The organism is Paenibacillus sp. F4 (genome assembly GCF_002894905.1).
GTDB classification, from domain to species: domain Bacteria; phylum Bacillota; class Bacilli; order Paenibacillales; family Paenibacillaceae; genus Paenibacillus; species Paenibacillus polymyxa_B.
The window spans coordinates 115,344-173,014 of sequence record NZ_POVS01000014.1; the positions used below are offsets into that span (position 1 = coordinate 115,344).

General features: G+C 47.8%; 48 protein-coding genes and 1 riboswitch (2 of these 49 cut by a window edge). Of the genes, 2 read left to right on the forward strand and 46 right to left on the reverse strand.

What is annotated here, in order from left to right:
• The 11 genes from C1T21_RS15770 to C1T21_RS15820 all read right to left on the reverse strand — a co-directional run.
• A protein-coding gene (locus tag C1T21_RS15770) for a UDP-glucose dehydrogenase family protein (protein WP_103048912.1) crosses the window boundary here: on the reverse strand, window positions 1-921 show its 5' portion. Its footprint begins 420 nt before the window's first position; 921 of the gene's 1,341 nt are visible here — the first part of the coding sequence; its start codon is at window positions 919-921; its stop codon lies beyond the left edge, outside the window.
• Between the two features lie 51 nt (window positions 922-972).
• Window positions 973-1,782, reverse strand: a complete 810-nt coding sequence (locus C1T21_RS15775) for a WecB/TagA/CpsF family glycosyltransferase (RefSeq protein ID WP_180984598.1) — start codon at window positions 1,780-1,782, stop codon at window positions 973-975.
• Window positions 1,760-3,001: a glycosyltransferase family 4 protein gene (locus C1T21_RS15780; RefSeq protein WP_103048913.1), complete on the reverse strand. Its 1,242-nt coding sequence runs from the start codon at window positions 2,999-3,001 to the stop codon at window positions 1,760-1,762. Before C1T21_RS15780 ends, C1T21_RS15775 begins: the two co-directional genes overlap by 23 nt.
• Window positions 2,998-4,230 carry a glycosyltransferase family 4 protein gene (locus C1T21_RS15785; RefSeq protein WP_103048914.1) on the reverse strand — a complete coding sequence of 411 codons (1,233 nt, stop codon included), beginning with the start codon at window positions 4,228-4,230 and terminating at the stop codon, window positions 2,998-3,000. Before C1T21_RS15785 ends, C1T21_RS15780 begins: the two co-directional genes overlap by 4 nt.
• Window positions 4,231-4,978: 748 nt before the next feature.
• A complete protein-coding gene (locus C1T21_RS15790; protein WP_103048915.1) occupies window positions 4,979-6,247 on the reverse strand; it encodes a hypothetical protein in 1,269 nt (422 codons plus the stop codon).
• Window positions 6,234-7,577, reverse strand: a complete 1,344-nt coding sequence (locus C1T21_RS15795) for a flippase (protein WP_103049057.1) — start codon at window positions 7,575-7,577, stop codon at window positions 6,234-6,236. Before C1T21_RS15795 ends, C1T21_RS15790 begins: the two co-directional genes overlap by 14 nt.
• Before the next feature lie 123 nt (window positions 7,578-7,700).
• Window positions 7,701-8,690 carry a GDP-mannose 4,6-dehydratase gene (gmd, locus tag C1T21_RS15800; protein WP_103048916.1) on the reverse strand — a complete coding sequence of 330 codons (990 nt, stop codon included), beginning with the start codon at window positions 8,688-8,690 and terminating at the stop codon, window positions 7,701-7,703.
• Window positions 8,691-8,710: 20 nt separating this feature from the next.
• On the reverse strand, window positions 8,711-9,649 hold the full coding sequence (gene fcl / locus C1T21_RS15805; protein ID WP_103048917.1) for a GDP-L-fucose synthase: 939 nt from the start codon (window positions 9,647-9,649) through the stop codon (window positions 8,711-8,713).
• Window positions 9,650-9,681: 32 nt separating this feature from the next.
• A complete protein-coding gene (locus C1T21_RS15810; protein ID WP_103048918.1) occupies window positions 9,682-10,380 on the reverse strand; it encodes a sugar transferase in 699 nt (232 codons plus the stop codon).
• A gap of 85 nt (window positions 10,381-10,465) precedes the next feature.
• Entirely contained in the window at window positions 10,466-11,152 is a 687-nt protein-coding gene (locus C1T21_RS15815; protein ID WP_103048919.1) for a CpsD/CapB family tyrosine-protein kinase, read from the reverse strand.
• The gene (locus C1T21_RS15820; protein WP_103048920.1) at window positions 11,133-11,882 is read right to left on the reverse strand and encodes a YveK family protein; all 750 of its coding nucleotides are present in this window, start codon (window positions 11,880-11,882) and stop codon (window positions 11,133-11,135) included. Before C1T21_RS15820 ends, C1T21_RS15815 begins: the two co-directional genes overlap by 20 nt.
• Before the next feature lie 328 nt (window positions 11,883-12,210).
• Between C1T21_RS15820 and C1T21_RS15825 the strand changes: the two genes are divergently transcribed.
• A complete protein-coding gene (locus C1T21_RS15825; protein ID WP_103048921.1) occupies window positions 12,211-12,579 on the forward strand; it encodes a helix-turn-helix domain-containing protein in 369 nt (122 codons plus the stop codon).
• A gap of 62 nt (window positions 12,580-12,641) precedes the next feature.
• Here C1T21_RS15825 and C1T21_RS27360 read toward each other — a convergent pair whose 3' ends face one another.
• From C1T21_RS27360 to thpR, 24 genes are all read right to left on the reverse strand, one after another.
• Window positions 12,642-12,815 carry a hypothetical protein gene (locus C1T21_RS27360; protein ID WP_167686529.1) on the reverse strand — a complete coding sequence of 58 codons (174 nt, stop codon included), beginning with the start codon at window positions 12,813-12,815 and terminating at the stop codon, window positions 12,642-12,644.
• 309 nt (window positions 12,816-13,124) lie between these two features.
• Window positions 13,125-15,419, reverse strand: a complete 2,295-nt coding sequence (locus C1T21_RS15830) for a PD-(D/E)XK nuclease family protein (protein WP_103048922.1) — start codon at window positions 15,417-15,419, stop codon at window positions 13,125-13,127.
• Between the two features lie 48 nt (window positions 15,420-15,467).
• Window positions 15,468-17,069: a glycosyl hydrolase gene (locus C1T21_RS15835; protein ID WP_103048923.1), complete on the reverse strand. Its 1,602-nt coding sequence runs from the start codon at window positions 17,067-17,069 to the stop codon at window positions 15,468-15,470.
• A 13-nt stretch (window positions 17,070-17,082) separates the two neighbouring features.
• Window positions 17,083-17,163: riboswitch (cyclic di-GMP riboswitch) on the reverse strand.
• 155 nt (window positions 17,164-17,318) lie between these two features.
• Window positions 17,319-18,695, reverse strand: coding sequence for a sugar phosphate nucleotidyltransferase (locus tag C1T21_RS15840; RefSeq protein ID WP_013309163.1), 1,377 nt, complete (start codon window positions 18,693-18,695; stop codon window positions 17,319-17,321).
• A 592-nt stretch (window positions 18,696-19,287) separates the two neighbouring features.
• Entirely contained in the window at window positions 19,288-20,616 is a 1,329-nt protein-coding gene (locus C1T21_RS15845) for a UDP-glucose dehydrogenase family protein (RefSeq protein ID WP_103048924.1), read from the reverse strand.
• Between the two features lie 5 nt (window positions 20,617-20,621).
• Window positions 20,622-21,722 carry a glycosyltransferase gene (locus tag C1T21_RS15850; RefSeq protein WP_103048925.1) on the reverse strand — a complete coding sequence of 367 codons (1,101 nt, stop codon included), beginning with the start codon at window positions 21,720-21,722 and terminating at the stop codon, window positions 20,622-20,624.
• A 28-nt stretch (window positions 21,723-21,750) separates the two neighbouring features.
• A complete protein-coding gene (locus C1T21_RS15855; protein WP_103048926.1) occupies window positions 21,751-22,899 on the reverse strand; it encodes a glycosyltransferase family 4 protein in 1,149 nt (382 codons plus the stop codon).
• Entirely contained in the window at window positions 22,896-24,083 is a 1,188-nt protein-coding gene (locus C1T21_RS15860) for a glycosyltransferase family 4 protein (RefSeq protein ID WP_103048927.1), read from the reverse strand. Before C1T21_RS15860 ends, C1T21_RS15855 begins: the two co-directional genes overlap by 4 nt.
• Window positions 24,070-24,909 carry a glycosyltransferase family 2 protein gene (locus tag C1T21_RS15865; RefSeq protein WP_023987421.1) on the reverse strand — a complete coding sequence of 280 codons (840 nt, stop codon included), beginning with the start codon at window positions 24,907-24,909 and terminating at the stop codon, window positions 24,070-24,072. Before C1T21_RS15865 ends, C1T21_RS15860 begins: the two co-directional genes overlap by 14 nt.
• A gap of 22 nt (window positions 24,910-24,931) precedes the next feature.
• A complete protein-coding gene (locus tag C1T21_RS15870) occupies window positions 24,932-26,311 on the reverse strand; it encodes a lipopolysaccharide biosynthesis protein (RefSeq protein WP_103048928.1) in 1,380 nt (459 codons plus the stop codon).
• A 5-nt stretch (window positions 26,312-26,316) separates the two neighbouring features.
• Window positions 26,317-27,759 carry an O-antigen ligase family protein gene (locus tag C1T21_RS15875; protein ID WP_023987420.1) on the reverse strand — a complete coding sequence of 481 codons (1,443 nt, stop codon included), beginning with the start codon at window positions 27,757-27,759 and terminating at the stop codon, window positions 26,317-26,319.
• A gap of 5 nt (window positions 27,760-27,764) precedes the next feature.
• On the reverse strand, window positions 27,765-28,535 hold the full coding sequence (locus tag C1T21_RS15880; RefSeq protein ID WP_028543109.1) for a WecB/TagA/CpsF family glycosyltransferase: 771 nt from the start codon (window positions 28,533-28,535) through the stop codon (window positions 27,765-27,767).
• Window positions 28,536-28,539: 4 nt separating this feature from the next.
• Window positions 28,540-29,877: an O-antigen ligase family protein gene (locus C1T21_RS15885; protein WP_103048929.1), complete on the reverse strand. Its 1,338-nt coding sequence runs from the start codon at window positions 29,875-29,877 to the stop codon at window positions 28,540-28,542.
• A gap of 10 nt (window positions 29,878-29,887) precedes the next feature.
• A complete protein-coding gene (locus C1T21_RS15890; RefSeq protein ID WP_061830280.1) occupies window positions 29,888-30,823 on the reverse strand; it encodes a glycosyltransferase in 936 nt (311 codons plus the stop codon).
• Entirely contained in the window at window positions 30,823-31,521 is a 699-nt protein-coding gene (locus tag C1T21_RS15895; protein ID WP_013309152.1) for a sugar transferase, read from the reverse strand. Before C1T21_RS15895 ends, C1T21_RS15890 begins: the two co-directional genes overlap by 1 nt.
• A 16-nt stretch (window positions 31,522-31,537) precedes the next feature.
• Window positions 31,538-32,431, reverse strand: coding sequence for a UTP--glucose-1-phosphate uridylyltransferase GalU (galU, locus tag C1T21_RS15900; RefSeq protein WP_013309151.1), 894 nt, complete (start codon window positions 32,429-32,431; stop codon window positions 31,538-31,540).
• A 39-nt stretch (window positions 32,432-32,470) separates the two neighbouring features.
• On the reverse strand, window positions 32,471-33,109 hold the full coding sequence (locus C1T21_RS15905; RefSeq protein WP_103048930.1) for a CpsD/CapB family tyrosine-protein kinase: 639 nt from the start codon (window positions 33,107-33,109) through the stop codon (window positions 32,471-32,473).
• Window positions 33,093-33,836, reverse strand: a complete 744-nt coding sequence (locus tag C1T21_RS15910; RefSeq protein ID WP_025720510.1) for a YveK family protein — start codon at window positions 33,834-33,836, stop codon at window positions 33,093-33,095. Before C1T21_RS15910 ends, C1T21_RS15905 begins: the two co-directional genes overlap by 17 nt.
• A 281-nt stretch (window positions 33,837-34,117) precedes the next feature.
• Entirely contained in the window at window positions 34,118-34,756 is a 639-nt protein-coding gene (locus C1T21_RS15915; RefSeq protein WP_103048931.1) for a response regulator, read from the reverse strand.
• A 116-nt stretch (window positions 34,757-34,872) separates the two neighbouring features.
• The gene (locus C1T21_RS15920) at window positions 34,873-36,510 is read right to left on the reverse strand and encodes a sensor histidine kinase (RefSeq protein WP_028543112.1); all 1,638 of its coding nucleotides are present in this window, start codon (window positions 36,508-36,510) and stop codon (window positions 34,873-34,875) included.
• Window positions 36,511-36,831: 321 nt separating this feature from the next.
• Window positions 36,832-41,430: a glutamate synthase large subunit gene (gene gltB / locus C1T21_RS15925; protein ID WP_103048932.1), complete on the reverse strand. Its 4,599-nt coding sequence runs from the start codon at window positions 41,428-41,430 to the stop codon at window positions 36,832-36,834.
• A 463-nt stretch (window positions 41,431-41,893) separates the two neighbouring features.
• Window positions 41,894-42,577: a metal-dependent hydrolase gene (locus C1T21_RS15930; RefSeq protein ID WP_103048933.1), complete on the reverse strand. Its 684-nt coding sequence runs from the start codon at window positions 42,575-42,577 to the stop codon at window positions 41,894-41,896.
• 135 nt (window positions 42,578-42,712) lie between these two features.
• A complete protein-coding gene (locus C1T21_RS15935) occupies window positions 42,713-43,525 on the reverse strand; it encodes a cell wall hydrolase (protein WP_103048934.1) in 813 nt (270 codons plus the stop codon).
• A gap of 111 nt (window positions 43,526-43,636) precedes the next feature.
• Entirely contained in the window at window positions 43,637-44,203 is a 567-nt protein-coding gene (thpR, locus tag C1T21_RS15940) for an RNA 2',3'-cyclic phosphodiesterase (RefSeq protein ID WP_103048935.1), read from the reverse strand.
• 227 nt (window positions 44,204-44,430) lie between these two features.
• Here thpR and C1T21_RS15945 point away from each other — a divergent pair, with 227 nt between their 5' ends.
• Window positions 44,431-45,387, forward strand: coding sequence for a D-2-hydroxyacid dehydrogenase (locus C1T21_RS15945; protein ID WP_103048936.1), 957 nt, complete (start codon window positions 44,431-44,433; stop codon window positions 45,385-45,387).
• Window positions 45,388-45,391: 4 nt separating this feature from the next.
• Here the strand turns inward: C1T21_RS15945 and C1T21_RS15950 are convergent, their stop codons facing one another.
• The 11 genes from C1T21_RS15950 to C1T21_RS16005 form a co-directional block, all read right to left on the reverse strand.
• Window positions 45,392-46,378, reverse strand: coding sequence for a TRM11 family SAM-dependent methyltransferase (locus C1T21_RS15950; protein ID WP_103048937.1), 987 nt, complete (start codon window positions 46,376-46,378; stop codon window positions 45,392-45,394).
• 13 nt (window positions 46,379-46,391) lie between these two features.
• Complete coding sequence (locus tag C1T21_RS15955; protein ID WP_103048938.1) at window positions 46,392-47,336, reverse strand: MsnO8 family LLM class oxidoreductase; 945 nt, start codon at window positions 47,334-47,336, stop codon at window positions 46,392-46,394.
• Between the two features lie 69 nt (window positions 47,337-47,405).
• Window positions 47,406-48,821 (reverse strand): deoxyguanosinetriphosphate triphosphohydrolase family protein, encoded by a 1,416-nt coding sequence (locus C1T21_RS15960; RefSeq protein WP_103048939.1) that lies wholly within the window; start codon window positions 48,819-48,821, stop codon window positions 47,406-47,408.
• A gap of 229 nt (window positions 48,822-49,050) precedes the next feature.
• The gene (gene nikC, locus C1T21_RS15965) at window positions 49,051-49,962 is read right to left on the reverse strand and encodes a nickel transporter permease (protein WP_103048940.1); all 912 of its coding nucleotides are present in this window, start codon (window positions 49,960-49,962) and stop codon (window positions 49,051-49,053) included.
• Between the two features lie 35 nt (window positions 49,963-49,997).
• Window positions 49,998-51,002: an ABC transporter permease gene (locus C1T21_RS15970; protein ID WP_069291317.1), complete on the reverse strand. Its 1,005-nt coding sequence runs from the start codon at window positions 51,000-51,002 to the stop codon at window positions 49,998-50,000.
• 29 nt (window positions 51,003-51,031) lie between these two features.
• The gene (locus C1T21_RS15975) at window positions 51,032-52,687 is read right to left on the reverse strand and encodes an ABC transporter substrate-binding protein (protein WP_103048941.1); all 1,656 of its coding nucleotides are present in this window, start codon (window positions 52,685-52,687) and stop codon (window positions 51,032-51,034) included.
• Between the two features lie 841 nt (window positions 52,688-53,528).
• The gene (locus C1T21_RS15985) at window positions 53,529-54,494 is read right to left on the reverse strand and encodes a glycoside hydrolase family 25 protein (protein ID WP_103048943.1); all 966 of its coding nucleotides are present in this window, start codon (window positions 54,492-54,494) and stop codon (window positions 53,529-53,531) included.
• 167 nt (window positions 54,495-54,661) lie between these two features.
• Entirely contained in the window at window positions 54,662-55,108 is a 447-nt protein-coding gene (locus tag C1T21_RS15990) for a phage holin family protein (RefSeq protein WP_103048944.1), read from the reverse strand.
• 82 nt (window positions 55,109-55,190) lie between these two features.
• Window positions 55,191-55,457 carry a hypothetical protein gene (locus tag C1T21_RS15995; protein ID WP_103048945.1) on the reverse strand — a complete coding sequence of 89 codons (267 nt, stop codon included), beginning with the start codon at window positions 55,455-55,457 and terminating at the stop codon, window positions 55,191-55,193.
• A 50-nt stretch (window positions 55,458-55,507) separates the two neighbouring features.
• Window positions 55,508-56,119 (reverse strand): hypothetical protein, encoded by a 612-nt coding sequence (locus C1T21_RS16000; RefSeq protein WP_103048946.1) that lies wholly within the window; start codon window positions 56,117-56,119, stop codon window positions 55,508-55,510.
• A gap of 13 nt (window positions 56,120-56,132) precedes the next feature.
• Window positions 56,133-57,671 carry the 3' portion of a hypothetical protein gene (locus C1T21_RS16005; protein WP_103048947.1) on the reverse strand. The gene runs 1,035 nt beyond the window's last position, so only the last 1,539 of its 2,574 coding nucleotides appear in the window; its start codon lies off the right edge, out of view — the gene reads right to left on this strand; the stop codon is at window positions 56,133-56,135.

Consider the following 57,671-nt stretch of genomic DNA (forward strand, 5'->3'; position numbering starts at 1 on the left):
TCCTTCCAGATCACCCAGCGCCTCTTTCAGCTTACGAATCACATTAAAACGTTGCCCCTGATTCACTTCTACCACAGATTTTAGCAGCTTGAATTCATAGTCCACGTTGCCTGCAATTTGGATCAGAGCTTGTGTATCCTTGGGAAAACAGGAACCCCCATAGCCGATACCAGCAGACAAAAAGGAGGAACCGATCCGCTGATCCAGTCCCATACCGTGTGCCACGCGTGTAACGTCTGCGCCCACCTTTTCGCAAATATTTGCAATCTCATTAATAAACGAAATTTTGGTCGCCAAAAAAGCATTCGACGCGTATTTGATCATCTCCGCCGAACGGATATCCGTGGTTACGATATTTGTCGTCAACGGCTCGTGCAGTGTAGTCAGCACAGCGGACACATGCGGATCGGAAGCTCCGATGATGATTCGATCTGGCTGTAGGGTGTCTATGACTGCTGAACCTTCACGTAAAAACTCAGGAACCGAAGCCACACCAAACGGATAGTTTGTGCGGCTCGCAATCCAATTTTGAATACGTTCGTTCGTTCCGACAGGCACCGTGCTTTTGGTGACAATTACTTTGTAGCCATTCATGGCGTCTGCCACCTCGCAGGCGGCTTCTTCAATATAGGACAGGTTCGCTTCTCCGCCTGGCAGCGAAGGCGTGCCGACCGCCAAAATAACAATTTCAGCTGCCTCCACCGAAGCAGCCGTATCTGTTGTAAAGCTTAGTCGGCCTTGTTCTACATTATCTTTAATTAGAGCCTTTAATCCCGGTTCATAAATCGGCACTCCACCTGCACGTAGCTGATGAATTTTATCCTCATTCTGATCTACACAGACGACGGTATTCCCGAGTGCGGCAAAACAGACCCCCGACACCAGCCCGACATACCCTGCACCAATTACACATAGCTTCAAAGCAACTCCCCCTTTTACATGCTGTCTCATTGCATCCTGCCTTTACCGACTTCATTTCTCTATATCTCTTCCTGCAAGCCGATTATGATAAAGCGTAAGCCGTTTGTTTTGCCGATAAGATTTTAGAAAACGGTATACATACATCGGATTGTTATAGGCATACCTCTTCCATAATCGCTTCGGTTCACAGATCAGACGGTACAGCCACTCCAGCCCCAGCTTTTGTATCGCTAGTGGCGGTCTACGAACCTTTCCAGTAATATAGTCAAAGGCCGCCCCTACTCCAATCATCACGCCATGAATGCGGTCTTTGTTTCGATGCATCCATATTTCCTGCTTCGGGCAGCCTAAGCTGACGAATATGATATGCGCGCCGGACGCATTGATTTCATCAATGATCCGCTCCTCCTCATCTGGGTGAAGCTCACGAAATGGCGGCGAAAAGCTGCCCGCGATGCGGATTCCGGGGTAATCCTGTTCTACTCTTTCTTTTAAGCTATCCAGCGTATCCGGCGTACTGCCGTAAAAATATATACTTACCTTCGTCTGTGGCGCACGTTCGCACAACTTGAGCATCAGACTGGGACCATCTACCCGATCCTGACGCTCAAATCCGTACAGCTTGAGCGCCCATACCAACGGCATACCATCGGGAGTACACAAATCGGCTTGAGTGAGCGCTTCGTGGAACTCGGAATGATTCCCGGCTGTGACAATGGAATGCGTGTTGCAAATACAAACATAGCCGTCCTTTCGTTCGACTGCCCATTGTTCCAGCATGTGTACCGTCTCCTGAAACGTAAGTGCTGCAATATCTGCTTCCGCAATCCTTCCGACTCTATATTGGGGCAGCTGTTTCATAATCACGCTCCTCCATCGCCTCGCTATATATCGCCATCAGCTGCTTCACATTCACTTCTTCCGTATAGCGTGCAGCGTAGTTTTCCGACACCTTCTGTCTCATAGCTGCATAGTTTTCATAGGCTACTGCACAGCGAATCACAGTCTTTATATTTTCCAAATCATCATGTTGAAAATGGAAACCCGTCACCCCGTCCTCCACGACTTCCTCCAGTGCACCGAGCCGGCTGCATAATACCGGAGTTCCAACAGAAAAAGACTCTACAATGGTCATGGGAAATCCTTCATACCAAATGGAAGGCACCATGACATACATGGCCCGGCTCATGCAATCCAGTACCGTGTCTCCATCCTGCTTACCGAGAAACCGAACGTCTTCCTGCGGATAAGAAGCGGTCAATTCAGCCTTTTCCGGACCATCCCCAATGATGACCAGTCTCAATCCCCCCCGATCTTCCAACTGTGACCAAGCTTGCAGCAGATTGCGAACCCCTTTTTCAGCTGAAATCCGTCCCACGAACAATAAATAACGATCATTCGGGTCATACTGGGTTTTCACTGTTTTATGATGGACAAAATTCGGCTTTACCGCGATACGATCCAGCGGAATACCGCTTTCGGCAAATTTGTCCCGTGCAAACTCTGTCAGCGCAATATAGCGACTTACCTTATGCTGCCATGTGCCGATCAGATCGTTGAACTTAATCATCGCCGCTACCGGAATCGTCTGAAGCTGTGAACCTCGATAGCATCCATGACGGATGGAATGCAGCAGCGTGCCGTGCAGGCATTTTTCACAAACCTTATTCCCTCGCATAAAGGTTGCCGCCGGACAAATCAGCCTGTAATTATGCAGTGTCTGGACAACCGGAATCCCCAGCCGTTCACAAGCATGATAGACCGAAGGGGATATAACCGGAAAAAAATTATGCACATGTACCACATCTGGCTTCACCTGTAAAAGCAGCTTCTTGATTCTTTTGAATTCCGGCAGGGACCATGCCGCCTCTACCGCCAGCTTTGCCATGTTCGTTAGCCCTCTGCTTTGAATGCTGTCGTTGTGCACATAGTAATGCTCCGTCTCTATTCCTCTGGAACGCAGCATAGCTGATTCTTGCTCGACAACCTTGTCTTCTCCCCCGCTTTGCTGATAAAAGTTATGGATGATCAGCACCTTGCTTACAGGAGGGTTCATCTGTCTGCTGACCTGTTGGCTCACGTGGTTGCCCCTCTTTCCTGCGTTGATTGCATAGCGTGGTTAGAACTTCTGGGCTTGATCCCTTGATGGCTTACTATTTCATCCGCAATGCGATCCCACGACATACGCTCGACCGTAAGGGAGGCCTTCTCCGCCATACTTCGTCTCAGCTCAGCATTATCCAGCAAATCGCCTATTCGACCAGACCATTCCTCTTCTGAAAAGCTTCTCAGCATCACTCCGCTCACTCCGTCCTCAATCAAGGTAACCGAGCCCCCGTTTACCGAAGAGATAATCGGGACGCGAAACAGCATGCTTTCCAGCAGCACCATGCCAAAAATATCGTATTGGGTCGGAAACAGCATCACATCCGCCGCTCCGTAAACCTGCCACAGATGACGTTGCTCCACTCTTGAAAAATGTATAATACTGTCCGTTAGCCCCAGTTCATGAGCATATGTCCAGTAGCGATCTGTGTCTGTCTTCCGTCCATCCCCGACCATTAACAAAAGGCAACTAGGATGCTTTTGGAGTACCCTTTTGAACGTAGTCAGCATAAAACGTATATTTCTCCGTTCCTCCAGTACGCCAACATACAGTAGCACCGGACGATCTCCGATTCGACGCAGCTCATTCGCAACCTCACGGTTTTCCTCACGTTCTCCGCTTATGTCTTCACTGTTGTTACTGGTGTCACTGTCGAATGCTCTCTCTACTTTACTGCGATCCAGTCCGACCCCAATCGTAACCACGTTGTCAAAACCTTTATTCTCCAAATAGCGCTTGGCAAGATCGGATTTGACATAGGTATGGCGTAGAGATTTTGCTACCTTCGGCAGCAGCATAATATCGTATAGTTTGCGGATCAGCGCGTGCGTGTTATCTCGGTATGGGCCGTGATACAACGCCAGCTTATCAGGACATTTGCGGGAAAGCAGATAGGTCATGATCTGGTTGTATTCTGTAGTAATGACCAGACCATAAGCATCCAGAAAAGAATCTTTGAGAACATCTCTGTAGATGCTGTTGCTTAAGAACTTAAACCCGTGGAGCCAGATAATACGCAAGGTGCATCCTTCGTGACGGTAGACCTGTTCCAGATGGGTTTCTTTACGATCGTTGTAGTAAACAATATCGCAATCATAGCCTTTTCGAACGAGTGCTTTGCCCAAACCGACTTCCTGTAAATTGTATGAGTCCCCGTTCACCTTGCTGGCAAAATTGCGGAGATACAATATTTTTTGAATCATCATCAGGGCTCCTGCCATTTCATATTGGATGAGTTATGGCGGCGGGGCTTAAAGACCGCTGCGCGTTCCATTTGATCTTCCGATCGCTGTTGCAGTGGGATTCCTGGATATATAAAACATTCCGCGGTAAGAATCCCACTGCAAAGGCGAACGCTAGCGCTTCTTCAGATTCAAATGGACCGCTCCGCTACTGACCGCCGGGTCCATAAAGTCACCCCATTTAAAAAAGGGAATGCTGGGCATGAAGTGCCCCGCTGCGCGGATACGCGAGCACGGATGCATGCAGAGCGTTGACTTCGTCAAACGCTTGTGAACTTGGCACGGTTATGGCACGCTCACAAGCAAGCATGGCTATACTACCGCTAGGTTGACCATGATACCTTAACGATGGCTATATTGTTGCCTGCCCAGATTGCTATCCACCGAACGCTGCCACCCTGACAGAGAACTGTGCTGAGTGTACCCTACACGGGCATGCATGCCCGGCCATGAAGTTCGCGGCGATAGGGCGAAGCTATCGCCGGACGGCTCTTACCTCCCCCACCTTATAGGCTGGGGGAGATTCTTTTTGGCGGCGGTGGGTAGCGGAGGGTAAGGGTTTGAATCTGGAGAAGCGTAGCGTTCGCCTTTGACGAGGGATTCCGCCCTTTTACAGAGCCTATTCAATCCAAGGAATCCCACGTCAACAGCGATCGGAAGATCAAATCCGTCCCGAAGCGGCCTACCATCCACAATAGTTGCTCCAGGATCAAACCCGCCCCGAAGCGGCCTCTCCCCTCCAAACCGAATGCTCCCCCTGCCGCTGCCTTTCCTCCATCATCTGCATATTAAAATGATCTGCCCCTTTGAGCTGGGCAGCTGCCATATCTGCCACTAGAGTCACACTCGATTCCATCGGCACAAAGCGGTATTTGTAGGCTGTAAGCCGATGATCCGTTTCGTGAAATAAAATATCCTGAGCGTAATTCCCCCAACGGTCCTTGGGCATCAAATCAATGGTCATGCCGGCATGCGCAGAGGGCAGCAGCATATTAGAGCCGTGGATACCGATTACTAATTGGCTGGCTGCGTATACCTCGCAGACCCGCAGCTCACTTTCTCGGTCGAAGCGTGTGACACGCTCATCCGAAATCCATGCCGGGAAGCTCCCGGTACGCCCAAGTCCAGCGACTGTAAAACGATGATCTGGGAAGCTTTCTCTTAGCCTGCGGAACAGCCGTATGATTTTACTGCGCTGATGATAAATTAGCGGTTTTAGCCCACGTTTGAGCTGCGGAAATTTCTGTACCGCTCTTGCGATATGATGGCTGCCGCTCCACAAGCGATCTTCCCTCCATACGAAGGTAATGCGCGGCTCCGACTCACGCCCCTCGTCATAGCGGGAGACACCTGTAAACTGCTCAATATCAAACTGATTGGGATGTGAATATGCCGGGCTGACATACACCTCATCAAAGCGCATCAGTTCCTCAATCATCCGATGATGTAGTACAGGATAAAAGTTTCGTGCCCTGCTGAACGGCACATCAACCGTCCAAATTTCAGACACGTATGCTGGCACCATCCATTCCAGCGACTTTTGCACAATGACGATAATTCCCAGGTCCGGCGATTGCTCGTATTCGCGTTGCACATTGAGCAGCTTGAGCAAGGCATGACCATACAAATAATCCATAGTGTTGACGATGATTACACGTGTAGAAGCTTTCATTTTATGCACGGTCATGCCGACTGCTAAGTCATAGGAAGGATTCATCAACGATTGCCGCAAAGGCTCTCCGAGCCATTTTTTTGACTTCGCATCACCGGTCAGAATATAGTCAGGCATTTCTACACGATAAGGTGAATACGTAGCATGACCGACCCTCATGTCCTCGAGATATTCACGTCCGCACCCCTCACACGCAGTGCTGACACATACATGGATTCCCTGCCACAGCACCTCTCCACCACGTACCTTACCTCCACAATGCGGGCACTGTTCCTCATGCCGAACAAACGGTTTAATGGGTATCATGATTGTTCTCTCCAACTTTCGGTACTGTAATTTGAACACGCCAGAAGGTCAGGATGGACTTTATCATCCAACCCAAATTAGATTTAACTTCCTTAAACAGCAAATCTAATAGAAATACAGATATCGTAAAGGACAAAATCGTCGCCACTAACGACCCTCGGACACCAAGTAACGGGATTAGCGTGTAATTGAAAGCGATATTCGTAACCGCACCCACCACCGAGGTCAGCAGAGTGTATCTGAACAAATTTTCATTGGTAATAAACAAGCTTTTAGCAACACTGAAGTTGGTGAAAAACAGACGAATCGCAAACAGAGACAACAGCGAACCTGCTTCGGTAAATTCTCTCCCATACAGCACAACCACTACCCATTGGGATAGAAAAAATAAAGGTACCGAGGTCACAAGAAAGCATATAAACATCAGCCGATACACCTTGGACAATGTCTGTCTGTATTCGTCGCTTCCTTTCTGCTTGGAACGTGTCACCACCGGAGCATAAGCCGTTGTCAGAACGACCGGAATGAAGCCCAGCACTTCGATGAGTCGGAGTGCAACGGAGTATTGCCCGACCGCAGCGTTCCCCAGCAGTTCACCGATAATGACTTGATCGATCCGTGCCTGTACATATACAGCGGAGGATGACAGTATAAGCGGCCAGCTGTGATTCATGATTCGCCGAGCTGTGGTTAAGCGGAACGTCCATCGGTTCACACGTCGTCCTTCCTTATGGAAGAAATACAGCAGCAGCAGGCTTCCCAACAGAAACTCTCCATGAGCACACAACGCCACCATCCATATCGGAACACCGGACAACAACAGAATGATTTTGATGGTGGAGCCGAGAACAAAGGCGGTATTCTTGGCAACGACCGTGTATTTGGACAGCATCTGTGCACGAAACCAGTAGTCGATGATATCAAACAACTGAAATACCGAGGCCGTGGCCAGGATCAGATTGATCAACCGCACCGAACTGTCTTCCGGTCTGAGCAGTGAAATGAAGGAATAGGACAGTACAATGGCTACCAAAGTACCTAACAACTTCAGCAGAACCGCCGTACCCAATAGCTCGTGCTCATCCTTGGGGTCTTTGACAAGATCGCGTACTAATATAGAATCAAAGCCAAGGGTCGTGAAAATCAGAAACATCCCGAAAAAGGATTCCGCATAATTCCACTTTCCCAGTTCCTCTGGTCCCAACACTCTCGCCATGATGATGCTAACTGCCAGCCCGAACACCATGCGGATCATTTTGTCACCAAACAGCCAGGATGTATTCACCAGCAAACTTCTGCGCGGTTTGGCGCGTTTTTTGACTAATGTCATAGGTTCTACTCCATCTTGAAAAATGACCTTGCGCACAGCTTTAAAACCTGCTGATCTGTCGATGCAGCTACAATCATGTACAACGAAGAGACCCCCCGGCCAGGCGGGTGGCCTCTCCATCTTTTATACGACGACAGAAGCTTCGACCGCAGCCTGCCTTTTTACCCGCTCCAAGTCTGAATCCACCATCATATGAACAAGCTGCTCGAAGCCTACTTCCAATCCCCAGCCCAGCTTTTCTTTCGCCTTGGCACAATCGCCGAGCAATAGATCTACCTCTGCCGGACGGACAAATTCAGGATCAATCACGACGTAATCCTCATAATTTAAACCTACATGGGAAAAGGCAATTTGCAGCAGTTCGCGTACAGAATGCATTTCTCCCGTGGAAATGACGTAATCATCCGGTTGATCCTGCTGAAGCATCAGCCACATAGCCTTTACATAATCCCCTGCAAAACCCCAGTCCCGCAGCGAATCCAAATTTCCCATGCGCAGCTCCTGCTGCAACCCCAGCTTGATACGAGCTACAGCATCCGACACCTTGCGCGTTACAAATTCCAGCCCTCGGCGGGGCGATTCATGATTGAACAAAATGCCGGAGCAAGCAAACATATCAAAGCTTTCGCGGTAGTTCACTGTAATCCAATGGCCGTACACTTTGGCGACTCCGTAAGGACTACGTGGGTAAAACGGGGTCGTTTCCGTCTGCGGTGTCTCCAGCACCTTACCGAACATCTCGCTGCTTGACGCCTGATAAAAGCGCGCTTCCGGTTTGGCAATCCGAACCGCTTCCAGCATATTGGTGACGGATAGCGCTGTAATCTGCCCTGTAGCCAAGGGCTGCGGCCATGAGGCTGCTACGAAGGATTGAGCAGCCAAGTTGTAGACCTCGTCCGGGTCGGACTGACGGACGGCTTCGATCAGTGAAGCCAGATCGGTCATATCACCGGAAAGCCAGTGGATGTCATTCTGGATATGCGCTACATTTTCAAAGTTCGGTGTGCTTGTTCGTCTACGCACCCCGTACACCTCATAATCCTTGGACAGCAGCAACTCAGCCAGATAAGACCCGTCTTGTCCGGTAATCCCTGTGATCAGCGCTTTTTTCATTCCAATTCCCCCACCGTTTTTTATTGTTCAACCAGATCCAGACCTTGAAATGCCTGATACACAGACCTTAATCCCTCTTCTAGTGAAATACGCGCCGACCAGCCCAGCTCGGAAATTCGGGATACATCTACCAACTTACGCGGCGTTCCGTCAGGAGCGGATGTATTAAAGGTAATTTCGCCCTCATAACCGACTACATTCTTCACTCGTTCAGCCAGCTCACGGATGGAAATATCCTCACCCACGCCGATATTTACAATCTCATTTCCCTCATAGTTGTTCATCAGGAACAGACAGGCTTCAGCCAAATCATCAGAATGAAGAAATTCTCGGCGCGGCGTACCAGAGCCCCATACTTCTACAGTCGGAGATTGATTCAGCTTGGCTTCATGAAACTTGCGGATGAGCGCAGGCAGCACATGTGAGGTCTGGAGATCGAAATTGTCGCCCGGACCGTATAAATTCGTCGGCATCACAGAAATAAAACGAGTTCCATACTGACGGTTGTAAGACTGACACATTTTAATCCCGGCAATTTTAGCAATCGCATAGGCCTCATTAGTAGGCTCCAGTTCACCCGTAAGCAGATATTCTTCCCGCAACGGCTGCGGAGCAAATTTGGGATAGATACAGGTGGAGCCGAGGAATAACAGCTTGCTTACATTCGCCCGATATGCCGCATCAATCACATTCGTTTGTATAAGCAGATTATCACGGATAAAATCAGCAGGATATTCGTTGTTCGCCAAAATCCCACCAACCTTGGCCGCTGCCAGAAATACATAATCCACAGTTTCTGTTTCAAAAAAATGGTCTACTGCCTCTTTATTGCGTAGATCCAGCTCACGGCTTGTGCGAGTAATAATATGACGGTAACCCGCTTCCTGAAGCGCTCGGACAATAGCGGAACCCACCAGTCCGTTGTGCCCTGCTACATATATGTTGGAATGAAGATCCATACTTATCCCCTACCTTCTTCTCTGAATTGACTTTAATACGCATCCTTGGAGCCTAGCAGTACACGAAATGTTTTCAGCATAATGATCACATCCGTGCGGAAACTGCGTCTGGATATGTACTCCAAATCCAGTTCTACCATCTGGTTAAAGCTCAGATGATTACGACCGCTGATCTGCCATAGACCGGTGCAGCCCGGCGTAACCGTCAGACGCAGCTTATCCCTCACCGTGTAATCATGGACTTCTCTTGGCAATGGAGGTCTGGGTCCTACCAGACTCATCTGCCCACGCAGGACATTGAACAGTTGTGGCAGCTCGTCGATGCTCGTTCTGCGAAGAAAGCGACCCACACGGGTAATTCGGGGATCGTCCCGCATTTTGAACATCGCACCCTCAATTTCATTTTCCACCAGCAGTGCAGACAATCTGGCCTCGGCATCAGACACCATGGAACGAAATTTGATCATACGAAACGGCCGCTCATTTTTACCAATACGTACTTGATAAAATAACGCACTTCCTTTTGGGTCCTCCAGCTTAATCAGCAGAATGACAAGTAGAAATACCGGGCATAGCACGATGATTCCAATGAAAGACAGTATAATGTCCATGCTTCGCTTCACGAACGGATATACGCTCCATCCTTGCCGCCGTTCAAGCCCATGAGCGACCGAATATACATCCACTGACGCGCCCAACGCTTCGGCCTCGTTCGAGCGGGAAGAAGACACGTCTCATCACCTCGCTCCTTATTTATTAATATTATTTATTCATTGTTAAAAGAATTTTATATTCCTTTATTTTCCTCCTATTTATTCATGTCAGATTGCGTTCCTCCATACCCCGCTCGGCGCGGGTATTCGATCGCTTCACATTATTGAGCACTACACCCAGAATGCGCGCCTTTACTCTTTCCAAATTCGCTTTCGCTTTCTTAACGACATCCTTTTTGACTTTTCCTGCCTGTACCACCAGAATGACACCATCACACATGGAACTTATAATGAGGCCATCCGGAAAGGACAGCAATGGCGGCGTATCCATCAAGATCACGTCATAATGTTCTTTTAGCTCAACCAGCAGAGCCTTCATTCTGCGGGAACTGAGCATCTCAGACGGATTGGGTGGGTTCGGTCCGGCTGTAATCGCATGCAGATGGTCAATCCCGGTTTCCTGAACTACCTCCTGCCATGCCTGTTGATTGGCAAGTACCCGTGTCAGCCCCGTATGATTACGCAAACCAAACATATGGTGCAAAGAGGAGCGGCGCAAATCCATATCCATAACCAGCACCTTTTTCCCCTCTTGCGCATAGGTTACAGCCAAATTGCTAATCGTGACCGTTCTGCCTTCACCCGCCTGAGCTGACGCCACCATCATAACCTCAATCGGCTCGTCTATAGAAGAAAACTGGATGTTTGTGCGAAGCATACGGTACTCCTCCGAAACGGAAGACTGAGCATGCAGGGATGTGACGAGCTGGTTATTGATTAATCGCGGCATATTGTCCTTCACCTACCTGTTTAGGAGTTGTAGTAGAGCTGTCGGAGCGTCTATCTTCTTTTTTCATTTTCGTAATCAGGGATAGGGTAGGCAGGCCGAGTTCTTTTTCAATATCCTCTTCATTCTTAAATGTATCATCCAGTACCTCCAACAAAAACGCCAAGCCTATTCCCAACAATAAAGAGGTGGCAAAAGCAATAAATATCTGTATAGCGGGATTACTGTTCACGGGAACTGCTGGATCATTCAGACTGGCTTCGCTTAGAATGGTGACATTGTCCATTTTCATGATAGAGGGGATTTGTCGTTTGAATACTTTGGCTACCGCATTGACGGTTTTCACAGCCTTCGTATACGATAAGTCGCGGATCGTTACATCCATGACCTGTGAATCACCTGCGGTGTTCACTCTTAATTTTTGCGCCAAAGCTGTCGGAGTGACCTTGAGATCGGGGAAGCTGGCGACGACCTGATCCATAATTGCCGAGGAAATCATAATTTGCTTATAGGAGTTCGTTAAGGCTATATTCGTTTGAACCACACTGTAATCGACGACACCTGCACGATCCGGTCGCGGCGTCTGGTTGATAATGAGCTTTGCGGTCGCTTCATAAACCTGCGGGGTAAAATATACATTTTTTATGCCCACTACAGTACACACCAGCAGTACGATGCTGCCAATCAACCACATTCTTTTTCGGATCAAACGGATGTACTCTTTCAACTGCACAAGACCAGTCCTCCCTGAATGACTTGTTTTCGATGCAATAACGCTTGTACTGATCCTCTGCATACCGGGGAAAAGAACGATGCATGACCCTCTAATCTATAGTAAAATGTTGTATAATAGCGCATAGAAGGTCTAGCCAGCGAATAAGCACAAAATGCTCAATCATCGGTGGCCTCTTAGGGTATATAAACAAAGACATAAGTGAAAACTACGAAATACAGATACGTTATGTAACTTACATAACTAATTTATGATACAATTCGTATCTTGTCAAGCGTAAAATTGCTTTTTTTACCTTTCTTAACCTTGCATTCAGGAGGAAAAACAGATGAATTATGGGACCCGCATCGCTGAATTACGAGAACATAAGGGATTAAAACAAGAGGAACTAGCGCAATCCCTCGGAATTACGCGGGCGGCTCTATCTCACTATGAAAAAAATAGGCGCAAGCCAGACTTTGAGACCCTGACCAAGCTCGCCGATATTTTCGGGGTAACCATTGATTACTTAGTGGGACGTACGAGCCACCCGGCTGCAATATTAGATTCAGATGTGAGGGAATTTGTGGACCAGCTTGAACTGTCCGACGAAGATATTCTGCAACGTTTCAACCTGACCATTGACGGACGCACCTTATCTGAGGAAGAAGCCAAACGTTTTATCGCGTTTGTCCGAATGGAACGAATGATGGAATAAAGAAAGCGATCGGCTGCTTTACGTCTCTCTCAAGTAGGACCGGCAACTGGAATTTGCACGCATTATCCTTCCCGGCACTTGGTTTCGTCAGCGTCGCTCTCTAGCCATTCTGGCGTCGTGATACCACATTGGAGCAAAATGTCCCGGATGTCCAGGTGGATGGCAGCTTTGTCTGCTTTCCGTGCGTTGTTTCGAAGAAGAGGGCTGTTCACCCCTAATTCTGTCTCCTTGTTCATTCAGCACTAACCTCACTTTATTATTCTTGGTCACCGGAAAGAGATTTCCCACAAACCATGTATGTATAGTCATGAACAAAACTATTATATATGAATACATACCTGCAATGTTGTCGTCTTATGACGAGAATAAAAAAGGATTTTCTTATTTTTTTCTCCATTATACGTAAAGAATTGGCAAATCAGAACGATTTACAAATAAAAAAGAACCTCTCAGGTCCTATTTTCTCCTGATAGGTTCTTTTTTGTTTTATTCCGAAATGATGTTAGATATTCGTTTGCTAGGGTCCTATATGCATTCCGGTGTGATTAAGCGACCTCGGCTGCCTGGGAAACCTGAGTGCCTCCGGTCGCCCGGACTTTGTAGACGTAGTGACCTCCAGCTTTTACTGTGCGGTCTGTATACGTGCTTCCCGCTACTTGCGAGGCAATCACCTGATAGGCCCCGTCGGTCCCGTCAGCACGCAGCACATCATAGGAAGATACGCCTTCTGCCTGAAGCCAATTAATCTTTACTGCCCCATCCTGAACAGAGGCAGCCTTCACCCCTGTTGGGGCTGAAGCTGCGGTCTGATCTGTACTTTTTAATTCCAAAATATATTGTACCGCTTCGCCAGGACCTAGCTTTTCTTCAAAATCAAGGGCAGGAGAAGCCTTGAGCCCTGATATGGAACGCTGTGCCTGACTGTAAGTAGAACCCGTTCCAAAACGTTCACCCGTGTACAAACCAGCTTTCGGCATCGTTACCCGTACACGAACTGTCTGCGGGGTAGCTTCGAAATTCACTAGATTCACCAGCAATTTGTCTGAAGTAGCGCCGCTACCTGCCAGCGGTTTAAGCTTGGACGTATCCACCGCACGAACATACACCATCTTATCCTTGGTATCCTCTGGATTCAGCACTGTATAAGTCAGAGGTTGTCCATGGGTGGCATAGGCTAAGCTCAAGCGTCTCATGATCTTAACGCGGGTGTCCTGTCCTTGCCCGAACGGATAAATTTCTGTGTTGGCCGGGTTATGACTTTGCAGATCGAAGCCTGTTTTAAACAGCGTATAATCCTTATAAAAAGCAGCGTGCTGGATAAACATATCGGCAAACCCGATTTGCGAACGCATAATCCGGTCGAATGCGGCCGCTTGTGGCTGACTAGCCCCGTAATCAGGATTGTCCCGATGTGTATCGTTGGTACCGAACTCCGTGTTCAGCATCTTCTTCGCCAGTCCGTTGCTCGAACCGCCGAAGGTTTTCAAATTTTGGACGAAGCTGCCGCCGCCCTCTTCATTATACGATTCACCATAGGCGTGTCCATTGGTCAGGTCGGTAACTTCCTCCAGCTGTTTACGCTGCTCTGGGTCCCGTTCCCATCCATCTGGGTCACCGCATTTTTGCGTACCACTGGTTTGATTTTTGCACGCCTTGGTAGAGTACGTTGGCCAGTAGGCCCAGCCGGGTGCTACGGTTTTGAGATGCGGTGCCAATTGCTTGCCTTCCGTATTCAACCACTTGGCCACAGCCAGATTTACCGCCTTGGAGCGATTAAATAATCCAGGTTCGTTATCTACTTCATAATATTGAAGATAAGAACCGTATTTTTTTACATAATCGCGCAACTTTTGCTTGGCCGTCTCTGGCAGAGAACCATCTTTTTGCAGCTTAATATCACCTGTATATAAATACAAAGCAGACGATTGCATATTATACTGCTTTAACGTTTGATAGTAATCATCCACGTCTGTACATGCCTTGCCCACATTACTGGCACAGGTGACCCTCATGACGTTGCCACTATAAGCAATTCCCAGCCATTTGAGAACGTATGGTAAATGCTTAACTGCACCCTGATCATAATAAAATTCTTTATTGTTCACATTTGTTCCGGTCAGTATATATTTACCGTGTACCGGTTCGGTCGCAGGTGAAGCTAACGTCTCCAAGCTCAAGTCATCCCAAGTCCACCACACATTTTTATCTTCTGCAGAGGAGCAGTATAGGCAGCGCGCTGTCTTTAGCTTGAGTACGTTAACACCGCTTTGCAATTGCTCTTTGGGTATATACAACTCGTAGTTGTTTTTGAAATTATAAGCACTCCCAGTACCGGATACCCCGGCAATCTGAATAATACCGGACAGCTGATGATTTGAAAATACAGCCATTTGCGGGACTGCTTTGCCCGCATCCAAAATCCGAACACGGAATATCATACCATTGGGAGGAATCTGATTCAGCTTATACTGGAGTGTCAATTCAGGGTTCGTGGACGCATTCAAACCGGGAGGAATATCTCCACTGCTGAGCAATACCGGAACTGTTGTACTCTCTGCTACCGACAACGCTGACATTGCTCCTTTAGCAGATGATTCGGTAGAGGCAGCTGCTGTAGAAATGTCGATATTATCCCTACCGACCACACCTTTGAATTCCGCTGAAGAGTCATCCCTCTGACCCAGCTTCCATACTGGACTGGCAGCTGCTACTTTATCCGTCTGCAATTCTGCGCTTCTTGAAGGCGTGTATATAAACCAAGCGATCATCGCTATAGCTACGATCGCTAGTAGTCCAGATAAAACTACTGTATACCTATGGGATAACCATTTTTTTATCATATGATCGACCCTCTCTCCTCAAATTTTTGGACCGGGAAAGAGTATTAATCAAGGAAGAAACAAAGCGTTTCCGGGAATCACCGCTTTCGCTTCATGCTGACTTTCCCACATTAGACGTGCCATCGCGTCGCCTTTTTCATCATAGTATTCTACTTTTAAATCTACCATTTTGCCTGCTTCCAAAGTCATACTGCCTTTACGCTCTGTCCAGCTTTGTTTGAACCAGCTGTCAATCACCAATTTGCCGTCTACCCATACACGGATACCATCATCGGATATCGTGGTGAACGTATAGGTCTCGCTATATTGCGGTTTGATTTTACCCGTCCAGCGAACCGAGAACTGATCGGCATTCACCTTAGGGTCAGCTGCATTGGCACGCCAGTTGTAGTCCAGCTTGCTATCTGTACGGATCAAAACAGGACTTCCATTCAAATTCATATTGTTAAAATATTCGCCACGCAACCCGTTCACATATACCACATCAGGAACAGAAGGAGGAGTCGGAGCTGGGGGAACGATCACTACTGGCGGAGCCGGGATAGGCTCACTTTGTCCCTCGTCCGGTAAGGTCGGTATATCTGTCCCAGGTGGTTGAATCGTTTCCAATCCATTCTTCACATCATCCCGCGTCAAACTCCTCGAATCATTCATATAATCCTGAATTTGATTTGTTGTGTTATTCTCAGTCAGCATTTTGCCCCAAGTCATGGAATATACCCATTTAGGTTGAGCCTGCAACACCTCAGAACTCGGCATCTCACCGTGCTCCCCAATGGCAATCGGCTTATTCCGTGCCAGCCCAAGCAGACCTTCGTAATGACTTTGCTTAAAATCATTGTTGTAAATGTCTACTGCCAAGATGTCCACTTTGTCATCCCCGGGGTATTTCGGGGTATACGGGACAGTATACGAATTGGGCGCATTCGGACTCCATACCCATAGCAGATTGTTCAATTGATGTGTGTTTGTAAAACGGTCGTACATGATATTCCATAGCTGATTGAAATTAGTTTTGTTTCCCCACCAGAACCAGTCACCATTCATTTCGTGGTAAGGTCTCCACAAAACCGGAACCCCTGCATCACGAAGCTGCTTTAACGAAGCAGCGACCTTATCCAGATCGGCAATGAGGAGGTTATACTGCGTAGTACCTGGGGTCACGTATTTGTTGAACTCTGCCTGACTTACTTTCGCCTGTACATTGGCCCAAGTCAGTGGCCTACCCGGTAGCGCTTCATGAAAAGTCATCGTCACAATACCACCGGATCTGCTCCAACGGATAGCACTATCGACGACATTTTTACGTTGTGCTGCTTCCGTAGCGTCAGATTGACCAGAGATAGCTCCCATCTCATAGCCGTGTACACCCACATATGCCTGACTGATTTTTTGGACCTTGTTACTTAATTCATCCGGACTTTCCAAATAATCATGCTGACCGGTGACTATTTTTTTCCCTGAGATGTTGAGTAAATAGCTGTATAGTTCACGGGCCTGAGTAGAAGCGTCCGAATTAACAGGTTGTAATGAAGCGGCATTCGCCACAGACAGAGAATCACCAAAACCGACGGGCAACAATGAAAAAAGCATAATAACGGGGAGTACATGACGTATCAGTCGATACAGAGGAATAAAATTGAATCTCACTTTCGCTCTTCCTTTCGGTAGCCAGGCTGCCATCCTTGTGGAAGGCCCTTTAGCTTTGCGTACCTGCCTTTCGACAGGGCTGCGTTTATCGTTGGAAGGAGTTTGGATTCCTTCTTACCCTAAGTATCGACTTTTTTTTACCAAAATTTAATAGGTCATGTTCATGAATTTACAGGTTTTCGTCCAATTTCGACAGTTTAGGCTATGAATTTTCATGAATTCGTCTTTTTTTCGTTTTTACGAAAATAATTATGAGATAAATTGGTGACGGGAAATTTCATTCCAATCCATACAAAAGCGGACAATATCCTCTTCAACCAATTCAGAGCCAGTCTGCACCTCAATAAAGTCCACATCGGTCACAGCCAAAATGCTATGCTTCGTTCCTTCAGGAATGCGAACTACATCACCAGCTTTTACTTTGTGCAGCTTCTCATTCAAAATAATTTCCGCCTCACCACTAATAATGGTCCAAATTTCACTCCGTTTGAAATGAAGCTGATAGCTGATATTTTTGCCTTTCCGTACGCGGATTCGTTTGGTCAATACCTCGTTACCCTCGTCATACTTGACATAATCCACAACCCGATACTGCCCCCAACGACGTTCTTCATACATTGGACGCTGATCATGAGCCTTAAGCACTTCCTTAATGCGAGGACTTTCAGCCTTATTGGTCACAAGAATACCATCCGGGCTAGCGGCTACAATCAGATCATTCGTTCCAATGATCGCCACAGGAATGTCTAACTCGTTAATAAGACTCGTATTGACGCAATCCTCCGTTACTACACCTCTGCCCACTTGTTGATTAGACATTTCTTCTGTGAGCGTATTCCAGGTGCCCAAATCCTTCCAAAAACCATCGTACGGAAGAACGACAATGTCCTTCTCCTTCTCGACTACTTCATAGTCAAAGCTAATTTTTTCCAGAGATGCGTATTGCTTTTGCATTTCTTCATAATTCAGCGGCAAACCCTTGGATGCCAAGATATCCAGCAAATAACTTAATTTGAATGCAAAAACCCCGCAGTTCCATAGAGCATTGCGTTCAATCAGACGCTCCGCCTGCTCCCGGTCGGGTTTCTCTTGAAAATGGCTCACTTCGCGGTAGCCTGTGCTACCTTGGGTGGCATCGTTTTTCGGAATAATGTAACCATATTTCTCTGAAGGATAGGAAGGGACAACCCCGATTAAAGCAAGCTTACCTTCACTCTCCTGAAGCGTATGTTCCAGCTGGGCTACAGAAGCGAAGAAAGCATCCTCAACATAAGGATCTACAGGCAATATAGCTATAATTTCATCAGGGGAAACACCAGCAATGGAATATAGATAAGTCGCTGTCAGCGCAATCGCAGGAAAGGTGTCTCTGCGTTCCGGCTCAACAATGATGCGCGTATTCGGCCCGACCTGACTCTGGATCATTTCGACCTGTGCTCTCCCTGTCGCAATAAACGAGGATTCTGATAATCCGTTGTCTCCCAATTGTCTCCATACCCGCTGTACCATGGATTCCGAAATCCCCTCCGGGCTCTCCAGTACCTTCAAAAATTGTTTGGAACGGGAATCGTTGGACAAAGGCCATAATCTTTTACCGGAACCACCAGACAAAAGTACGAGCTTCATAACTCTCCACTTCCTCTCTATATTGGTTGGATGATCGGATGGGGCAAAGTTGAGTAGCCCGCTACGGGCTGGATTTGATCTTACGATCGCTGTTGGACCGGGATTCACTTGATTATATAAAATCGTATATAGGTTTGAATCCCGATCCAAAGACGAACGCTCCGCTTCTCCAGATTCAAATCCATCCCTGCGCTACTCAAAAATGCATCATGCCGATCATACCGTTTATTGCAAAAGGCGCGACCGGACATTATTAAGTCCGGTCAGCCTGTAAAGACGCGTGCGCGGCGTATCCGCCTGACGCTTTGATCGGAAGGAGCGGCTTCAACCGTGCCGCTCCTTCCGATCTGCCCTTCTACTCCCCCCCATAAGGTGGGAGTTTAAAAACTGTGACTCCACGGCGAAAACCAGCGGAGCGGGCAGAATTGTTCTGAAGAAGCGTCAGCGTTTGCCTTTATCCCCGGATTTTAACCTTTGAATGTTTTATATAATCCAGAAAATCCGGGGGTAACAGCAATCGGAAGAACAATCTGCACGCGCAGCGCCTTCAGCGCCTCCAACACCGCCACAGTCACTTTTTAATCTGTCACTTTTAAACTTCCACCTTATCCCGATTCCACCCACTCATCCGCGGACGACCCACGGAGTAGTATTCCAGCCCGGAGCCTTGGATCTGTTCCTCAGCGAATACGTTACGACCGTCAATGAGAACCGGCTTGCGCAAAATGGAGGCCAATTGTACGAGATCGACTTTTTTGAACTCTTCCCAATCGGTCAACAGGCACACAGCGTCGCTACCTTCGGCAGCTTGCTGTGGAGATGAGCACCACACAATATTCGGGTGATCCACGCGCTCCTTGAATTTATCCATCGCAATGGGATCATACAGTTTGACAATAGCGCCTGCCTGAATGAGCGTTTCTACGATTTCCAGTGCTGGAGCTTCGCGGATGTCATCTGTATTTGGCTTGAAGGCGAGGCCCCAAATGCCAATGGACACACCGTTCAGTTGACCCAGCGATTCGCGCAGCTTGGATACAATCATAAAACGCTGGTCGGTATTCACCTCGACCACCGATTTCAACAACTTAAATTCATAGTCTACATTACCTGCAATTTGGATAAGCGCATTTGTGTCTTTTGGAAAGCAAGAGCCACCATACCCGATCCCTGCTTGTAGGAAAGAGGAGCCAATCCGTTTGTCCATACCCATACCGTCAGCCACACAGGTTACATCGGCGCCAACCTTTTCGCAAATATTAGCGATTTCGTTAATGAACGAAATTTTAGTTGCCAGAAACGCATTGGACGCGTATTTGATCATTTCAGCACTACGGATATCCGTCACATAGATTTTATCCGTGAAGACCTGATGCAGAGTGACCATGGTTTCACGCAATCCTGTATTGTCCAAACCAATAATGATGCGATCCGGATGAAGCGTATCATTGATGGCTGAGCCTTCTCTCAGGAACTCCGGCGCGGAGACGATATCGAAAGACAAACTCGTGTGACGAGCCAACACGTCCTTAATCTTTTCGTTCGTTCCGACAGGTACAGTACTCTTGGTCATAATAATCTTATACCCGTTCATGGCTTTCCCAACATCAGCGGCCGCCTGTTCAATGTACGACAAATTCGCCTCGCCGTTAGCCAGAGAAGGCGTACCTACCGCCAAAATTACGATATCCGAGCGGCGTACAGCATCGGCCAAATCCGAGGTGAACTCCAACCGGCCCGCTTCCAGATTCAACGCGATCAATTCCTCAATACCCGGTTCATAAATCGGAGATTCTGCCCGGTTCAACATGTCGATTTTGTACTGCTCCAGATCGACACAAATCACCTCATTACCTTTTTGCGCAAAACATACACCCGAGACGAGCCCAACGTATCCAGTACCGATTACAGCCAGCTTCATTCCGTTCATCCTCCTTTTAGAAAGTTCACATAGGCTTGTTCTACATACTTTTTTAATTGATCCTTGAAGTTTTCTTCATCAAATTTGCGCGCATGGGTAATGATATCGTCCACATTCCATGCATGTTGCTCAACCTTTTCGACGGCCTCCAGCACATCCTCTACTTGATGCTTGCGGAAAAATACGCCGTTCACATGAGGAACAATCGTATCCAGCGCTCCCCCGCCCTGAAAAGCGATGACAGGCCGTCCGGCCGCATTCGCCTCCAAAGGCGTAATACCGAAGTCCTCTTCACCCGGAAAAACGAGCGCTCGGCATTCTGCCATCAGCTTGTTAACCTCTTCGTCCTCAAGCCTGCCGAGGAACTCAATGTTCGGGGCAGCCATACCTTCGAGTCGTTTACGATCCGGTCCTTCACCCACAATGCGCAGCTTGAGACCGTTACGTTTGAATGCTTCGATCGCAAGATCGATGCGCTTGTAGGACACCAATCGGGATACGATCAGGTAATAGTCACCGATGTTTGTAGCGCGTTTAAAACGGGATGTATTAATAGGTGGGAAAATCACATCCGAATCCCTTTGGTAATAGTGCAAAATTCTTCGTTTAACAACCGAAGAGTTGGCGACAAACTGGTCTACGTTGCGAGAAGTTTTGGCATCCCATGTTTTCAACCGGTTCATGTACAGCTTGAGCATGTTTTTGAGCAGGTTGGATTTGGACTGCCGGGCCATATATGTATCGTAATCCCAGGCAAACCGCATCGGTGTGTGACAATAACAAATGTGAAACGTATGTTTGGGTACCTGGATGCTTTTCATAAATGCACTGCTGGAGCTTAAAACAATGTCGAAATCCCTAAAATCAAAATCACGGATAGCAATGGGATACAGCGGCAGCACTCCTTTGAAGTTGTCCTTCACTCCTGGGACTTTTTGTAGCCAAGTGGCTCTAATATCCGCATCCTTCAAGTTACGCGACAGGCGGTCGTCGCTGAACACCGTTGTGAAGATAGGAGCATCCGGATACATATCGTGGAATACCTCTACTACCCTTTCCGCTCCGCCCATTTGGATTAAGTAATCGTGTGCTATCGCTATTTTCATCTGAATCATCCTTTAACGCGAATGTCGGTCAGACTCCTGCCAACAAACCCTTATAGTAATGAACTATATCCTTAACTGTGTTCTCGATGACAAAATGCTTCTTGACCCGTTCCATCCCTCTCTCACCCATCTGCTGACGTTCTTGTGGATGCTCCAACATCCAGCGGATGGCTTCTTCCAGCTTAGCCGGATCACCCGGTTCAATAAGCAGCCCGGTTTCATGGGGTACCACCGTTTCCTTGGGTCCACCCTCATTGGAAGCAATCACGGGGAGACCCGCAGCCATGCCTTCAATAATGACCTGACCGAATGGTTCTGGTGTAATAGAGGTATGAATCAGCAAATCACAACGCTGCATCAGGCCTTGAATGTCATCGACGTGTCCCAGCAGATTGACGTTAGCCAACCCGTATTCGCGCATCGTGGACTCTAATCGTTGCTTGTATTCCTCTTCTCCGAACAACGCATCTCCAGCCAGCCAGAATTTCACGCGCTGATCCGGTAAAAAGGAGCGTGCTGCTTCCAGTAAAATATGCTGTCCCTTCCATTCCGCCAATCTGCCGACCAATACGACGTTAAACGAGTCATCACCACGTACATGGGCAGCCTTGTCACGTGCTGTAATTGCTTTGGCAAAAGCGGAATAAACGACAAGCGTCTTTTTGTCCGGGGGTAACTCCAACGCACTCAGCGTGGACTTGGAATTAGCAATCACTCCATTGGGCAAAAAGCGGGACATCAGCCGAATCCCTTTGGCCACAATCGGCTTCAGATACGGCGGACCGATGTGGTCACGGATATGCCAGATCAAGGGCAACTTCGCCGATTTGGCGGCTACTGTACCATACAGTGCAGACTTGAGCGAGTTCGTGTGAACGCACACGACCTTTTCCTCACGCAGCAAGGGCGCAAGTTTTCTACCGTAAGCCAGCAAACGAAAAGCTGCTGCAGGCGCACCTAGATTCACGGCATTCCGTCCCCGATTGCGAATCGAATCGTCCAATGGAACGATGCGCACATCAATATCACGCTGCCGAAGCCGATCTGCCAGATCGCCCTCCTCTGCCAAAATAACGAGTGGGTCGATATGTTCCCCGATATTCGTCAGTATGTTATACAAAGCGACTTCGCCGCCGCTCCATCTTGCCGTATGGTCAATATAAGCTACTCTCATCATTTCGCCGCCGCCTTTCTATCAAGGACCTGTCGGAACACCTCTTCCACCTGCTCCGCTACATGTCCCCATGTATATCTGCTCAGGACATGGTCCCGGCATTCCCTTGCATTCGGTAGAAGTTCACGATGATCCAGCACACGCAGCAACCCTTCAGCAATGGCTTCACTATCCGTTCCCTTGAACAAAAGCTCGGGACGGAATCCTCTTAAAATCTCCTTGTTGCCACCCACAGGAGTCGCCAGCACCGGCAGTCCCGAGGCCATCGCCTCCACTGTGATCAGACCGAAACCTTCCAGTGCCTGTGTGGGTACAACGAACAAATTCGATGCTTGGTGGTACAGTGGAAGCTCCTCATCCGACACATAACCGAGCAGCCTTACATGGTTATGAAGATTGTATTCCGCCACCTTGGAAGCCAATTCTTCCATCAAGGGGCCCTTCCCTCCAATCAGCAACACATGATCAGGATGACGCTCGGTTACTCTTCGCCATGCTTCCAGTAGCTGTAGTAGTCCCATTCGATTAACAAGACGACGAACGGTTAGCACAATCGTCGCATTTTGCGGCAAATTCAGGCGCTTCCGCACCGCTTCTTGATCCTCTGCCGGGTGGAACCTTTCTACATTCGCAGCACCTGGAATAATATGAATTTTGCTGAGTGGAACCTTATAGTGCTCATGCAAAATATCCCGAAAAGTTTCGCTTAGCACTATAAATTTATCCGCCAGTCCGTATGCCTTCATCTCAATGGATTTGGCCAACGTCGTTTTTAGCAAATGCTTGATGCCCTGTCCTTCAATCTTCATTTCCTCCGTCCACGGTCCGTGAAAGGTGGTAACTACCGGGATTCCTCTTTTTTTCGCCTCCAGCGCCGGTCCGACACCATAGGGGGCAAAATGTGAATACAGTACATCCACCGGTTGCTTGTCGAACAGCTCTGCTGCATATTTTTGCATTAGCTCTCGACGCTTCCACATGGATTGCTGCTTGCTGCCTATCGAATGAATCCGAATACGGTCGGGCGCCTGCGGCTGCTCGTCACTACAGATTAGAGCATCCAGCGTATTGCGCTCTAACGTAAGCTGCTCACAGATGGATTTGAAATATGTGTTGAGGCCTCCTGGCTGCAAGGACGGCCAGCTAAGCCCCGTTGCCGCAATACGAAATCCGTTATTGTACGACATAGCTGGTTTCTCCTTTCTGCTCGGTATGTCCGTCATCCACGATTTCTATCTTTTTTCGCCGCTTGGTTAGCTCATAATGCTTGAAGCAGACGAGAAACTCATACATCACCCAGAATACTGCTACGGCAAAACCCGCCAATCCCTTGCGGTATAAGCCTTGGACAAAATACTTCTGTACAAAGCGGGCAGGAGGCCGCCACAACAGTCTGGTAATCCGAAAGGATCTTCCTTTGTTAAATGCCGTCTCTGCTTCCAGATCTGTATATTTGTTAAAACGGGTCATATGATCACTGATGCTGCGGAAGCCGTAGTGCCATAACACGCCCTCCAGATTGACAATCTGGGAAGAGGCTACATCCGGCATTTCATGAACAAGACTATTCGTAATGCCATAAATACGCCGATTGTACAAACGAACCAGGTACTCGCCTTTGTTCATCCATTTACCGAGAAAATCTCCAATCCGAAATACGGAATATGCTTTGGCCGGATCGTGGAGTGTTTCCTTAACTTTCAACAAGTCTCCAAGCAACTCTGCATCCACTACTTCGTCCGTATCAATCAGGAATATCCAATCAAATTCCGCTTTTTCAACACCAAACATGCGCTGCTTGGCATAACCGGGCCACGGGTTAGAAAACACCCGACAGCCCAAGGATTCAGCTACCTGAATCGTATTGTCCTTGCTCCCTCCGTCAATGACGACGATATCGTCCGCAAAGGGCTTGCAGGATTTAATGGCGGCTGTGATTCGAGTGCCATCATCCTGAGCGATAATAACTACGGATATCCGGTTGTCCGCGGGAACGCTAGACATGTGGTTCATTAGCGGGTGCCTCCTTCTTTATCTAACCGTTAACTGGCTTTTTCCGGATGTAGTGTGACATCGTTGATCGGAGCCATTGAAAATCTTGTTTGGAAATAATCAGTCTTGGAATCTTCATTTTCAGAACGAATTTAACATTACATAAAATGAAAATGAACCGTAGAATCCCCGAAGACAGCATTGCTATCCCTGCACCCGTCAATCCATATCTCGGCACGAGTATGGACAGCAATGGAATGACGAGCGCCAATCCGACACCCTGTAGAATGGTAACCAGCTTGGGCTTACCCAACGCCATAAATTGTTGTGCCAGCACCATGGTCCCTCCACTGATAGCAACCTCAAGCACCAAGAACCGGAATACCGTGAGTGCTTGTTTAAACTCTTGACCATATAACAATGTAAATACGAACGGAGCAATCAGCATCAGCATCACCGCAGCCAAAAAGGTTGCCGTTGATGTCACTCGAAATGCCCGAAATGTTATGGCCACCGCCTCTTCCTTATTCAGACCAGAGGCTTTGGGAAACAGCACGACAATGATCGAGGTAGAAAATACATTCACCATCCTGGCCAAGCTGACCGCTACTGCATATAAACCGAGATCAGCGGGTCTGAGCAGACCCGCAATCAAAATCTGATCAATATAAGTGGAAACCTGCCCCATGAGATCATTTCCGTATGAACCCATACCGTAGGTAAAGAGATTTTTAAATTGCGTCCAGCTGTTCTTTACCTTTGGTTTGTACAGCCGAATCATTCGTATCGTGACACCGATATAAATCGGCAAGCCTGGCAGTAAATAGGCCAATGCCGAGGTGTACGGATTCATATTTCCGGTTAGGATCAGAATCGCTAGACCCAGCAGTGTACTTAGCGGTACCAGATACCGGAATAAATTGTACTGCTTATATTCCGAGCGAACTTGAAGCAATGCATTATTGATCTGTGAAATCGCTATGAGCGGACACATCATCATGGAGCACTGCGCGAAAAGTATGACCGATGAAGAAAAAGAGCGCAGCCAATAAGGAATTAGAAATACTCCGACGAGTGTCGCCAAGCCCCCGAACATGGTAGCCAGCAGCAAGGCCAGACCATACAGCTTGCCCGTTTCCTCCGGTTTCCTTTTCGCATTGTAAATCAATGCAGACGGGACACCGAAGCTCATGCAGAAGGCGAGAAATTGAGACCAGTTCACCATCGCTGTCTGTTCCCCGCGTCCAGTAGGACCCAGGAATCGTGCCGTTAGCACACCAGTCAGCATATTCACGACGAGAATCAGCATACTGAATATCATCGTTTTTACTGCTGCGGAGCTGTTATCCTTGCTTTTGGCAAACCGAATCACTGTGGACCATAGTGTCCGGACAGGTGCGGATAATGCTTGTAAGTTTTGCACAGCCTTTACCTTCTTTCCGCGATGACATCTTTTGCCCATAGTCCTATTCCGATCATCATCCAGATCAGATAGCCGCGCATACCGGGGAAACCATTATCTGATATGAGACTGGCTACAGCTCCGGCCCACGTAGCCAACGCCAGTCTGATATAAGGCTGACTGGCATCTCGTGCGGCAATACGGGCGAGAAGGCGCTTGATGATAACGAACAGACCACCGAAGAAAAAGAATGCCCCGAAAATACCGAAGGTGAGGAAAATGGCGATATATCCATTATCCATAATCCCAAGTTCGCCGAGATCGCCGCCGTTATCAAGCTTGGTTCCGATTCCTACACTCCCGATCCCCTGCCCGACCGGATTGCCAGCAATCGCCGGAAGCATCGTATGCAGTAAATCCAAACGTTCATTGTACGAATGATCCTGCTGAATATCCGTCAGCGTCTGCATGCGAGCCACCAAACCTTCTGCCCCTGGAAGTTTTGGAACAATGATGTAGAGAAGAAGGCCAACTATAGCTAGTTGAAACAAGGTTTTCCACTTTCCCTTGGAAGATGAACTGAGAATGTAAGCCAGCAACATGACGAATGCAATTAGCCAGGCTGAACGTACCAGCGTGATTAAGAGACAAACGACCGTCAGCAGGATTCCGATCCATCCCAAAGTGCCACGCCAACGTTTTTCCATTAGCATGGGTACCAGTGCCATCGCCAAGAAAATAGCGCAGGGACCGGGCGAGTTCATGGAAGAAAATACTCTGATTTGAAGTGGTTCTGGAACACCAATGGAATTCATTTCTACATGATTCATCCAAAATGCATCCCACGGAGGCACCGTCAAGTACTGGATAATGCCGTAAATTGCCACAAGAACAGCAATGTTGGCATATGAATACAACAGTCGGTCCAGCTCCTTCGCCTTCATGGGCTTAATCGCAAGATAAGGCAACAGGATCAAAGGAACCACATAATTGGCTAAATCATAAGCAAAAACAATACCATTTTTGAATAACCCGACCACACTTCCGTAGGCCAATTCTATGCCGAAAAATACAGCAATTCGGGTCAAGGGTTTTTCCGCCTGATGAATGCCTCGCAACACAGGAATAATCAACATACTGCTTACCAGCAGCGGTGCCACGCTCAACAAGGAAACCGAGTGATATGTTCCCTCCATCCAATCCGCAATGCGGCGGATTTCCGGGCCTACTGCCCACACTGCCAGTGTGTAAGGAATCAGTAGCCGCGATTGCAGGATCGCCAGCAGGAAGGCCGGAAAAACGAGCGCCAGCAATATGGCTCCCTGCTGGCTCATGGTGGGATTCATCTTGGCGCTGACAAATCCGATGGCGAGTGGCAGCATACAAGCCAGCAATCCCATGCCGATCATGCTGATTCCACGCCGATTTCCTAGCCAAACGGAAATCTGCTGATCTGCCAACCGACTCATGTTTCTCACCCCTGACCTCCCTTCATCCGCTTCCGCTTGAACATCTCCTTAAACAGCAGAACGAGAAATTGGGAATCCTCAATCAAATATCTTTTCCACAATCGTTTAGGCTCCTGAGACAACCTCCAGAACCATTCAAATCCCGTCTTCTGCATCAGCTCCGGTGCTCTTTTCACATTTCCCGACAGGAAATCAAAGGTCGCTCCCACCCCAATCGAAATCGGAGCGCGGTAAGTCTCATAATATCTGTAGATCCATTTTTCCTGTTTAGGTGCGCCTACACCTACAAAAACGATGTCCGGGCGAGCCTCTTGAAGCAGTTGGATAATGTGCCTATTCTCCTCCTCGTTTTTCTCAAAGCCATAAGAAGGAGAGTAACAGCCCACCACATTCATGTTCGGATAAGATTCCTGGAGATTGAGCATAGCCTTCTCAGGAATACCGTCAGCTGCACCCAGAAAAAATAAACGATAGCCTCGATCTTCAAAAGCCTCTCCCAGCCGAGTGAACAAATCTGACCCGGACACCTTTTGTTTGAGGGGTTTTTTCAGTAACTTAGACGCCCATATGATAGGCATCCCATCGGCCACTACAGCTCCGGCATCCGAATACACCTTGCGGAATTCATCATCCTTGCGAAGCTTGATCACATGATCGACATTACAGGTCAAAATGTAGGAATGACGCTGATGTTCAATAGAAGTATCTATAAATTCGAGTAGATCATTAAAATCGTAATTATCAAAGTTGACATCGAACATGTTCACTCTGCTCATCGTATCACTTCTCTTTGCGAAAATCGGTTTGAGTAGATGTCTGGTATAACGCGTTCAAATACCAGCAAAATGGAATAATCATCTGAACCGTCGACAACGTATTATCTGAAAACGAGTAGATCAGAAAGCCTGCAATTAAGCTTGCAAAATAAGGTTTGATAGACTTGGCAAGCGACCGGTAAATGAGAGCGAACACGATCAGCAATGAAAGCATTAATAGCCCGCAACCGATATATCCCGTGTCAAAATAAAAGCGTATATACTCGTTATGCGGTACAACAAAGCCATTGAATAATGTCCCGTCGTTCGCGACCGTTACCGCGCCAAGACCTCTCCCTGACCAAGGGTAATCATGTACTCTGTTCAAAAAATATTCCCATGCCTCCGAGCGTCCCGACAGGTCAATGCCTGTATCGGTCTCCCGTTCGAAGGAGCGTTTTTTTAAATTGTTCCATTGCAGGGCCACCGCCCCCAGAGCAACCAAAAACGATCCGGCCAGCGGTAGCAAATAATTGACTTTCCCCTTGAGGTACTGACGGGCAATATCAAACAGATACACAGCAAACATTAATAACAATGCCAGAATCGGTCCACGTGTACCGGTGGCGATCAGAATCAGAAAGTTCAGTGCCAACACAGTGTAATAAAAAGCGGCTTGCTTGGGTTTACGCTTGACCTCAATTAGAGAGACGGCAATTCCGAGAAAGGAGAGCATTGCCAGATGCGGCGGTATATTCGCTCCTTGTACTCTGACTGCGCCCGTAAATTCTACATCCGTAAACGAATGCAGCCCTAGAACCTGCAAACCCAGTCCAATGACCACACTAATAATGGGCAACAGACTGATCAGTCGGATATGCTTTTCTGCTACATCCTTTTTCCACTGGATCAGTAAAAAAAAGAAAGGGAGTGATAAACCGACGAACGCCTTGACGGCAATCGAGGTCGTTAACAAAGGCAGCCATGCTGAAAATCCAAATGTGATCCCCAGCATGATCACCAATGCCCAGACCGGATAGCTGAACTTGAGACGTATGCCATACACGAGCATGCACGGCACCAGCAGAGCCAAAATGCCCAATTTGTACAATGACAAAATCTCAATACCGAACACGCCACCCTGATACAGAGAATCGACTGAGACTGCTATACTTAGCAAAACAGCGTAGCTGATGCGCTCTGGATGATGGATAGAAACAGCCAGCAAGAGCAGTAAACATACCGCCGCAATACTGACCACCGGCTGATAGGTAGCCGCAATTCCTACAGCAAGAGCGCCCAGTAGAAAAATAAAAACATGCTGTATGGTGTTTATTCTAGTAGTCCAAGGATAGTTACTCATGTTCCATCTTTCACCCCGCAGCTGACTCGCTTTTCCGGTTGCGCAGTGTATCCAGCGTCCCACGGATACTTTCAAGCCTGCACCGGTTCAACAGCTTCCTGCCCTCACTACGCGCCAGCAGGGAATCCACAGTGATGTATAACACTTTGGCTGCCGTCTTCGCCATCAGCATCGCGTTGCCGCGCAGACCTACGGCCTGAGCAGCGTTAGACATGCCCTGACAATAGTAGCGGTTCATGATCCATTCTTTCGTTAACCGTGAAGCCGGCACAAAATGTTCCACAGACATGTGTGGATGATACATAATCGTTCCACCATTTTTACGGATTTGCTCGAATACCCACGATTCTTCACCAGATAGAAGGATATCTCCCTTTCTGCCTAGATGAAGCGGGAACATAACGGCGGCAAAAGCCGTTTTGCGCATCGCCATATTCGCTCCAAATGGATTCAGTCCCGACGGATATTCACGAACGGCTTTGCCCAGATCAATAATCGTGTAAGGCAGTTCAAGCGGGCCTGTCAGCCAACCCGGTCGTTCCGTCTCAAACATAGGGTCGATTTTCCCACCCATAGCCGTCAGCTCAGGATTGTTCCCGAATGCTGACATAATCGTTTGCAACCATGTAACACACGGAATTGCATCATCATCGAGAAAAGCAATGACTTCCGCTCTTGATAACGTAATGCCTGCATTACGAGCAGCAGACAGTCCTTGTTCGCGCTCATAATGATATCGGAGATGGATATTCTGACCATGGGCGACGGTGAACCTTTTGATCGTCGCTGCTGTATGATCGGTGGATCGGTTATCGACCACAATGATCTCAGCCAGTGCAAGGTCTTCCAGCTCCAGCAGGGACATTAACGTTTTCTCCAGCAGGTCCGCCCGGTTATAGGTGCAAATAACGACGGACACTGCGGGACATCGCTTGAATGCATCCATCAGTAAGCATCCTTGGAGAACAGCATTTTAACGCCTGTTTTCATGATGATTTTCAAATCGAGCCACGTATTGCGAACATGAATATACTTCAAATCCATTTGCACCATTTCTTCGAAGCCTACACTGTTACGTGCGCTCACCTGCCAGTAACCCGTACATCCCGGTGTTACAATCAGGCGTTGCTTATCATAATCGGAATATTGCTCGACCTCGCTGGGCAACGGCGGACGCGGACCGACTAAGGTCATGTCGCCGACCAACACGTTCCACAGCTGCGGAATCTCATCAATACTCGTCTTGCGCAGAAAACTGCCAATTTTCGTGATCCGAGGATCGTTTTTAATTTTGAACATGGCGCCGCTCACTTCATTCAGCTCCATCAAGTCCTTTTTCAGTTCCTCAGCATTGGACACCATTGAACGGAATTTATACATATCGAATAACTTCTCATTCTTGCCCACCCGAGTTTGCTTGAAAAACACGCTTCCCTTTGGGTCTTCGAGCTTAATCAAAACGCCTACCACTACAAACAGCGGAAGCAAGACGATCAAGCCCACGAACGACAGCAGCATATCAAGGAGGCGTTTTGTGACCAGGTAGGACGTTTTATCCTGAATTTGTGTATTTCCGTATGGCATGTAAAACGCTTTACCTGACATGACAGCCTCGCCGTCCTCCGGTAAATTTTCCATGCTCATGCTGACGTACCCCCTCTCAACCTGCCGTGGTTGCTTTCTCGGTCTTTTTCAACCATTCATTCATGGCCTCCATAACCGGATACTTCAAATCATCGCTGGCAAGCGCAAATTCAAGTGTGGTTAAAATATATCCAAGACGTTCACCTACGTCATAACGTGTGCCTTCAAAATCATAGGCGTACACACGCTCACTCTGATTCAGCTTTTGGATCGCATCCGTCAACTGAATTTCGCCGCCAGCTCCTTTTTCCTGAAGATCAAGATATTTGAAAATTTTCGGCGAGAACACGTAGCGACCCATAATAGCCAAATCGGATGGTGCTGTGCCTGGAGCCGGTTTTTCTATAAAATTATTCACTCGGTACAAGCGTCCGTCCTGCTGATCCGGTTCAATGATGCCGTACCGGTTCGTAAACTCCTGCGGTACCCGCTGCACACCGATAACCGAATTTTGAGTTTCCTCATACTGATCCATCAGCTGGCGCAGGCAAGGCTTTTGACCTGTTACGATATCATCGCCCAGCAGCACACCAAACGGCTCGTCCCCGATAAAGCGTCTTGCGCACCATACCGCATGTCCAAGACCTTTGGGTTCTTTTTGGCGAATGTAGTGAATTTCCACTCCCGAAGAACGCTGTACTTCCTCCAGAAGCTTCAGCTTACCGTCCTCGAGCAGTTTGGATTCCAGCTCAAATGCGTTGTCAAAGTGGTCCTCAATGGCACGTTTGCCTTTACCCGTAACGATAATAATGTCCTCAATACCAGAAGCAATCGCTTCTTCCACGATATATTGAATCGTAGGCTTATTGATAATCGGAAGCATTTCCTTAGGCATCGCTTTTGTGGCAGGGAGGAAGCGCGTACCTAACCCTGCTGCTGGAATAATGGCCTTTTTCACTCTTTTCGTCATCGCACTCATTCTCCTTGCTTCATCGAATTTTGGTGTTGCTTACTTCACCTGATTCATCACAATTCCAACCAGCGTCGCACTGGCCTGCTCCATGAGTTGCTTTGTTTTGCGTAGATCTTCCCGTTTTGTACGACCATGTCTAGCAACGAGAATCACACCATCCGTTAAGCCTGCAATCAGGCGAGCATCCGTATAATTCAGCGCCGGAGCCGAATCGAGTAAAATGATGTCATATTCACGTTTGAGTTCTTCCAGCAGCTCAGCCATACGTTCGCTACCGAGCAGATCTGCTGCGTTGTACAGGGTGTCTCCACCGGGAACAATCGATAGCTCCAGGCCACCATGTCTAACGATAGACTTGGAAGAAGCCCCACCGCGCAAATAAGCCGATAGACCTCCGGTATTCTCCATTCCGAATATCTCGTGCAGCGCTGGTTTATGCAGATTGCAATCCACCAGAGCCACCTTCTTGCCTTCTTGTGCAAAGGAAACTCCGATGTTGGCGAGCAGTGTTGTTTTACCCGCTCCGCTTTCCGGCGAGGTCAACAATAGAACCGTGCCACGGTCCTTTTGCCCAATCACCTGCTGCCGGATGTATGTACGGAGGGATCGAAATGATTCCGAGATATACGATGATGGATTACTTTCTGTAATCAACATGTCATTCAATCGCAGCATATTTACGCTCCCCTACCCGTTCTTTGGAATTTCCGGCTGCTCCATCGACATCCTTCTTGCGAATGACTGGAATCGATGCAATTACCGGAATACCGATGTCCGCGTCCGCTTCTTTCTCCGAGCGCAGCGTACCGTTAATGCTTTCCAGGAACACAATCGTACCCAGCGCAATCATCAGCGATACGAGAAAACTAATCGCAATATTCATGAGCGGGTTCCCATTAATCGGGTCAGGATTGGCCTGCGGGTCCGCTTCATTTAAAATTTTCACATTATTCAATTCCATCAATCCCGGAACTGTTTGTACGAATTTCTGGGTTACCGCGTTAACAACCGCTGCGGCCTGTGGATAGCTCCCTGCCTCAAACGTCAAGCCGATAACCTGACTTTTATCCGAGGATTTAATCTGCAGCTTCTCTGCCAACTTCTGCTGCGTCAAACCGAACTCGGGATGAGTCGCTACAACAGCGTCCATAATTTTAGGCGAAGTGAGAATTTGCTTGTAGCTTTCCACCAAATTAAGACTTGTGTTGACGTCGTTCAGATTGTTGCTCCCCTGCTTGGCGGAAATATGATTAACCAGCAGTTGGCTTGAAGCGGAATAGACTGGCTTCACGACATTGTCGCTCACAATGTATGTTGTTACACATGAGAGAATGACAAAAATCGCAATCAGCCACAATCTTCTTTTAATCAGGACTAGATAATCCAAAATGGTTTTCTCCACAAAAATCCTCCCTCCTATACAATTTCTCTTCATATTTAAGTATGACTTTATTGTAACAATTGGCTCTGTGAACGACATGGAACCGAATGGCACTTTCTCCCTCACTACAGGGGGAGGGGAATGTATACTTTCGGATACGGCATGGTATACTTTTGTACCATACATTGTCGATTATGGAAAAAGAAATCGAAAAAAGCCTCAAAACCACCAAGGTTGGTGATTTTGAGGCTTTTCCTACCACTCGCACATGAAAGTGCAGCGTAGCTTATAGAGTCAGCGCATCATACCATGTTTGTTGGCTGGTACTTCGCCAGACCAATGGCATTGGCATACAATGCTGCCTGCGTACGATCCGCCAGCCGCAGCTTGGCCAAGATCTGACTGACATGCTTTTTGACTGTGAACTCACTGATAAATAACCGGGATGCAATTTCACGATTGCAAGCTCCTTGTCCCAGCTCGACCAGCACTTCCTTTTCCTTTGGCGTCAGGTCGTCGGTCAGATTGCCCGCATCTTCACGCAGCTTGTTTTCGAGAATAGCCGGATCATAATATTTGCGTCCTTTGTTGACAAGATGAATCGCGTAAATTAGTTCCTCAGGCAATGCTTCCTTAAGCACATAACCGTCCACGGAAGCTTCCTCTGCTTTCAGAAAATCTTCACGTGTTGCGGAAGAGGTCAGCAAAATAAATTTACTTCTGAAACCACGTCCGCGTGCTATCTTGATAATATCCAGCCCCGATTCATCAGCTAGTTTCAAATCCAGCAGCACCAGATCCGGATTCGTTTCCTCAATCACCACAAGTGCTTCCTGTTGATTCTGGGCCTCTCCCGCAAACTGAACATTGGGCTGCATGGATATAACCGCAGCGAGTCCTTTCCGTACTAAAGGATGATCATCGACAATGACAATTTTCATGATTCGGCCTCCTGTCTACAGTTCAGGATTTGCATAATCCCTATGTATCCGATTGTTACCGCAGATTTTGTATTGCAGAATGTTCACACATTTTATTCGAGGATTTTGCAAAATCCTCATTCATAAGCATTTACCGGAATGGACAATCGGATCTGTGTTCCCTCTCCGATTCGACTTGAAATATCAAATTCGCCTCCCATCGATTGAGCTAAATATTCCATATTCATCATGCCCAGGCCCCCGCCTGCACTGACCGCCTCACCTCCTGCTACCATTCTCGCCGTCTCAAACCCTACTCCGTCGTCATGAATAGACAGTCTAATCACTTGGGGCGTCAATTTTAACTTCACATCAATTCGCTTGGCCAATCCATGACGGATTGCGTTCCCCGCCGCTTCGGAAATGATGCGGAACAAAGCCTTTTGGTACAAATACGGAAGTGAATAATGATCACCATGAATGTCAAAATCAATTTGTACATGGTTCAGCTTGGAGAGTGTATGCAGATGACTTTTTACCGTCCCTAACCAAGTTGAGCCTCCGCTTTTTTTCGAACTTAAACTATGAATCGCCCCTTTCAGCTCTCTAACCGCTTGGTTGGCAGATTGCTGAATTAGATCAATTTGCTCCTCCACCTGCTCCTTTGGCTGATGACACCAGGTTTGCCGGAGAGAATGCGTTGCGTACACAATACCAAAAAGACTTTGAGAAACATTGTCATGCATTTCATTTGCAATCCGGTTCTGCTCATTCGTCACAATCAGCTGATTCTCAATACGCTCCAGCTCATAGCGCTCCAAGAACACAGCGCTCAGCTCAGCCAAGAATATCAGTTGTTGCACGAGCCAGCGTCTTCCTGTCAGACTTTGATCCGGGCCCAGCTTGAGGCCAATCGTCGCTACAAAACGGGTCGTCATCGGTACGGTGATCATGAGGAAATCGCCCCATTCTGGCAGATGTCTGAAAAATGGTTCACGCTCTTCCCTGAATTCCTCCCGATAATTCCCCAGCTCCTCGAATAGCTGTTCCTCCTCCTCTACCGTCCAGCCTGTCTGGCTGCTTTCCGGTGCATCCTCCTCCTGACTATCCAGCCAGAAAAATGCACGGCTCTGCTTTGTTAGCTTGACAGTATAGTCTGAGATGACCTGACCGAGATTTAAAGCCTCATTGTGGCTGGTCGTCTCCATGATGTGGTAAATCGACTTGATATGATCCATCGTCTCATTGGCTTGTTCTTTAGCCACCTTCAGTTCGTCCTTCATGACGCCGATAACCTGCATTGCCATCGTAGTTACGATCAGTACCAGAAACAAATTGATGTTCTGCAATATAAGATCCCACAAAAAATATTGACCTGGTGTAAAAAAGATATAACAAAATGTAAGCACCAAGCCGATATAAGAAAGGAGGAGTGTCCAACTGTATCTCATAGACAGATGAGCACAAGCCACCAGCATGGGGGTAATCACATACCATTTGAACGGGCTATCCATCCCTCCGGTTGGGAATAACAACAAAATGATCCCTGCTGTTTCAAGCGCAATGCTGCATTTCAATACCATATCATGAAGTCTGTACTTGCGGTAAATCCAAGTAAATGCTGTAACGGATAAAAATAGAAAACCAATCAGTAATAGCTTCTGCCACACGATTAATCTCGATGATTCGAACAGAAAAACAAGTGACGTTAAAGATAGTGATACATAACGGTATAAAAAAATCATTTTGTCTTCTGCTGACTTCCTCAACTTCATCCTGTCACCCTATTCTGTGTTTTGAAGGGACGATGGGCATATTAGGTTTGTTTGTGTACTCTAAAAAAATCATAACCAATCCAAAAATAAATAACAAGACATAAACTCTTACGTAAACGGTTACATTCCAAAAAATTTGGTACTTTTTATAACATATTTACCGTTTCAGGAAAACATTTTGGGGGTAATGTCAGAATTTATGACGTTTGTCAAGGAAATAAAGCACACTTTTAGCAACCTAAAAAAGACTTGCTGGTACCACCGTGATTATAACAGCGGTATTCAGCGAGTCTTTTTTTAGTAAATTTGGTAGTCTACATTTTATCCCCCGGCACGCGCCAATTCACGCATATTGGCTTCAAATGCTGCCAACAGAGCTTCATCTCCGCTCAAACCAGTTGCCTCTTCTTTTTGGATCTGTTCAACCATACGCTTGTAATCCTTTGGAATCACTCGTACAAACTGCTGAATCGCAGTCTGCCAATCATCCAAAATACGTTGTCCCGCTTCACTGCCCGTGTAAGTGACATGGCGTTGAATCAAGCCGCGCAAATCCGCTGCTTCTGCAGGTTCTTCCACACCTTCCAGCAACACCATTTCCAGATTACAACGGCTCAGGAACGTCCCCTCAGGGTCATAGACATATGCAATACCTCCGGACATTCCGGCTCCAAAATTCCGTCCGGTTCCACCCAATACAGCTACACGTCCGCCCGTCATATATTCGCAACCATGATCCCCAACGCCCTCAACTACAATACGTGCGCCGGAGTTCCGAACGGCAAAGCGCTCGCCTGCGATTCCGCTAATGTAAGCTTCACCGCTGGTGGCTCCATACAAGGCTGTATTTCCGATAATAATGTTCTCTTCTGCCTTAAAGGTCGCTTTGTGAGACTTTTTCACAATAACCTTACCGCCAGATAGCCCTTTACCGACATAGTCATTGCTATCGCCTTCCACGCTCAGCGTAATGCCTTTCGGAATAAATGCCCCGAAGCTCTGACCTGCCGATCCAATAAAGTTAAAGCGAATCGTATCCTCAGGCAGACCCGCCGCTCCATACTTACGGGTGACCTCGCTGCCCAGAATCGTTCCTACCGCCCGATTCACGTTTGTAATAGGTAAGGTACCCTCAACAGGCGTTCCGTTCTCCAGCGCTTCCGCAGCCATCGGTACGAGCTGCTGCATGTCGAGTGTTTCTTCCAGACCGTGATTTTGGCGTTGGACGCGGTAACGTACACTACCTTCTTCCAACTCAGGAACATGCAACAGCAAGCTCAGGTCTACGCCCTTCTTCTTCCAGTGCGAATCGGCGTTCACGGTATCCAGACAATCCGTACGTCCAATCATTTCCTGAATCGTACGGAAGCCCAATTCCGCCATAATTTCACGGACATCTTCTGCGATGAAACGCATAAAATTCACCACATGGGCAGGATCGCCCATATAATTTTTACGCAGCTCCGGATTCTGCGTAGCCACACCAACCGGACATGTATCCATTTGGCATACCCGCATCATAATACAGCCCAACGCTACGAGCGGCGCTGTAGAGAAGCCGTATTCTTCCGCGCCCAACAGGGCAGCTACTACCAAATCGCGGCCAGACAGCATCTTGCCGTCTGTCTCCAATACCACGCGGTCGCGCAGGTTGTTTAGCATCAGCGTCTGATGCGTCTCCGCCAGACCCAGCTCCCAAGGCATACCCGCATGGCGGATGGAGCCTTGCGGGGAAGCGCCTGTACCACCGTCGTAACCGCTGACCAGAATAATGTCAGCACGGCCTTTTGCGACCCCTGTAGCAATCGTGCCTACGCCTACTTCTGACACCAGTTTCACGTTAATATCAGCACGCGGATTGGCGTTTTTGAGATCATAGATGAGCTCTGCCAAATCCTCGATAGAATAAATATCGTGATGCGGCGGTGGTGAAATCAAACCTACTCCTGGCGTAGAACCACGTACCTCAGCGACCCAAGGGTATACCTTACGTCCTGGCAGTTGTCCACCTTCGCCCGGCTTCGCGCCTTGCGCCATTTTGATCTGAATTTCGTCGGCATTCACCAAGTAATTCGATGTTACACCGAATCGGCCCGACGCTACCTGCTTAATCGAACTGCGACGAGAATCGCCATTGGCATCCGGTATGAAACGTGCAGGATTCTCCCCACCTTCACCCGTATTGCTCTTGCCACCGATCCGATTCATCGCAATCGCCATATCTTCATGCGCTTCCTGACTGATCGAGCCAAAGGACATGGCTCCTGTCTTGAAGCGACGCATAATGGATGCAGCGGATTCCACTTCTTCCAGCGGCACAGGCTCACCCGTAGGCTTCAACTGAAGCATGGAGCGGATCGTTAAATGCTGTTCCGTTTCACCCTGCACCAGCTTGGCGTATTTCTTGTATAACTTGTAGTCACCCGAGCGAACCGACTGCTGGAGTAAATGCACCGTTTGCGGATTAAACAAATGCTCCTCCCCATCGTTGCGCCATTGATAGTCGCCACCCGAATCCAGCACCTTGTCGTTGCCGTCCTTGTCAGTGAAAGCACGGTTATGATGAACCAGCGCTTCCGTAGTCACTTCCTCCAGACCAATACCGCCAATGCGGGAAGGTGTCCAGGTGAAATAACGGTCAACAAAATCCTGCTTCAGACCTACAGCCTCAAAAATTTGTGCTCCACGGTACGACTGAATCGTGGAAATACCCATTTTGGACAATATTTTAACGACACCCTTTGTTGCCGCTTTAATATAATTTTTAACTGCCTTTTCGTGCGAGATGCCGCGCAGCAAGCCCTGCTGAATCATGACATCCAGCGTTTCAAAAGCCAGATACGGATTAATCGCGCTCACGCCGTAACCAAGCAGCACCGCGTAATGGTGAATATCCCTTGGCTCCCCAGACTCCAGCAAAATGCTCACACGTGTGCGTGTACCCTGCTTAATCAGATGGTGATGCAGGCTGGAAACAGCTAGCAACGCCGGAATGGCCGCATTTTCAGCATCCACTCCACGGTCAGACAAAATCAGGATGTTATGACCTTTGTCAATGACACGGTCAGCCGCCTCAAACAATCCTTCCAGCGCCTTGCGTAAGCCCTCAGCACCTTCCTTCGCTTCAAAGAAGATCGGGATCGTCATCGATTTGAAGCCAGGACGGTGTACGTGGCGAATTTTGGCAAACTCCTCATTCGATAGCACCGGCGAATCCAAACGAATCTGGCGACAGCTTTCCGGTTCTGGATGCAGCAAATTGCGCTCTGGTCCAATCGTAGTTGCGGTTGACGTTACAATCTCTTCACGAATGGCGTCAATCGGCGGGTTCGTGACTTGGGCGAACATTTGTTTAAAGTAATTGTACAAACGTTGCGGACGGTCAGACAGCACCGCCAATGGTGCATCGTACCCCATTGAACCAATCGGTTCTGCACCTGTAAGTGCCATCGGCTCCAGAATTTTGCGCAGTTCTTCAAACGTATATCCAAAAGCGAGCTGAAGCTGATTTACATTTTCATGTTTAGGCTCCGGCTGTTCTAGTGCTTCCGGCAGCTCATCCAGATCAACCAAGTGCTCATCCAGCCATTGCTGATAAGGTTCCTCGGAAGCGATACGTTCCTTTAACTCTTCGTCAGAAACGATACGGCCTTCTTGGGTATCAACCAACAACATACGACCCGGACGGAGACGATCCTTATAGAGCACATTTTCAGGAGCAATATCCAATACACCCGCCTCTGAAGACAGTGCGATCAGATCATCCTTGGTCACATAGTAACGTGCAGGACGCAGACCGTTGCGGTCGAGAATGGCTCCGATTTGGATACCGTCTGTAAACGCCATCGCAGCCGGTCCGTCCCACGGTTCCATCATGGTGCTGTGATATTCATAAAATGCTCGTTTCTTCGGGTCCATGGTTTCATGCTTGTTCCAAGGTTCCGGCACCATCATCATGGCTACATGAGGAAGGGAACGTCCGCTCAGATACAGAAACTCCAGCGTATTATCAAACATGGCTGTATCGGAGCCATCTGGGTTAATAACTGGTTTTACCTTCTTGATATCTCCGCCAAACGCTTCGCTTTCAAACTGTGCCTGGCGAGCATGCATCCAGTTCACGTTGCCGCGCATAGTATTAATTTCACCGTTGTGAATCATAAAACGATAAGGATGCGCACGGTCCCAGCTCGGGAACGTATTCGTGCTAAAACGGGAATGGACCAGCGCGATCGCCGATGTCACCCGCTCATCCTGCAAATCCAGATAAAATTTGCCTACCTGCTCGGTTGTCAGCATTCCTTTGTATACAACCTTGCGACATGACAAACTTGGAATATAGAACGACTCACCGTTCTCATCCTCTTGGTTATAGCGAATAGCAAGCTCTGCACGTTTGCGAATGACATACAGTTTCCGTTCGAAGTCCAGCTCTTCCTTCAAATCGCTACTGCGACCGATGAATACCTGACGCACGCCCGGTTTAGCTGCTTTTGCCGATTTCCCCAGCATTTCGTCATAAGTTGGAACATCGCGAAACCCCAAACAATTTTGACCTTCGTCCACGATGATATCTCTTAGCTTCTGCTCATGTACCTCACGAACTTTGGGATCATTGGATACAAAAAGCATACCCACGCCATAATGTCCGGCCTTTGGCAATTTGAAACCCAATCGCTCCGCTTCCTCTTGAAAAAACAGATGAGGGACCTGAATCATAATCCCTGCTCCGTCACCGGAGTTTGGTTCACTTCCCTGACCGCCCCGATGCTCCATATTCACGAGCATGGTCAAAGCCTGACTTACAATATCGTGCGATGGTTTTCCCTTGATGTGGGCAACAAAGCCCATGCCGCAGGCGTCTTTTTCGAATTGGGGATCATATAGACCCTGTTTGGGTGGTAAACCTGTCTGTCTCATGGAACGCAACCTTTCTGTTATAAAGTCATGCTGGCCTGAAATACAGGCGGCCGAATAGAAGACAGTGGCAACAAGAGGTAACTCAAAGAACAACTACGAGGAATGGGGGACAAAACATGTGACGTATTCAAGGCGGTACGGTCCGCTGAATGCGTATGTTTTTCAATAATTATGCAATGGCTTGACTTGAAAAATACGTCGATTCCACTGATGAATCTAATTAGTTCTATCATTTTATCATTGACCTATCATGTTAGCAATTCAAAGTTTTTATGATTGTGATAATAAATCTTTTACATTACAGCTTCAACGTATCAATGCAAAAATATCTCATTTTTATGTATAAATATTCACTTTTAAAAAACAGCCTTCCCTATTCCTCTAAGGAACAGAAAAGGCTGACAAAGGAGATTTGATGAGTTTATAGACCATCAAGTGTATTCCCGCAAATCAGATATCCGTATTAAAATTCGAGACTTTCGCCGGGCTTCAATGCTTTCCCTTCAATGCCTTCTTTGTGCAGACGATCACAGAAGCCGTCTCCGTCCTGCTCAATACCCGGGAACGTATTGTAATGCACCGGTATTACGCGGCTTGCACGCAGCCATTTTGCTGCCAGCAGTGCATCCTCCGGTCCCATCGTATACCCATCTCCGATCGGCAATACCGCAGCATCAATGGAGCTAGTTTCCCCAATGAGACGCATGTCGCCAAACAGGCCAGTATCCCCTGCATGAAAAAAGGTTTGGCCTCCCATGGTCAATAAAATCCCCGCAGGCTCTCCCATGTAAATGGGTTTTCCGTCCACCGTCAAAGATGAGCTGTGGAACGCAAGTGTGAATTTCACATGGAAACCGTCAAAGTGGTGACCTCCACCCAGATTCATACCGTGAGCTTTGGCCCCCAAGGATGAACAATATTCGGCCAGTTCCGCGACCGCGATTACTGGACAATCATTGCGCTTGGCAATTTCAACAGCATCTCCAAAATGATCGGCATGACCGTGTGTCAACAACACGGCATCCACCTGAATATCCTCGGCCTGTACGGTTGCTTTAGGATTTCCCGTCAAAAAAGGATCAATAATAATCCGTTTCCCCTCTGCCTCTACCAGTACAACTGAATGTCCATAATATGTGATTTTCATATCATCTACGCCTCCTTTGTCACTTTCATTATTTTGGTTACTTTCCTTTACCTATTATACCTCTTTTGCATACTGGCTTCACCTGTACCCTAAAATTCGTTCTCAAAGCTGAACCCTATTGTTTAGAAAGGGCTGTTATTTGTAGAAGGTATGATGACCGATAGTTTTCACCTTCGTACGCGAATGATGAACCGTAAGGTCCTGGGCCAACGTAAGCGACAGGAAAAAACAGGTGTTATCAGGCACGGCTTTATGGCCGTTCAAAGCAGCAGTAACCGCACGGATGCTGTCCTGGTTGGGCTGAACACGACGAAGACGCCCGTTCGCGACCGGACTAAATTGCGCTTTTTGATAAATCACTGCCTGAATCGTATCGGGAAATGGGGCTGACCGCAGCCGGTTTAAGACAACGTTGGCAACTGCCACTTTGCCTTCGTACGGTTCGCCTTCTGCTTCTGCCATCACTATTTTTTGCAGCAGGAGCAGTTCTTTAGCGGAGACAGGATAGCTCCAGGTAGACAACGCCTTGTCATCCTGCGTGAGCATTTTTGTCTTCGTAAAGTAGATGGTTGTAGGAGGGGTTAGGATTGCGGACTTGCTATGCTGGACCTCAGGCTTTTTCTTGCCTGTAGCAACGTTATTCCGAGCTTGTTCCGCCTGCTTCATCTGGGAAGCGGGTAACGGAGTCGGCATGAATTCTTTCCAGCTTGACTGCCCATGAGCAGCGACAAAGATGGGGCTTGTCCTGTTTGACCCGTTATGGGTCCCCATCCTGTCGCCATATGTAGGAGACGAAGAGTTCCCTGACCAGCTCAGAGATTGCATAGGTGTATTTTTATGATTTTTCTGTGTTTGCTGAACCTCAGCGTAGAGGCCTATCCCCAATATACAAACAAGCAGCACACTCAATAGAGGTGCAAACCAACGATGTTCTTTAACGATTTCCATAATGTTCCTCCCGTTAACTATAAGCACATTCCTCAGATATGTAACCTAAAATGCGCTTTTTGAATAACGCTGAAACACTATATCACTAAATTCGCTGATAGATCAAGGCTTTCACCTCATTAATGGGAATGTTTGAATTATTTGGTACATTGGTTTTTGACCCATTCGGGTTGCATATAGAACAAATTCTCCCACTTCCCATGGCTCGCTGCATCGGTCATTTGGCTGCCAAATAGACGGTGGAATAGGCTGTTCTCCTGTGTACGAACGTGCTAGGGTGATATGAGGTCGATAAGGTCGCTCCTCGGGTTTAAAACCCAGCGGTTCGGTAGCCTGGAGTATGGACTGGTACAGTTGATCCAGTGAATCACGCTGCCCGGTCACTCCCCTCCACAATACACGTGGAAATTCTTCACGCCCAAAAAAACCTGCTTCTCCAATGCCGAGTGCGAACGGGTCATGCTCAGCTGCAGCTTGAACTAAAACCTGCTCAAGTTTCGGTATAACCGAGGTCTCCACATCACCCAAAAACTGAAGTGTCACGTGGTAATCTCTGAAATCACTCCATTTGCGAAAAGTCAGGTCTTTTAAATCCTGCTCCACCCAATAATGTAGCTTCTTCTTATGCTCATTCGGGAGAGCAATAGCTGTAAAAAGTCTTTGCGATTCATTTTTCATCAGCCTATATCTCCTTTCCTAATAGATATTTGCGGATATCTCAAAAAGTAGCTGTTTGGATTGTCCCTGATCAGGGTAAAGCCATTTGTTGTTATATATAGTGACACTGCGAGCTCGTTTTTACCCTTCTTATGCAATTTTTTCGGCAATCTGTTATTCTTGAAAGGATGGTTCGCCAGAATATATTGGAAACTCCAAGGAATCAAAAATCGAGGAGGCTATGAACTATGGGAAACATTTTAAGCTTACATCAACTTACGGAAGAGCAAAAAAAACAAGTTCGTGCAACGGCTCCGGACTACGAGTTGATTATTGGCAAAGCTCAGGAATTGGAGTCTAAACAAATCCGGGAGGCCGAGGTTATTCTAGGCTGGTCCAAGCATATTGCCGAAGAGGCATTACATCCAGACAGCAAGCTGAAGTGGATACAAACCTGGTCGGCCGGGATTGATAAGCTACCGCTTACCGAATTGGAGAAGCGTAACATTTTACTAACGAATACAAGTGGTGTCCATGCCATTCCAATTACAGAGCAGATCTTTGGCATGCTGCTATCGCATACACGTTATTTACAGCAAGCAGCTCTCTTGCAACGTCAGAAAACATGGCAGCCACCGAAAGGCCAACTGACGGAATTACGTGGTAAAACGCTATTGATTACAGGCGTTGGCGAAATTGGCCGCGAAACAGCGCGGATTGCAGAAGCCTTTGGCATGCGGGTGATCGGAGTCCGCCGTTCTGGCAAGGAAGCCCCCCATGTAGAGCACATGTATACTAACGAACAACTACACGAAGCATTGGGAACAGCGGATATCGTGGTAAATATATTGCCATTCACCGAGGAAACCCATCACTTCTTTGACGAAAAAGCATTTGCAGCTATGCGTAAGGGAGCCTTCTTCATTAATGTAGGTCGCGGTGGCACCGTTCATACGGATGCGCTTGTACGCTCTTTGGAACAAAAGCATATTGCCTTTGCCGGACTGGATGTATTCGAGGAAGAACCGCTACCTGCTTCACATCCGCTATGGAGTCTGGACCATGTCTTGATCACACCGCATATTGCAGGCGATACGGACAAATATGCCGAACGGGCGGTGGATATTTTTCTTACTAATTTGAATGCCTATGCCGCTGATCAGGAGTTACCGCTGAATTTGGTTAACTACAAAACTCAGTATTAATACACTACTTACAGATCCAGATTTCCCGACTCATACCTGTCTTATGTATGCGGCATTGCTCCGTAAGGGTCCAGCCTGACTCGGATAACAATGTTTCCATCGGCTCCGTGCTCACGACCACTGCCCGCGCGGCCAAGCGTCTCAGACTGCGCAGCATCTTCTTTTGTTCATCAGCCGGGAGCACGGAGCACAGGTTATAGGGCATATCCAATATGGCCGCATCGTATGTGCCTTCTAGCATATTCATATCCCCGAGCTTCACTAGATCTTCTTCATATCCAAAATGACGCAAATTCACTCGTGCCCCACACACCGCCAACGGGTTGATGTCACAACCCCGAATATCCTTTCCCATACTCAATGCCTCAATCATTACATTGCCCATACCACAACACGGGTCTAGCAGTTTCAATGATCCTGACTCTCCCTTTGCTACTGTTAGATCAGTTGCTGCCAAATTCACAAGTGCTCTGGCTACCAGAACGGGTAGTCCAGTAGAATAATTTTGCGGCTTCTGACGACGCTCCTGCCACGATCTGTCGCTATACTGACACATGCCCAGTAGCCACCGTTCTCCTATCCGAATAACACCAAGGGTCACATCCGGTGTCTTCATTTGCGCCTGCCCATGAATGCGTGCACCCATTCGGCGTTCGATCCCGCGCCGCTCGTCGTAGTCGGCCTCATGGTCACCTTCTTTAAGGCACAACACCTTGAAAGTCTTTCCTTCCTCAAGTTGTAACATAGAAGCTGCTTCGCATAGCTCTTCAAGCGTTCCCGCATCTGTCATTACATCCAGCCGAAGATGAATAAACGGGCTCGTCCCCGGCTCCAGCCGCCGATGGGACAATAGGATGGAATCCTGCACGGGCGGCTGACCGAACAAGCATTTCAATTCCAAAAGACACAACTCACGCTCTGTTTCATGACACGCATAGGTATAGACGTAGCTTGGTTTCATTTCATCGATATTCGTTTTCTGTTTATTCATGTCATATCTCTTTTCATTTGGAATCAAGGCTAGAATTTACGGCCTCCGCTATTAGACGGTAGGAGTGAAGCCGCTGCTCATAATCGGGAATCGGTGTGACCAACAGAAACTCATCATTATCATATTTAATCTGCAAGCCGCGTAACCGTTCGGCAATATCCGACGGCGTTCCCACTAGCCAGCTGGCTCGCATTGCCGGGTCGCCCAATGAAATCTGAGCAGCCCATTGCTGCGCCAGTTCATTCGTCAAGGCACATACTGCTCCTACAGCCACCATGGTACGGGGCTTGTCCATCCGGTTGGATGGCTGAAAGCTGGAGCGGTAAATGCTTAGCATTTCTTCCGTTTGCTGTTCACTCATAAACTGACCGAATACATAGCCTGTTGAATACTGGGCGGCATATTCGGCACTTTTTCGGTTTGTACCCAGCATCCACACTGCTGGCGGCTGTTCAGGCATCGGCCGGGCAAACACAGGCACCTGTTCATATTCGTATGTGCCTTCCAGCAAAGCCAATAGAGCTTCCATCGTCTGCGGCAGCTCCGTCACATGTTGAAGAAAATTACCGCTCAGTGCCATCGAAGCATGAGGTCCCCCACCAGGTGCTCTCCCCAGGCCCAATTCGACTCTGCCGGGATATAGAGCGGCCAGCAGATGAAACCATTCCGCGACCTTGACTGGACTATAATGCGGGAGCAAAATAGCACCCGCACCCAGTTTGATTGTCTTCGTCACCGCCCCGATATGCGACAGCAGCACTTCCGGGCTGGAGGAAGCCAGCCCCTCCATATCATGGTGCTCCGAGGTCCAGTAGCGTGTATATCCCCATGCTTCTGCCTGTCTCGCTAGTTCACCAGCTCGTTGAACCGCCTGCTCCGGACGGTTACCGGGCAGCAACGGCACCATATCGAGCACACCGAGATTCAACCTTTTTATAGATAAAGACTGAGATTGCATAGACACATTCCTCCCTCCTGCTATCCATTACAAACCAGTTCCTTCTACTATATAGGGGTAATTTAAAGGTCAATCCAGATCATAAATGGAACCCACCTTCAAGCCGTATAACTCATTATAAATTTTTTCAGCAAAAGCATCGGTCATGCCTGCAATATAGTCTATGACCATATGCTCCCATGTCCAGATCGGTTTCGCCTTGGCTTGGTCGCGCTCATAGCGCTGGAGCCAGTCGCTTGGAATAATAGATTTGGACGTTTCCGGGTCTAGAAAAGCTAACCACAGCCGTCTGAGCATCCACTCACTCCGTTTTTGCAGTCGCTGTACGCGCAGATCGCGGATCATCGTAACCCAAGCAAAGCTTTTCAACACACTCACAGTGCGCAGCATATCCAAATCTTCGTTTCCTTCCCGTACGAAGGTCACCTTTTTCCAATTTCCATCATCAATTACACCCAAGCTGCTGACAAACAGGCTGACCCAGTATGCCTTCACTTCACGGCGGGTACGGGAATAATCGTGTTCACACATCGGCATCTTGCCGTTCCACACCTTCAAAAATTCGCTCAGCACAGCCGCTACCTTCTGCTCAATCTGAGCCAGTTGCCAGCCTTGCCAGAAGCTATCCTCCAACGTGGTGATTTTCTCCGTAATCAGACGAATTAAATAAGGATCATATAAGAAATGCTCGTGCACCTCGATTTTCCCAGCCTTAATCCCATCCTCCAGATCATGCGCAGAATAAGCGATATCGTCGCACAGGTCCATTAGCTGGGCTTCCAGCGTCTTTTTACCATCAGGGATACCCCAATCCTCGCGGATGGAACGTATGTATTCCCACTCATGCAGGTACAACCCTTTTTTGTTCAGAATCCCCGGGTACGGGTATTTGTTGATCCCCAATAACACAGCGTCCGACAAATTCAAACCATCCACGTTCTCACGCTTTTCCAAAAACATAATCAGCCGGAAATTGTGCGCGTTCCCTTCAAAATGCTCATAAATTCGTCGCTCACGCGCATAGGCCTCCTGTCCACGCTTAGACTCCGGTGTGAAGCCTCCGGCAGAGGATATCTTTTCTACCTTTGTTTCAATCAGTTGATCCAAAATCCCGTCGAGCACCTCTTCTCCCTTGTGTCCGAACGGTGGATGCCCAAAGTCATGTGCAATGGAAGCACATTCTACCACCTCAGGGTCAATGATCAGTCCTGCGTTATCTGCCTGTTCCAGCTCTACTTCGGGATGGCGGCGCAGTAAGCTTCGTGATGCTTCACGCGCAATTTGCGCTACCTCCAAAGAATGCGTCAGTCGTGTGCGGTAATAATCGCCCGTGCCTGCGCCAAACACCTGTGATTTACCCTGCAACCGACGGAAAGTCGGTGAATGGATCAAACGGGAGTAGTCCCGTTCATATGCGGCCCGTGAAGCGTCGCTTCGTGTCTGTTCCGCAAATTGCCGATGCTCTCTCTTGTCCTGCCATGTCATAAAGCCCACTCCCTACGTACTCAATTGGAGTGATTATACATTTTTTTCGCGCCTCAGGAAAGTTCACATGACTTTCAGCTGTAAAAGTTACTTTTAGCGCCACTGCGCAGTCGGATGGTGCTTTCTACTCCAATACGAAAAATGTCACATAAAAAAGTGTTCCCCAGCCATTTGCTTCAGGCCAGAGAACACCTCTTTACTCAACTTTATATACCTCACCACTTTTGCTCTAACGCTTCGCCCTCGGGTCCAATACATCCCTCAGGCCGTCCCCCATCAGGTTAAAGCCCAATACGGTCAGCATGATAGATATCCCCGGAAAGATAACTGTCCACGGCGCGTTCTGGATATATTGCCGCGAATCGGACAACATTTTACCCCACTCTGGCTCAGGAGGTTGTGCACCCAAGCCCAGAAATCCAAGCGCTGCCGCTTCAATGATGGCCGTTCCGATCCCCAACGTTCCCTGTACGATGATTGGTGTCAGGCTGTTAGGCAAAATATAGCGGAGTATGATTCGTGTATTATTGGCTCCAAGCGCTCTAGCAGAAGTGATATACTCCTCCGTTTTGACACTCAGCACCTTAGAGCGAACTAACCGTCCATACGTTGGTACATTGACAATGGCAATGGCGTACAACGCATTTTCCAATGAAGGCCCTAGAATGGCCACAATAGCAATGGCCAGCAAAATCCCCGGAAATGCCAGTAAAATGTCGAATAGCCGCGAGATGGCCATATCTGCCCATTTTCCGTAAAATCCTGCGATTAAACCTAAGGCTGTTCCTACAATCATTGAACCAATAACAGACAAGAAACCGACCCACAACGAGATTCTAGCTCCATACAGCGTGCGAGTCAGTAAATCTCGACCGAGATCATCTGTACCGAACCAATGCTCCGCAGAAGGAGGCTGCAAACGGCTCACCAAATTTTGCTCTTTATAGTCAAAAGGTGCAATCCACGGCGCGATCAAAGCAATGATGACAAAGAAGATAATAATGCTCAGGCCGACGAACGCCATTTTATTGTGACGAAAAGCCCTCCATGCGTCTCTCCAAGGGCCAGTCACGACAGGCAAATGCGCCAATGTGCTGCGTGTCGTCGGTATGTTGTTGGGTTCCATTGAAAATTGTGACATCGGACAAGCTCCCCCTTGAACAATTGACGACTTGATTACTGATAACGGATACGCCGGTCGAGCACCGCGTACAGCAAATCGACAATCAGATTAATGATGACGAACAGGAACGCAATGATCAGAATTCCGCTTTGAATAACCGGATAGTCACGCGAGCTGATCGCTTCAAAAATGTACCGTCCGATGCCGGGCCAGGCAAAAATGGTTTCTGTCAGTACCGCGCCTCCCAGTAGTGATCCAGTCTGAAGACCGATGACAGTAAGTACGGGGATCGCAGCATTTTTAAGCGCATGTTTGTACACAACTTGAAAAGATGCCAGCCCCTTCGCCCGAGCCGTACGGATATAGTCCGCATCCATAACCTCCAGCATGCTGGAACGAGTAATGCGCGCAATGACCGCCATTGGAATCGTTCCAAGTGCGATACTGGGCAGGATCAAATGCTTGATGACGGTCCATACCTGATCCATACGCCCACCTATGAACGCATCAATCACGGCTAAATGTGTCACAGCTTCCACCGGATCACGGGAATTCATGCGTCCGATGGAAGGAAGCCAATGCAGTTTATTTGCAAAGATCCACTGCTCCATCAAGCCCAGCCAAAAAATCGGCATCGATACTCCGACCAGTGCAATGACCATGCTGACATAGTCAAACCAGGAATTTCGCTTCCAGGCACTCACGATGCCGGCATTCATTCCGACTACAACGGCAAAAAACATGCTTGCTACTGTCAACTCCAGTGTAGCCGCCAGATAAGGGACCATTTCCCGGGCAATCGGCTGCTTGGTGCGAATGGAATCGCCCAAGTCCCCTTGTGCCAGCTCACCTAAATAAGTCCCATATTGCTGTAACCACGGCTTATTCAGCCCCAATTGCTCGCGTAGCGCCTGCTTGGACTGTTCCGTAGCCTTGTCTCCTAGTATGGTTTCCGCCGGATCTCCCGGAATGGCATGAATAATCGAAAATACGATGAGCGTCATGCCCAGTAATACAGGAATCAATATAGCCAGTCTTTTCACAATATATGAGTTCATATCAGATTCACCGCCTACTTGCGTTTGGGCTATTCAAAATAAATATTTCCGTACGCTTCCATACCTGCCGGAGAAGGTACAAAACCCTTGAGGTTCGCTTTACCTGCCATCAGCGGTGTGCTGTGAACCAATGGAATCCACGGCGCATCCTGTTTAATAATCACTTGTGCTTGTTTATACAGTTCCGCACGCTTGTCCTGATCGACCTCAACCTGCGCCTTCACCAATATTTTGTGGAGTTCCTCATTCACATAAAAACTACGGTTATTGCCTGGAATCGTATCCTTGTCCAGCAATGTATAAAGGAAATTATCCGGGTCACCATTATCCCCGTTCCATCCCAGCATATACAGATCATCCTTTTTCCCCGCCTTAACATCATCCAGATACGTAGCCCATTCCGGGGATTGAATGTTTACTTTGACGCCTATTTTTTCAAAGTCAGCTTGAATAGCCTCTGCCACCTTTTTGCCATCAGGCATATAAGGACGAGATACCGGCATTGCATAGAAGGTTAAAGGCTCGGGAAGCCCGTTAGGAAAGCCCGCTTCCGCCAGCAAAGATTTAGCCTTATCCAGATCATAGGCGTAGTCCTGAATACTATCGTTGTACCCCCATAACGTAGGTGGCATCGGATTGACCGCAGGCTTAGCCTGCCCTGCAAACAATGCATCAATAATGGCCTGCTTGTTCACTGCGTGATTCAGTGCCTGCCGCACCTTGGGATTATTGAAGGTTTTTTTCTTTAAATTAAAGCCAATGTACGCCACATTAAAGGAGGGACGTTCAATTTTCACCAATTCGCTATTACCGTCTAACTGCTTTGCATCATCCGGGTTCAAATCCTCCATCAGGTCAATTTCCCCGTTTTGCAGAGCATTAAATCTCGCGGTATTGTCGGGTATGGAACGAACAATGATCTTTGCCAGCTTCGGCTGCCCCTCTTTCCAATAGTTTGGATTCTTCTCCAGCGTGATGGTATCGTTGCGTTTCCATTCCTTAAATACAAAAGGACCCGTGCCGACCGGATTACTCTTGAAATCAGCCTTTTTCTCCTGAATAGCCTTGGGACTTGAAATACTAAAGGATGGCATAGCGATATTTTGTAAAAACGGCGCCTGCGGCTTGTTTAGTGTAAACTGGACGCTGTTCGCATCTACCACTTTAACCTCCTTAATCACCCTACTTCCTTCAGGACCGAACATAGAATCATAATAGTCAAACGAGTCACCTTCAAATTTGTATGGACTTTTCGGATCAGCCCAGCGGTCAAAGTTAAACACAACCGCTTCTGCGTTAAAGTCACTTCCGTCATGGAATTTCACACCCTGACGCAGCTTGAACGTATAGACCAGTCCATCCGGTGATACTTCCCAGCTCTCTGCAAGCCTCGGTTGGATCTCCGTTGTATTTTCCTTATATTCCAGCAGTGTGTCGAACACTTGCATTCCGATTTTTAGCGACTCGCTTTCAGTCACAATGGCAGGATCTAGCGCCACGGAATCTCCGCCGCGTCCATAAATGAGCGTGTCCTGCACACCCTCTCCTGCTCCGCTTGGTGTTTTCCCTCCCTCTGGCTTTGCTCCTTCACCTGATCCCCCACAACCGGAAAGCGCCAAAACAGCTCCTAGCGCAAGCACCAGCAGAACGGTCCAGATTTTGTGTTTTGCATACTTTTTGCTCATGCAGCAAACCCCTTTCACACCTTATATATTGTTAATTCGTTGATACCGGATGAATGCCAATTCCTTTGGATTGACATGACAAGCTTGTCCTCAAGCTGTGGTCCCAAGTTCCGAGTTCATCAAATAGGTGTAGTAGGACAGAAGTGTTCATAATCTAGTGGTGTAAGAGATGATATAGGGTAATGAATAGATGTGATGTAATAAATAGAAAGAGGAGTATGTTAGGTCGTGGTGAAAGTGTGATATATACTCACAAACAGTGAATATTATGCTTAAACAAAGTTGATTATTGGATACTTTACTATAAAATCTGGAAGCATACAAGGGGGTTTTTCATACATTACCATATGTTTTTATACATCATGTCAATTAATATTACAAACCAACTTACACGATCATATCAAATAAATACTCCTGCTTGGGGTCTTAAACCTCCAAGCAGGAGCATAATCTTACCTCAAAAATGTATTCAGCACCAAACCTACAGTCACGGCTTGGGCTCCTTTTACGATAGAGAAATGATCGCCAGGCACTTTATGCGTGAACATTTCCCCCTTACAATACAATTCCCATCCTTTATATCCCAATTTCCAGGTATGTTCTGAAATAAACAAACATACAGGGGCCTTTACAGCTCGATCGGGCTGGTAGACATGCTGCATTTTCACCCAATGATTCACACTTTTAAAGCGTTCGAGTTCAGCTTATGTAGAAATTATGAAGAACATTACTTTACAATAAGTGCAGGCGGTTGCCTTTGAACCGCCTGTCAATTTATGTTTCAGGTGTATGGCTTGGTTCACATGAAAATAATACCTTCCGGGTATAAGATTGCAAAAGATCATTTAGTTGTTTTAAACACACCCAGACGGTTCAGTATGACCAGTAAGCGATAAAAATCGTAACTGCTTGGCAGTTTCGCATCCACAATCGGGCTTACCGGATTAAACGCAACAGCGGCAGCCATCGCTTCCTTCGCCCAGGTCGGTACAGGCATAGCCTGACGTGCCTCCAGCTCAGCTACCCGCTGATCCACCTTTTTAATATAAGCGCTTTGTTCATTCAACGTCTGCTTGAGCACATCTTTGCTGTTTTCAAGGGCGGCGACCTGCTGCTGCAGGGCCTTAAATGCCGCTTTTTCCTCTGCTGTCATTGGCTCATCCCCCTTTTCTCCTGCAAATGCTTGGCGTAGCTCGGCCTCTGTTCCGGCGTATACATTCAGGTCAACCGGCCCTTGAATTCCATCAACCCGTCCACTATCGCTGTATTGCCAAAAGTCCCAGCGCTTCCATGCCGTGGTATCGCTGGGCACTCGTGTACTATAACGAGCAATCCACAGCTTATAACTACCCAATGGGGCTTTGAAATGGGCTGCAAAAGCATTCCCTGTATATACCATCGGCTTACGGCCGCTTACCCGTTCAAATTCCGCTAAAAATGCCAACGCAACCTCATGAATCGCGGCCGAGCTAAGCCCTCCCGGATTATTTTCATAATCCATCACCGCTGGCAAGTCCAGCGCTTTCGCACCACCCACCTGATCCAGCACCTCTGCGAAATGCCTGGCTTCCGCTTTTGCTGCGTTTACACTTGTGGCATCTACAAAATGGTAAGCTCCCAGCAAGAGCCCGGCTGTCTTGATCCCTTTTGCATTCGTGATAAATGTCGGATCGACGTAACGCTGTCCTTGACTCGCTTTAATAAAGGCAAACGATTTACCATCGGCTCGTACACGTTTCCAATCTATCGTTCCCTGGTATCGGGACACGTCAATGCCTTCGGCAGCGTTAGGGCTGCGATTTTGCATAAGGCGTCCCCTCCTTATCTATTTGTGATCAAGTATCCCATCTATGTCTTGATTATCCATATGCTTGGACCACTGAAACGGTCCGGGCTTTTCCATCTTTGTGCCGAAAATAGGGTAAAAGTGGATTCCGCCACTGCTATCCTTGTACTGAGTTAAGGATGACACTTTTATGAAGCTTTATCCCCTCTGTCAGAAGGGTCTGCTGGCTTTTTCTTTTCCCCGCTCGACTTGGATTCAAAAATAGCTACCGCATTCCGCAAAATATCCGGCATCGGCACCCCCATTCTGCCCACATTTTCAATAATGGACAACAGCTCATTCGCCAAATAAAAGAAAACGACGGCATCCCGGAAGTAATGTGCATCCCCCAGAATACCGTCGATCAGATGAGCCACCGTAATCATCAAAAACACTGTAACCTTGCGAAAAATACCGTAATAGCCGTCTCGGCTTTTCAATTCTCCGTTAATCCAGGCCGCAGCCCATCCGGTAAAAAAGTCGATCACGACCATCCATAACAACAACGTTAGCATCGTCGTCCACCCTCCGAAAAAATAACCGATCAGGGTCCCCGTGGAAAACCCCAGCCAAATCTGATCGATTTTTTCATGCATATTTGTTCCCCCTTTTGAAACAAGGTGTAAAATGAATGCCCTTGGTTGATCCAAGGGCATTCAAAACCATTAGTTTTGTTCTCTATACTGTTTTCTTACGGAAAATAGAGTTATACCATTTAACCGTTTCTTCCTGTTCATTCAAAGCATCGGTTGATGACGAATCATCTACGTTGCCCGTTACCAGATCAGAACGCTTGGATAAAATAATCTTCATTACTTGTTCACGTTGCTTTTCATTTAGAGCGTAGCTTCCCAGAATGGTTGCGATATCACCTTCTCCACGCTCATAGCGGGTGATGCAAGCATGAGCACAAATACGCAATTGAGCCTCTGTTAAAGCCGTCATAGTTATGACTTCACCTCTTTTATATAAAAATATATAATGGTCAGTACACGTTATTTTCCTGTGCTACCAAGCATGAGCTGGGTCAGTGTTACTTCGAGATCTGCAATACGCTGCTTTAACTGGTCTGTCTCGCTTGGCTGTTGTTCCGCTTTTTGTGTCAGTTCCTCAATTGCTTCAGCACTTAATCCTTCACTCCAAAATGTCGTCGGGTCTCTTCGTTCTGGAGCCGTAAAAGCCGGAGCAGAATATATAGGTTCGTCCCCACGTTCGTGTTCCGGCTTGCTCTGCCATTCTTCATGCAGCTTCTGAAATGAAGCATGAGATTCCTTGCTCAACTGCTCGTATGCGTTTTGTGCTTCAACTAGCTTCTCTGCATATTCTGCTTGATAAATCAGCCAACCTTGGATGTCAAAACGAGGATGATATAGACCCGGTGGCACTGGAATTGCTACCGTGTAGCCAGCAGGGATAGTTTCGGAATTTGCTTCATCTCTAGCACTCGAACTATCGGCAGTAAGCTCATAAGTGTCTTGCTGCTGGTCTGTATTAGATAGCGTGAGTGAAGATGCAGTATAAAAAGGGACGACACCCGAAAAGGCATCGTCCACTAACTCGTCCTCCAGATAGAGGCCTTCAATATTTACTTTAGGTACTGCTTTCATGGTGTACCCCCCTCTACTTTTCTGCCAAAAATGGCGGTAGGCTATCAAGGCTGACCCAACCTGTATTTGTTATCGTAATGCCGTCTATAGCGAGTATCGCAACATTGCCATTAGAACCAATGTTGACACGCCCTAAAACATCATGCCCACTATCAGTATTAGCTGCCGCTACTGCCACGATTGAACGGGAAGGTCTATACCCTATGGGCAACTGGAATACATTCGTGTTGATCACTCCAGGCTTGGCTACACCTTTTACGTGGACATACCCCATCGAATCTTTTAGGTATGATATTTGACTTAGGGTTACATCGTGGTTAGTCCACCCATTAAGCAGCGTTGGCGTTATCCATGAAGGACTATCCTTCTCTGCCTTCTTGTTTTCCACCACGGACACACGGGCATTAGCCTGCTGCACGCTCTCCACCAAGTCAAGCAGCAGCGTCTTCTCGTTGGCTGCGTATAATCCTGTGAATGGAGTGACAGGAGGTTTGTCCATCATCAGATAGGTGGTGGTATAGACTGCTGTTATGTCGTGTTTGGAATCAGCCTGTTGAGCTAAAGCCCCCCTGTTCGTGACCTGACCATTCGTAATATTCCACGAATTACTGTCATTTTTGTTGTTTCTGTATATCGCTAGTATTTTGGAAGCTTTGTGACTGAGAACTGACGATTCCCAACCAGCCGTACCATTATTTATGTTCCAAAATTTATTAGCTTCCTGATAGGGATTGCTCCGTTCACGCAATATAATCCCTGAACCTACTTCGACCTGGTTATCGCCTTCAACAAAGGATAGCTGTCCTTCGGAAACAATCGGCTCAACGACTGGCGTTGCGAGTTGGTATACGAGTTGGTACGGCGTGTATCCTGTGTATGACGTTTGCGGTGCGGATTGTGTAAAATTAGCCGCACCAACGCGCTGCACCCAATACTTGGTTCCTGTGCCGCTCCACGTCGCCATTGTAGCCGCTTGAGCATTTGCAGGAGTGATGGTGTTAGCGTCATATGCCTTGTAGCCAAAAAAGTACGCTTTGATATCGTCTTGTGTTGGCTGGTATCCATCTGCCCATCCACTGTCCGCGACTGAGATAGACAGCCCTAAAACGCCAGCGGATTCACTCAGGTGAGATTGGTCAGCGGCAGAAACAGGGAAAGTATGCGGAATCAGCTTGCCATCATATTTAGACACGCGTTCTCTATCTGATAGGCCATTTGCGATAGGAAGCCTTACGACTTTGTACCCCGTCCCTTTGTCAAAGTATTCCCAAGGAAGATTACCGTCCAACATCAAGCCCTGCCAATTCTTATACTTGAAGTATTGTCCTTCACGCTCGAACACCGCGTCCGCATTAGCTCCTGTTACCGGATCGGCGTACAGATCCGTTTGCAGCGCCAACATGGAATCGACGCGTGGTTTGAATGGTTTAGCTGCGCTGCCTATGTTAAGCATAGGATTTTCATGGGTGAATGATCCCGTAGAAGCATAACGCAATCTAACCGAAAGGAATTTAGTTTGGATTGACGTTGTAAATGTTTTAGTTCCTACCGC

Bases quoted from the DNA above. Each gene is read 5' to 3' on its own strand.
- C1T21_RS15775 (WP_180984598.1), bottom strand. From the start codon at position 1,782: ATGAAACAGCTGCCCCAATATAGAGTCGGAAGGATTGCGGAAGCAGAT.
- C1T21_RS15785 (WP_103048914.1), bottom strand. From the start codon at position 4,230: ATGATTCAAAAAATATTGTATCTCCGCAATTTTGCCAGCAAGGTGAAC.
- C1T21_RS15790 (WP_103048915.1), bottom strand. From the start codon at position 6,247: ATGATACCCATTAAACCGTTTGTTCGGCATGAGGAACAGTGCCCGCAT.
- C1T21_RS15795 (WP_103049057.1), bottom strand. From the start codon at position 7,577: ATGACATTAGTCAAAAAACGCGCCAAACCGCGCAGAAGTTTGCTGGTG.
- gmd (WP_103048916.1), bottom strand. From the start codon at position 8,690: ATGAAAAAAGCGCTGATCACAGGGATTACCGGACAAGACGGGTCTTAT.
- fcl (WP_103048917.1), bottom strand. From the start codon at position 9,649: ATGGATCTTCATTCCAACATATATGTAGCAGGGCACAACGGACTGGTG.
- C1T21_RS15815 (WP_103048919.1), bottom strand. From the start codon at position 11,152: ATGCCGCGATTAATCAATAACCAGCTCGTCACATCCCTGCATGCTCAG.
- C1T21_RS15825 (WP_103048921.1), top strand. From the start codon at position 12,211: ATGAATTATGGGACCCGCATCGCTGAATTACGAGAACATAAGGGATTA.
- C1T21_RS27360 (WP_167686529.1), bottom strand. From the start codon at position 12,815: ATGAACAAGGAGACAGAATTAGGGGTGAACAGCCCTCTTCTTCGAAAC.
- C1T21_RS15830 (WP_103048922.1), bottom strand. From the start codon at position 15,419: ATGATAAAAAAATGGTTATCCCATAGGTATACAGTAGTTTTATCTGGA.
- C1T21_RS15840 (WP_013309163.1), bottom strand. From the start codon at position 18,695: ATGAAGCTCGTACTTTTGTCTGGTGGTTCCGGTAAAAGATTATGGCCT.
- C1T21_RS15845 (WP_103048924.1), bottom strand. From the start codon at position 20,616: ATGAAGCTGGCTGTAATCGGTACTGGATACGTTGGGCTCGTCTCGGGT.
- C1T21_RS15850 (WP_103048925.1), bottom strand. From the start codon at position 21,722: ATGAAAATAGCGATAGCACACGATTACTTAATCCAAATGGGCGGAGCG.
- C1T21_RS15855 (WP_103048926.1), bottom strand. From the start codon at position 22,899: ATGATGAGAGTAGCTTATATTGACCATACGGCAAGATGGAGCGGCGGC.
- C1T21_RS15860 (WP_103048927.1), bottom strand. From the start codon at position 24,083: ATGTCGTACAATAACGGATTTCGTATTGCGGCAACGGGGCTTAGCTGG.
- C1T21_RS15865 (WP_023987421.1), bottom strand. From the start codon at position 24,909: ATGAACCACATGTCTAGCGTTCCCGCGGACAACCGGATATCCGTAGTT.
- C1T21_RS15875 (WP_023987420.1), bottom strand. From the start codon at position 27,759: ATGAGTCGGTTGGCAGATCAGCAGATTTCCGTTTGGCTAGGAAATCGG.
- C1T21_RS15880 (WP_028543109.1), bottom strand. From the start codon at position 28,535: ATGAGCAGAGTGAACATGTTCGATGTCAACTTTGATAATTACGATTTT.
- C1T21_RS15885 (WP_103048929.1), bottom strand. From the start codon at position 29,877: ATGAGTAACTATCCTTGGACTACTAGAATAAACACCATACAGCATGTT.
- C1T21_RS15890 (WP_061830280.1), bottom strand. From the start codon at position 30,823: ATGGATGCATTCAAGCGATGTCCCGCAGTGTCCGTCGTTATTTGCACC.
- C1T21_RS15895 (WP_013309152.1), bottom strand. From the start codon at position 31,521: ATGAGCATGGAAAATTTACCGGAGGACGGCGAGGCTGTCATGTCAGGT.
- galU (WP_013309151.1), bottom strand. From the start codon at position 32,431: ATGACGAAAAGAGTGAAAAAGGCCATTATTCCAGCAGCAGGGTTAGGT.
- C1T21_RS15905 (WP_103048930.1), bottom strand. From the start codon at position 33,109: ATGCTGCGATTGAATGACATGTTGATTACAGAAAGTAATCCATCATCG.
- C1T21_RS15915 (WP_103048931.1), bottom strand. From the start codon at position 34,756: ATGAAAATTGTCATTGTCGATGATCATCCTTTAGTACGGAAAGGACTC.
- C1T21_RS15920 (WP_028543112.1), bottom strand. From the start codon at position 36,510: ATGAAGTTGAGGAAGTCAGCAGAAGACAAAATGATTTTTTTATACCGT.
- gltB (WP_103048932.1), bottom strand. From the start codon at position 41,430: ATGAGACAGACAGGTTTACCACCCAAACAGGGTCTATATGATCCCCAA.
- C1T21_RS15930 (WP_103048933.1), bottom strand. From the start codon at position 42,577: ATGAAAATCACATATTATGGACATTCAGTTGTACTGGTAGAGGCAGAG.
- C1T21_RS15935 (WP_103048934.1), bottom strand. From the start codon at position 43,525: ATGGAAATCGTTAAAGAACATCGTTGGTTTGCACCTCTATTGAGTGTG.
- thpR (WP_103048935.1), bottom strand. From the start codon at position 44,203: ATGAAAAATGAATCGCAAAGACTTTTTACAGCTATTGCTCTCCCGAAT.
- C1T21_RS15945 (WP_103048936.1), top strand. From the start codon at position 44,431: ATGGGAAACATTTTAAGCTTACATCAACTTACGGAAGAGCAAAAAAAA.
- C1T21_RS15950 (WP_103048937.1), bottom strand. From the start codon at position 46,378: ATGAATAAACAGAAAACGAATATCGATGAAATGAAACCAAGCTACGTC.
- C1T21_RS15955 (WP_103048938.1), bottom strand. From the start codon at position 47,336: ATGCAATCTCAGTCTTTATCTATAAAAAGGTTGAATCTCGGTGTGCTC.
- C1T21_RS15960 (WP_103048939.1), bottom strand. From the start codon at position 48,821: ATGACATGGCAGGACAAGAGAGAGCATCGGCAATTTGCGGAACAGACA.
- nikC (WP_103048940.1), bottom strand. From the start codon at position 49,962: ATGTCACAATTTTCAATGGAACCCAACAACATACCGACGACACGCAGC.
- C1T21_RS15970 (WP_069291317.1), bottom strand. From the start codon at position 51,002: ATGAACTCATATATTGTGAAAAGACTGGCTATATTGATTCCTGTATTA.
- C1T21_RS15975 (WP_103048941.1), bottom strand. From the start codon at position 52,687: ATGAGCAAAAAGTATGCAAAACACAAAATCTGGACCGTTCTGCTGGTG.
- C1T21_RS15985 (WP_103048943.1), bottom strand. From the start codon at position 54,494: ATGCAAAATCGCAGCCCTAACGCTGCCGAAGGCATTGACGTGTCCCGA.
- C1T21_RS15990 (WP_103048944.1), bottom strand. From the start codon at position 55,108: ATGCATGAAAAAATCGATCAGATTTGGCTGGGGTTTTCCACGGGGACC.
- C1T21_RS15995 (WP_103048945.1), bottom strand. From the start codon at position 55,457: ATGACGGCTTTAACAGAGGCTCAATTGCGTATTTGTGCTCATGCTTGC.
- C1T21_RS16000 (WP_103048946.1), bottom strand. From the start codon at position 56,119: ATGAAAGCAGTACCTAAAGTAAATATTGAAGGCCTCTATCTGGAGGAC.